At 43.7% G+C, this 51,071-nt stretch carries 46 protein-coding genes, 1 pseudogene and 2 other annotated features; of the genes and pseudogenes, 8 read left to right on the top strand and 39 right to left on the bottom strand.

Features of this window, described 5'->3' with window-relative positions:
• Positions 1-122: 122 nt before the first annotated feature.
• Positions 123-653: a GNAT family N-acetyltransferase gene (locus DWX73_RS05965; protein WP_118347806.1), complete on the bottom strand. Its 531-nt coding sequence runs from the start codon at positions 651-653 to the stop codon at positions 123-125.
• Positions 653-2,455, bottom strand: coding sequence for a sigma-54-dependent transcriptional regulator (locus DWX73_RS05960; protein ID WP_118347804.1), 1,803 nt, complete (start codon positions 2,453-2,455; stop codon positions 653-655). Before DWX73_RS05960 ends, DWX73_RS05965 begins: the two co-directional genes overlap by 1 nt.
• A gap of 211 nt (positions 2,456-2,666) precedes the next feature.
• Here DWX73_RS05960 and DWX73_RS05955 point away from each other — a divergent pair, with 211 nt between their 5' ends.
• The 8 genes from DWX73_RS05955 (at position 2,667) to DWX73_RS05920 (ending at position 10,798) form a co-directional block, all read left to right on the top strand.
• Complete coding sequence (locus DWX73_RS05955) at positions 2,667-3,920, top strand: four-carbon acid sugar kinase family protein (protein WP_118347802.1); 1,254 nt, start codon at positions 2,667-2,669, stop codon at positions 3,918-3,920.
• Entirely contained in the window at positions 3,920-5,080 is a 1,161-nt protein-coding gene (locus DWX73_RS05950) for a sialidase family protein (protein WP_118347800.1), read from the top strand. Before DWX73_RS05955 ends, DWX73_RS05950 begins: the two co-directional genes overlap by 1 nt.
• A gap of 35 nt (positions 5,081-5,115) precedes the next feature.
• Positions 5,116-6,279: an iron-containing alcohol dehydrogenase gene (locus DWX73_RS05945; protein ID WP_118347798.1), complete on the top strand. Its 1,164-nt coding sequence runs from the start codon at positions 5,116-5,118 to the stop codon at positions 6,277-6,279.
• A 50-nt stretch (positions 6,280-6,329) separates the two neighbouring features.
• Positions 6,330-7,238, top strand: a complete 909-nt coding sequence (gene dapA, locus DWX73_RS05940; protein ID WP_118347796.1) for a 4-hydroxy-tetrahydrodipicolinate synthase — start codon at positions 6,330-6,332, stop codon at positions 7,236-7,238.
• A 26-nt stretch (positions 7,239-7,264) separates the two neighbouring features.
• The gene (pdxA, locus tag DWX73_RS05935) at positions 7,265-8,338 is read left to right on the top strand and encodes a 4-hydroxythreonine-4-phosphate dehydrogenase PdxA (protein WP_118347794.1); all 1,074 of its coding nucleotides are present in this window, start codon (positions 7,265-7,267) and stop codon (positions 8,336-8,338) included.
• A gap of 308 nt (positions 8,339-8,646) precedes the next feature.
• Positions 8,647-9,924, top strand: a complete 1,278-nt coding sequence (locus tag DWX73_RS05930; RefSeq protein ID WP_118347792.1) for an SLC13 family permease — start codon at positions 8,647-8,649, stop codon at positions 9,922-9,924.
• A gap of 37 nt (positions 9,925-9,961) precedes the next feature.
• Complete coding sequence (locus DWX73_RS05925; RefSeq protein WP_118347790.1) at positions 9,962-10,309, top strand: VOC family protein; 348 nt, start codon at positions 9,962-9,964, stop codon at positions 10,307-10,309.
• 123 nt (positions 10,310-10,432) lie between these two features.
• Positions 10,433-10,798 (top strand): ArsR/SmtB family transcription factor, encoded by a 366-nt coding sequence (locus DWX73_RS05920; protein ID WP_118347788.1) that lies wholly within the window; start codon positions 10,433-10,435, stop codon positions 10,796-10,798.
• Here DWX73_RS05920 and feoB read toward each other — a convergent pair.
• From feoB to DWX73_RS13520, 37 genes and pseudogenes are all read right to left on the bottom strand, one after another.
• The gene (gene feoB, locus DWX73_RS05915; protein ID WP_118347786.1) at positions 10,795-13,140 is read right to left on the bottom strand and encodes a ferrous iron transport protein B; all 2,346 of its coding nucleotides are present in this window, start codon (positions 13,138-13,140) and stop codon (positions 10,795-10,797) included. The two genes, DWX73_RS05920 and feoB, sit on opposite strands and share 4 nt — an antisense overlap.
• Before the next feature lie 162 nt (positions 13,141-13,302).
• Positions 13,303-15,189 carry a heavy metal translocating P-type ATPase gene (locus tag DWX73_RS05910; protein ID WP_118347784.1) on the bottom strand — a complete coding sequence of 629 codons (1,887 nt, stop codon included), beginning with the start codon at positions 15,187-15,189 and terminating at the stop codon, positions 13,303-13,305.
• A gap of 123 nt (positions 15,190-15,312) precedes the next feature.
• Positions 15,313-15,531, bottom strand: coding sequence for a cation transporter (locus DWX73_RS05905; RefSeq protein ID WP_118347782.1), 219 nt, complete (start codon positions 15,529-15,531; stop codon positions 15,313-15,315).
• A gap of 171 nt (positions 15,532-15,702) precedes the next feature.
• Positions 15,703-17,523: a nucleoside-diphosphate sugar epimerase/dehydratase gene (locus DWX73_RS05900; RefSeq protein ID WP_118347808.1), complete on the bottom strand. Its 1,821-nt coding sequence runs from the start codon at positions 17,521-17,523 to the stop codon at positions 15,703-15,705.
• A gap of 84 nt (positions 17,524-17,607) precedes the next feature.
• On the bottom strand, positions 17,608-18,336 hold the full coding sequence (locus tag DWX73_RS13915; RefSeq protein WP_242996650.1) for an LCP family protein: 729 nt from the start codon (positions 18,334-18,336) through the stop codon (positions 17,608-17,610).
• On the bottom strand, positions 18,333-19,049 hold the full coding sequence (locus tag DWX73_RS13910) for a hypothetical protein (protein ID WP_242996648.1): 717 nt from the start codon (positions 19,047-19,049) through the stop codon (positions 18,333-18,335). The genes DWX73_RS13915 and DWX73_RS13910 overlap by 4 nt, the downstream gene beginning before the upstream one ends.
• 15 nt (positions 19,050-19,064) lie before the next feature.
• Positions 19,065-19,826, bottom strand: coding sequence for a hypothetical protein (locus DWX73_RS05890; RefSeq protein WP_118347780.1), 762 nt, complete (start codon positions 19,824-19,826; stop codon positions 19,065-19,067).
• Between the two features lie 16 nt (positions 19,827-19,842).
• Complete coding sequence (locus tag DWX73_RS05885) at positions 19,843-20,541, bottom strand: polysaccharide biosynthesis tyrosine autokinase (protein WP_118347778.1); 699 nt, start codon at positions 20,539-20,541, stop codon at positions 19,843-19,845.
• Positions 20,542-20,565: 24 nt separating this feature from the next.
• Positions 20,566-21,327, bottom strand: coding sequence for a YveK family protein (locus DWX73_RS05880; protein WP_118347776.1), 762 nt, complete (start codon positions 21,325-21,327; stop codon positions 20,566-20,568).
• Between the two features lie 33 nt (positions 21,328-21,360).
• Complete coding sequence (locus DWX73_RS05875) at positions 21,361-22,080, bottom strand: CpsB/CapC family capsule biosynthesis tyrosine phosphatase (RefSeq protein WP_118347774.1); 720 nt, start codon at positions 22,078-22,080, stop codon at positions 21,361-21,363.
• Between the two features lie 22 nt (positions 22,081-22,102).
• A complete protein-coding gene (locus DWX73_RS05870; protein ID WP_118347772.1) occupies positions 22,103-24,175 on the bottom strand; it encodes a glycoside hydrolase family 13 protein in 2,073 nt (690 codons plus the stop codon).
• 3 nt (positions 24,176-24,178) lie between these two features.
• Positions 24,179-26,020: an ATP-dependent zinc metalloprotease FtsH gene (gene ftsH, locus DWX73_RS05865; protein WP_118347770.1), complete on the bottom strand. Its 1,842-nt coding sequence runs from the start codon at positions 26,018-26,020 to the stop codon at positions 24,179-24,181.
• A 14-nt stretch (positions 26,021-26,034) separates the two neighbouring features.
• Positions 26,035-26,562, bottom strand: coding sequence for a hypoxanthine phosphoribosyltransferase (gene hpt / locus DWX73_RS05860; RefSeq protein ID WP_118347768.1), 528 nt, complete (start codon positions 26,560-26,562; stop codon positions 26,035-26,037).
• Positions 26,546-27,973, bottom strand: coding sequence for a tRNA lysidine(34) synthetase TilS (gene tilS / locus DWX73_RS05855; protein WP_118347766.1), 1,428 nt, complete (start codon positions 27,971-27,973; stop codon positions 26,546-26,548). Before tilS ends, hpt begins: the two co-directional genes overlap by 17 nt.
• Before the next feature lie 156 nt (positions 27,974-28,129).
• Positions 28,130-29,536 carry a SpoIIE family protein phosphatase gene (locus DWX73_RS05850; RefSeq protein WP_118347764.1) on the bottom strand — a complete coding sequence of 469 codons (1,407 nt, stop codon included), beginning with the start codon at positions 29,534-29,536 and terminating at the stop codon, positions 28,130-28,132.
• 88 nt (positions 29,537-29,624) lie between these two features.
• Positions 29,625-29,951 carry a septum formation initiator family protein gene (locus DWX73_RS05845; RefSeq protein ID WP_118347762.1) on the bottom strand — a complete coding sequence of 109 codons (327 nt, stop codon included), beginning with the start codon at positions 29,949-29,951 and terminating at the stop codon, positions 29,625-29,627.
• A gap of 49 nt (positions 29,952-30,000) precedes the next feature.
• On the bottom strand, positions 30,001-30,357 hold the full coding sequence (yabQ, locus tag DWX73_RS05840) for a spore cortex biosynthesis protein YabQ (RefSeq protein ID WP_118347760.1): 357 nt from the start codon (positions 30,355-30,357) through the stop codon (positions 30,001-30,003).
• Positions 30,358-30,360: 3 nt separating this feature from the next.
• Positions 30,361-30,645, bottom strand: coding sequence for a sporulation protein YabP (gene yabP / locus DWX73_RS05835; RefSeq protein WP_118347758.1), 285 nt, complete (start codon positions 30,643-30,645; stop codon positions 30,361-30,363).
• A gap of 80 nt (positions 30,646-30,725) precedes the next feature.
• Positions 30,726-30,965 (bottom strand): RNA-binding S4 domain-containing protein, encoded by a 240-nt coding sequence (locus DWX73_RS05830; RefSeq protein WP_118347756.1) that lies wholly within the window; start codon positions 30,963-30,965, stop codon positions 30,726-30,728.
• 71 nt (positions 30,966-31,036) lie between these two features.
• Positions 31,037-31,309: an HU family DNA-binding protein gene (locus tag DWX73_RS05825; protein WP_118347754.1), complete on the bottom strand. Its 273-nt coding sequence runs from the start codon at positions 31,307-31,309 to the stop codon at positions 31,037-31,039.
• Positions 31,310-31,471: 162 nt separating this feature from the next.
• Complete coding sequence (locus DWX73_RS05820) at positions 31,472-33,205, bottom strand: phospho-sugar mutase (RefSeq protein ID WP_118347752.1); 1,734 nt, start codon at positions 33,203-33,205, stop codon at positions 31,472-31,474.
• Between the two features lie 96 nt (positions 33,206-33,301).
• A complete protein-coding gene (locus tag DWX73_RS05815; RefSeq protein ID WP_118347750.1) occupies positions 33,302-34,291 on the bottom strand; it encodes a MarR family transcriptional regulator in 990 nt (329 codons plus the stop codon).
• 93 nt (positions 34,292-34,384) lie between these two features.
• Positions 34,385-35,707: a CCA tRNA nucleotidyltransferase gene (locus DWX73_RS05810; protein WP_118347748.1), complete on the bottom strand. Its 1,323-nt coding sequence runs from the start codon at positions 35,705-35,707 to the stop codon at positions 34,385-34,387.
• Positions 35,708-35,727: 20 nt separating this feature from the next.
• Positions 35,728-37,170, bottom strand: a complete 1,443-nt coding sequence (proS, locus tag DWX73_RS05805) for a proline--tRNA ligase (RefSeq protein ID WP_118347746.1) — start codon at positions 37,168-37,170, stop codon at positions 35,728-35,730.
• Positions 37,171-37,248: 78 nt separating this feature from the next.
• Positions 37,249-37,476, bottom strand: a binding site (T-box leader).
• Positions 37,477-37,676: 200 nt separating this feature from the next.
• The gene (locus DWX73_RS05800; RefSeq protein WP_118347744.1) at positions 37,677-38,564 is read right to left on the bottom strand and encodes a YitT family protein; all 888 of its coding nucleotides are present in this window, start codon (positions 38,562-38,564) and stop codon (positions 37,677-37,679) included.
• 124 nt (positions 38,565-38,688) lie between these two features.
• A complete protein-coding gene (locus DWX73_RS05795; RefSeq protein ID WP_118347742.1) occupies positions 38,689-39,462 on the bottom strand; it encodes a hypothetical protein in 774 nt (257 codons plus the stop codon).
• Between the two features lie 8 nt (positions 39,463-39,470).
• Positions 39,471-41,465 carry an insulinase family protein gene (locus DWX73_RS05790; protein ID WP_118347740.1) on the bottom strand — a complete coding sequence of 665 codons (1,995 nt, stop codon included), beginning with the start codon at positions 41,463-41,465 and terminating at the stop codon, positions 39,471-39,473.
• A 12-nt stretch (positions 41,466-41,477) separates the two neighbouring features.
• The gene (locus DWX73_RS05785; RefSeq protein WP_118347738.1) at positions 41,478-41,792 is read right to left on the bottom strand and encodes a thioredoxin family protein; all 315 of its coding nucleotides are present in this window, start codon (positions 41,790-41,792) and stop codon (positions 41,478-41,480) included.
• A complete protein-coding gene (locus DWX73_RS05780; protein WP_118347736.1) occupies positions 41,793-42,728 on the bottom strand; it encodes a hypothetical protein in 936 nt (311 codons plus the stop codon).
• Positions 42,729-42,738: 10 nt separating this feature from the next.
• A complete protein-coding gene (locus DWX73_RS05775; RefSeq protein WP_118347734.1) occupies positions 42,739-43,503 on the bottom strand; it encodes a LytR/AlgR family response regulator transcription factor in 765 nt (254 codons plus the stop codon).
• Positions 43,504-43,506: 3 nt separating this feature from the next.
• Positions 43,507-43,995 (bottom strand): hypothetical protein, encoded by a 489-nt coding sequence (locus DWX73_RS05770; RefSeq protein ID WP_055158334.1) that lies wholly within the window; start codon positions 43,993-43,995, stop codon positions 43,507-43,509.
• Between the two features lie 18 nt (positions 43,996-44,013).
• Positions 44,014-45,732, bottom strand: coding sequence for an ABC transporter ATP-binding protein (locus DWX73_RS05765; RefSeq protein ID WP_118347732.1), 1,719 nt, complete (start codon positions 45,730-45,732; stop codon positions 44,014-44,016).
• The gene (locus DWX73_RS05760) at positions 45,729-46,715 is read right to left on the bottom strand and encodes an ABC transporter ATP-binding protein (protein WP_118347730.1); all 987 of its coding nucleotides are present in this window, start codon (positions 46,713-46,715) and stop codon (positions 45,729-45,731) included. Before DWX73_RS05760 ends, DWX73_RS05765 begins: the two co-directional genes overlap by 4 nt.
• Complete coding sequence (locus tag DWX73_RS05755) at positions 46,679-47,458, bottom strand: ABC transporter transmembrane domain-containing protein (RefSeq protein WP_118347728.1); 780 nt, start codon at positions 47,456-47,458, stop codon at positions 46,679-46,681. The genes DWX73_RS05760 and DWX73_RS05755 overlap by 37 nt, the downstream gene beginning before the upstream one ends.
• A gap of 68 nt (positions 47,459-47,526) precedes the next feature.
• Positions 47,527-47,886 (bottom strand): hypothetical protein, encoded by a 360-nt coding sequence (locus DWX73_RS05750; RefSeq protein WP_118347726.1) that lies wholly within the window; start codon positions 47,884-47,886, stop codon positions 47,527-47,529.
• A 575-nt stretch (positions 47,887-48,461) separates the two neighbouring features.
• Positions 48,462-50,366, bottom strand: coding sequence for a methionine--tRNA ligase (gene metG, locus DWX73_RS05745; RefSeq protein WP_118347724.1), 1,905 nt, complete (start codon positions 50,364-50,366; stop codon positions 48,462-48,464).
• 101 nt (positions 50,367-50,467) lie between these two features.
• Positions 50,468-50,709 (bottom strand) — a binding site (T-box leader).
• Positions 50,710-50,831: 122 nt separating this feature from the next.
• Positions 50,832-51,071, bottom strand: a pseudogene (locus DWX73_RS13520) (hypothetical protein); the annotation flags it as partial.

The following is a 51,071-nucleotide window of genomic DNA, read 5'->3' as shown; positions in this document are numbered from 1 at the left end:
AAATCTGAAAAATACATTTTCATTTGCAACATAAAAATCACCACTTTTCTTTTAGTATACAAGAAAAGTGATGATTTTTGTATTAACTATTTTTTATGCGGTTGCCCTGCATTTTCTGTTCTTTATACTTCACATTCCAGCTGGCAGTCATATGGCTCCTGCTCCACATGTTCCTGACGGTATTCTTTTGCCTCTGCACATCCCATTTTCTTATAAAATGCCTGGGTTTCCACAGCGGAATGAGCTGAAATATAAAGCTTCTTTGCTCCGTGTTCCTTTGCCCATTGCCGGTCTGCCTGAAATAATTCCCGGCCGATTCCCATTCCGCGCATATCTTCTGATACATGAATGCACGTTAGATCTGCATATCTGTTCTCGCCTCCGAAGATCTCTGCCTCCACAGATGTGAAGCCTTTTAGCTTTCCATCTGAAAATGCTCCGTACACAAATCCTCCTGTTCGAATGGTATTCTTTAAGCAGGTAACAAGAAATTCGTACTCTTGCGGTGTCCAGTCATCAATAAACGGATCCGGCTTTATTACCCACTTTCCTTCCTCCCGGCGCCAACAGTCATTTACAACCTGATGCCGGATAAAATCTTTAAATAATTCTTTTGTAAGTTCCTCTTCTTTTATGACTCTGTATTCTATCATTACGCTTCTCCTTTATCTTCGTTTTTACTAAGATAGCGCCACAGTGTTGTCCTGCTGATCCCAAGCTGGCGCGCTGCCGCTGCACGGTTTCCGCCGTGCGCCGCTACAGACTGCTCTACCACATCATGAATGATTTCCTCCAACGTCACTTCTGTATTGGCAGACGGCTTATTGGGTGTGAAATTCTTTTTTACCGGACGCTCTTTCGCAAGAAGTTCTGCAACCGCATTGCTTCTAATATAGCTGGAAGTTGCCGTTGTTGCAAGGGTGCGGAGAATGTACTTAAATTGTGTATAGTTATTTGGCCAGTCATAACGGCGCAGCATTTCGATCGCCCGCGGTTCAAATCCGGATATCTGTTTTCCCAACTCTACTGTCAGACTGCTGAGATAGACGCTGGCAAGGGAAGAAATCTCATCCGCCCGACTGCGAAGTGACGGCAGATTCAGCATCAGACACCCAAGCTTTGACTGGAATTTTCTCATACGCTCCGGCTCCGGCTCGCCGTCCGGACAGACATAAGAGAAGATCAGTCTCACCCTTCTGGCAAGCCCGGTCTCATGGATCACGGAAAGCAGCTCTTTTGCTGTTTCCTCTTCCAGCATCTCGAAATTCTGAAAATAGATTGTATTGCCTGTAGCATTTAACGGCGAATTATCGTGCCATAAGAGAAAATCCCATCCCTTTTCATTGACCAGTTCACAATTCACAAGGACAAATGGTTTGTTGACTCGTGAACTGTGCAGATAAAGAAACCATGCAATCTGTTCTTTGCCAGTTCCCGCCTCGCCCCGGATCATAACCGGCTGGCGCACTTCCGCCAGTTTTAAGATTTCTTCATCCATCGTCCCCATGGCGCCGCTTGTATTGTAAAAGCTTGTTGTAAATAAGTATTCACATTCTCCTTTATTCATAGACCGGATACCCTTCCCCCAGCTGGAGTGCATGGAAATCCTGGAAGGAACACAGTAAAACAGGCAGTAACGCTTCTCATCCATTAGCAATGTCTGTCCCGTAATCCGGTATAGCTGATCCCGCTCGGTATAATAAAATTTCAGTGAACTGTTTGGCGGCACTTCCCGCAGATGGGATTTCAAAGTCTCTACCAGACCGGAAGACGGTTCTGTCGGACTGCTGTAGAAGATCCTTCCGTCTTGCTGAAGTACGACAACACGTCCATTCTGATCTTTTGTGATACTTCTAAGAAACATATTTTCCTGCCGTACCCGCCCGAACCACTGACTGATATTGATCGCCTGGTCAAAGGCAGCATGCATACTTTCCACACCCGACGTAATGAGAAATGCATCCATCCCCATCTGACGCGCAATTCTGTGGGTTACCATATCGCAGACAACCATGTGGTAGCCTTCCTGTTTCAGATGCTTCAGAAGTTCCGGAACTTCATCGGCATGTTCTACCGTAAGGATTGTCAAGTGATAATCCAGAAGATCACAGAGCGTATGCGCCGGCTCTGTAATGCTTGAGAACCCGACAATGGCATAACGCCTGGAATAATTCTCAGCAAGCTTCATCGCACTTAGCACATCATAGACGGAAAGCGGAATCTCTACAACCGGAAGCTCTGTCATCTGCCGTATCATCGTTGCAGTTCCTCCTCTGGAAATAATACAGTCATAAGAGTTCATCGGAACATGCTGCACAATGGCTGCTCCTACCTCAAGATCTCCCGTATAAACATCAAGCTGTACGTTCGGATACGCTTCTGCAGTACGTTCCATAACGGTACGCATTCCTTCATAAGGTGCAATTCCAAGAATTCGTGTATGTGTGTTGACCAAAATCAATCCCTCCGTTTCGTTTTGTTACCATTATATCAGATGATTATACAAATTGCACGTTTTATGTGTTTCATTTTAAAACATTTTCATCATTATTTCAGTATTATTTTAAATTCGTTCTAAATTGGAACGTCTTTCTTCTGTTTTTCCCGTGCGAAGTTTCCTAAAATTCGTCATAATAACAGTAACGAAAGAGAGGAGGGGGAAGACCATGAGCCTTCTTTTGATTATCGCGGACGATTTTACCGGCGCACTTGATACCGGAGTACAGTTCGCTGCCCGCGGAATCCGAACCCAGGTTGTCGTAGATACGGAAATTGATTTTGCTTCTCAGAACGCAGAAGTGCTTGTCATCGATACAGAGACAAGACATTTGCCGGCTGACAAAGCATATGACATTGTATATCAACTGACAAAACGCTGTCTGAAGACAGATATCCACTATATTTATAAGAAAACAGATTCTGCACTGCGCGGAAATATCGGAGCTGAGCTTGCCGCGCTTCTGGATGCAAGCGGATGCAGACAGCTTCCGTTCCTTCCGGCATTTCCACAGTTGAATCGTATTACAAAGAACGGCGTCCATTATATCGACGGTGTTCCTGTAACAGAAAGTCCTTTTGGTATCGATCCATTTGAACCGGTAAGACATTCCGTTATCACAGAGCTGATTGCAGAACAGACCGACTGTCCGGCACACAGTTTCCCGGCGTTAAATGAGACCGATCCGGTTCCCAAGACAGATGGGATTCTCGTCTTCGATGCAGAACATATCAAAGAACTGACTGCCACGGGAAAAGCTCTGTTCCGGCAAAACACACTTCAGATTATGGCAGGCTGTGCCGGTTTCGGCGCATCTCTTCCGGAACTTCTGAATATTACTCCGGATACGAAACGCACCTTTCCGAAGCTGGACGAACGCCTTCTTGTCGTATGCGGAAGCGTCAATCCAATCACACTCGCACAGCTGGACATGGCAGAACAGGCCGGATTCTCCAGACTTCGCCTGACGCCGGAGCAAAAACTCACATCCGGTTACTGGAAAAGCTCTGACGGCACAGAACATTTGAAACAGATTGAATCTATGCTGAAGAAGAATCCTCACTGTATTATCGAAACAAACGATCCGGGCGGAAATCAGCTGACTGCCGATTACGCGGCTGCTCACGATATGGATCTGGAAACAGTCCGTGTCCGGATTGCCGGAAGTCTCGGAGCGCTTGTCGGAGAGATTTTCACAAGCCCGTCTCTCGGCACGCTGCTGCTGACCGGCGGAGATACGCTCCTGCAGTGCATGAACTGCATTGGCGTCAGCGAACTTGAACCAATCTGCGAGCTTGCCAAAGGCGTTGTACTCGCACAGTTTACTTACCACGGCTGCTCACGCCATGTCATCACAAAATCAGGCGGTTTCGGTCAGGAAGATCTTCTGATCACACTTGCCGACAGAATAGGAGGAAACTAATGACATACAAAAAAACTGCAGGATTGACCTGGGACGGACAAATTTACGAAAATGAAGAAATGGGCACATACGAAGCACTTCTTCCAACAGGCGGATATCCGACTGCCCACGCGCCGGCAATGGTGGAACTGCCAAACGGCGATCTGCTCTGTTGCTGGTTTGCAGGTACTTATGAGGGAAGCGCAGACATTCATATCATCTGCTCTCTTCTGCCAAACGGAACCGATAAATGGCTTCCTCCGGTTGACATTTCCGGCGATCCGACAAGAAGTGAACAGAACCCGTCACTGTTTTACGGCCCTGACGATGCTGTGTGGGCTATGTACACTGCTCAGCTTGACCGCCAGGAAGGCAAAGACAATATGCAGTTTACTTCTGTTGTGCGCTGTCAGAAAAGTACCGACGGCGGACGCACCTGGGGCGAATATGAAACAATGTTCCCGGAAGAAGGTACTTTCTGCCGCCAGCCGATCCAGATTCTTTCTAATGGACGCTGGATCTTCTCCAACTGGATCTGTACCGATTCCGAAGATGGACTCTCCGGAGATCCAAGCGCCTTCCGTATCTCCGATGACGGCGGCAAAACATGGCGCATGGTCATGATGCCAGAGAGCAACGGACATGTGCACGCCAATGTGGTAGAGCTTGAACCGGGACATCTTGTGGCATTTATGAGAAACCGTGAAGCATACCGCATCCACAGAAGCGAATCCTTTGATTACGGCGATACATGGAGTGTTCCAAAGCCGACACCGCTTCCGAATAATAACTCAAGCATCAGCGCCATCAAGCTTCAGAGCGGACGGATTGCCATTGCCTATAATCCAACCTGTACACCGGATCCGCAGCCTGGCAAAGCTGCATGGCCGGGACTTCGCTGCCCGGTTGCCGTAGCCCTTTCCGAAGACGGCGGACTTACCTTCCCGATCATTCGCTGGATGGAGCGCGGAGAAGGATTTATCGGAGAAGAAAATAAAACAAACAATAAACAGTATGAATATCCTTACATTATGCAGACACGCGACGGCATGATCCACCTTGCTTATGCCGCACGCACACGTCTCGGTGTAAAATATATGTGCTTCCGTGAGGAAGACGTACTCGGTGAGAAACGCGAACGTGTAGGACTTTACAACCCGACAGCCGCACAGAGCCATTAGAAATTCATTTTTCATAAAAAGGAGTGTTTGAAATTATGCTGACAACATATAACCTGAAGATGCCGCACGCTGTTTACGGCGGAGAAAATGCTATAGACAATATTACAGCGATCCTGAAAGCCCGCGGCTCTAAACATGTGGCAATCTTTACTGACAAAGGGATCGAAGCAGCCGGACTGTTCACACTTCCGGAAGAAGCAGTGAAGGCTTCCGGAGCCGATTACTATGTGCTTGACGATCTTCCGGCAGAACCAAGCTACATGGCTGTGCAAAAGCTTGTTGACCAGTTCAAAGAAAGCGGCGCAGATATGATTATCGCCTGCGGCGGCGGAAGCGTTATGGACGCAGCAAAGCTTGCCAGCGTACTTGTGACAGATGAGTACGGCGTCAAAGAGCTTCTGGACGATCCGGGACGCGCTAAGAAATGCGTACCTGCCATTCTGATCCCGACAACAGCCGGAACCGGAGCGGAAGTAACTCCGAATGCCATCGTTGCCGTACCGGAGAAGGAACTGAAAGTCGGTATTGTAAATGAGAACATGATTCCGGATTATGTCATCCTTGATGCACGCATGATCAAGAATCTTCCAAGAAGCATCGCGGCTGCAACAGGAGTAGACGCCCTTGCCCACTGCATCGAATGTTTCACAAGCAATAAAGCAAATCCATTCAGCGACCTGTACGCTCTGGAAGGACTGGATCTGATCCTGAACAATATTGAGAAAGCCTGTGATGATCCGGAGGCAATGCAGGAGAAAAACCGGATGCAGATTGCAGCTTACTACGGCGGTCTTGCCATTACCGCAAGCGGTACAACTGCTGTTCATGCACTCAGCTATCCGCTTGGCGGCAAATATCACATTGCCCACGGCGTTTCCAATGCCATCCTTCTGGCTCCGGTTATGCGCTTCAACGAACCTGCCTGTCAGGAACGTTTTGCAATTGCATATGACCGCTGCTGCCACGATGAAGTAAAGACATGCAAAACTGCAGCCGAAAAATCCGCATGGATCATCAATCGTCTGGAAGAGATTGTAAAACATCTGGACATTCCGACAAGTCTGAAAGAATTCGGCGTACCGGGAAGCGATCTGGAAACACTTGTAGAATCCGGAATGCAGGTACAGAGACTTCTCGTAAATAATCCTCGCACCTTAACAGCAGACGATGCAAAAGAGCTTTACAAACAGATTTTATAAAAACATAAATGCAATCATAAAACATTTTCTACAAAGGAGAACATTTTACCATGAAAAACATCGAATTAAAAGGAATTATCCCGCCAATCCTGACTCCAATGAATGATGACGAATCTATTAATGTCGCAGAACTCCGCAACCAGGTTGACCGTATGATCGAAGGCGGCGTTCACGCTCTCTTCCCATTCGGAACAAACGGCGAAGGTTATATTTTAAATGCAAAGGAAAAACAGCTCGTACTTGAAACAGTCATCGAGCAGTGTAACGGACGTGTTCCGGTTTATGCCGGTACCGGATGCATTTCTACAAAAGAAACAATCGAACAGAGCAAAATGGCACAGGCTGCCGGAGCTGACGTCCTTTCTATTATTACGCCAAGCTTTGCCGCTGCAAGTCAGGAAGAACTCTATGTACATTACAAAACAATCGCAGAGGCTGTTGATATGCCGATCGTTCTTTATAACATCCCGGCCCGTACAGGAAACGCGCTTGCCCCTGCAACAGTAGCCCGTCTGGCTCAGATTGAAAACATTATCGGTGCGAAAGATTCCAGCGGAAACTTTACAAACATCCTCGGATACATTGATGCCGGAAATAAAAAAGAAAACGGTAAGTTCTACACATTATCCGGAAATGACCAGCTCATCATCTGGACACTGCTGGCAGGCGGTACCGGCGGTATTGCAGGCTGCGCTAACGTTTACCCGCATACAATGGCTTCTATCTACAACCTGTTTATGGAAGGTAAGATTGAAGAAGCAAAAGCTGCCAACGAAAGCATCCAGAGCTTCCGCGCATGCTTCAAATACGGCAATCCAAACACAATCGTTAAGACAGCAACACGTCTTCTCGGCTACAATGTAGGACCATGCCGCGCGCCATTTAACCAGGTTCCGGAAGAAGGTATTGAAGCAATCAAGAAAGTTCTGAAAGAAAACGAAGCAAAAGGAATGCACTAATTGCATAAAGAAGGGAGCACACTACAATGAGTGTTAAACCAATCATTGGGATTACTATGGGAGATCCGGCCGGAAACGGCCCTGAGATCACCGTCAAGGCACTTGCACATACAGATATTTATGACCGCTGCCGCCCGATCGTTGTCGGAGATATGAAAATGATCGAGCAGGCCGCACGATTTGTCAATCGGACGGATATCACAATCCACCGCTGCGAGAAAGTAAGCGACGCGCTCTTCACTCCCGGCACGATCGACGTTCTTCACATGGAATTAATTCCGGATACGGAAGCATTTCCAATCGGTCAGGTAAGCGTAGAAGGCGGAAATGCTGCTTTCCAGTGTGTCCGCAAAGTCATTGAGCTTGCAATGAACGGCGAAGTAGACGCAACCTGTACAAATGCCCTGAATAAAGAAGCAATGAATAAAGCCCTTGAGTTTTATCACGGCGAAAACTCTGACGGCCACACACATTTTGACGGTCATACAGAAATCTACGCAACTTACACCGGCACAAAGAAATATACGATGATGCTGGCACACCATGATTTGCGCGTTGTCCATGTCTCCACACATGTTTCCCTCCGTGAGGCATGCGACCGCGTAAAGAAAGACCGTGTGCTTGATGTCATCCGGATCGCGGATAAGGCGTGCAAAGATATGGGCATCCAAAATCCGAAAGTAGCGGTTGCCGGATTAAATCCGCACTGCGGTGAAAACGGTCTCTTCGGCACAGAAGAAATCGAAGAGATTAAGCCTGCCATCGAAGCAGCAAAAGCGCAGGGCATTAATGCCGTCGGACCGATTCCGCCGGACAGCGTCTTCTCAGAAGCACTTGGCGGATGGTACGATATCGTTGTCTGCATGTACCACGATCAGGGACATATCCCGCTGAAGACAGTGGGCTTCGTTTATGACCGCGAACTCCAGACATGGAAAGCGGTAGAAGGCGTCAATGTCACACTCGGCCTTCCGATCATCCGTACAAGCGTTGACCACGGCACCGGCTTCGCTCTTGCCGGCAAAGGTACAAGCAATGAATTAAGTCTCGTCAATGCCATCGATTATGCGATCCGCATGACAAACGGACAGAAAAAATAAAAGGAAAATGCAGCACAAATGCCGACCTGTTGGGGCTTCACTCCCACAGGCCGGCATTATTTTTTACCATATGTTCTATTTCGAAACACTTATCAACCTTTTGACGGTAAATGTTTCATTTTTCAACATATTTTTATGCAAATTTTATATTTTTCCTCTATGTGTTTCTAATTATAACACATCTGCCTGCTTATTTTCTTGTTGCTATTTCTGTCATCTTGTATACTAAACTCAAGTTAAGAAGATATGTTTTGTGCAAAGTGGCAGACTTTGTACACGGTATCATCTAAAGAATGGAGGAGAACTATATGACAACACAAATGATTATTGCTATCGCAATTACCGTTCTCATGATCATTTTGATCATGCAGGATAAGCTGCCATTCGGCGCACCGCCACTTCTGGCATGTTTACTGCTTGTTATTTTCGGTATTGCTGATATCAAGTCTGCATTTGCCGGATTCTCTAACTCAACAATCATTATGTTGGCTGAATTCATGGCAATCATTGCAGCGCTTCAGAAAACAAGCTTTATTGTAAAATTCAAAGAGACCATGTTTAACATGGCGAACCGGGGAGGCTTCAAAGCCTACATGCTTATGATCCTCGTTGTTATGCTTGGATGCAGCTTATTCGGTACAGGATCCACAGCATACTATGTAATGACCATCGGCTTACTCTCTACTCTGCCATACAGCCAGAAACTGCCGCCGTCAAAGATCATCATGACTGCCGGATTTGCTGCTAACCATCCGCTGGTTCCATTTAACACTGCTTTACAGTACGGTATCGTAATCGCAGTACTTGGAAGCGCCGGTATCACTGCAAATATCCCGGTTGCAAAATTTGCTATCGTGAACCTGATTCTTTCTCTCGGCTTCTTATTAAACTGTGTAATTCAGTACAAATACCTGCCGGATCATCCGATCGCCGCAGCAACAGAAGAAGCTAAAGCTCAGGGCGTGTTGGAAACAAAGCTTCCAAAATGGAAAGAAAATGTTACTTACATTGCATTCGTTGTAGCTGTTATCGGTATGCTGCTTCAGAGCAAAATCGGTGATGCAGGTTATGCGATCGCCGGTCTTTCTGTAGGCGCTATCCTCGTTGCAGGCGTTATGGATTTCAAAGAGATCCGCGATGCGATCAGCGCTCCGATCATCCTGATGTCTGCCGGTGTTATCGGTGTTGCAGACGCGCTCGGAAGTACAGGTCTTACAGACCTTGTCGGATCAAAAGTAGCTGAAATGCTTGGTGGAAACATCAATCCATTCATCATGATCTTCGCATTCTGCGTCCTGACAAGTGTACTTGCAACAATGACCGGTTCTACAATCGGTACTGTCTATGTATTTGCACCGCTTGCAATCGCAACTTGTGTAAATCTTGGATTTGATCCAACAGCCGCTGCCTGTGCAATCGTTATTTCCGGATGGTGCGGACACTTCCTCCCAATCGACGGTATGCCTGCGATGGTAATGGGTGTTGGTGATTACAATATCAAAGAATTCTGGAAGTTCACGATCCCGCAGTACTTCATTCGTCTGCTTGCTTTAACAGCCGGATCACTGCTGATCTTCCCGGTATAGTATCGGATCGCATTGAATGTATAGGAGTTGATTCATTATGAAAAATAATTTTGAACTTGTGCACGTTGGCATTAACACACCAAATGCTGACGAAGCGCTGAAACTTGCTGAACTGCTCAGCATGATGTTTAATCTTGAGCCTCGCCACGGACAGAAATCCGAATTCGGCGGACCGTACTTCGAATGTATGAAAGCTCCGTTTCTCGGAAGCAATGGACACATTGCTATGCAAACCGACGATCTGGAGGCAGCTGTAGAAGAGCTGAAAGAGAAAGGCTTTTCTTTTCAGATGGATACAGCAGCTTACACAGAAGCGGGCAAATTAAAAAATATCTATCTGAATGGAGAATATGGTGGTTTCGCCATCCATATTTTACAGAAATAAATTCCTAATTTCCTCAAAACGGCAGCCGGTCCCAGGACCGCTGCCGTTCTTTCCTTTTAAGAAACTTTTCATTTCTAAAATGAACAATCTATGTTACACTAGATAAAATAAGGAGGAACTATTATGGAACACAATACATTACCTCATCATCACGGAGAGTCTATGGACGAACTTCTCACACACATCCCGGATATCAATGATTTCCAGACGGTCGCTTCCGTCTTCAAGCAGCTAAGCGATCCAACCCGCGTGCGGATCTTCTGGATCTTATGCCACTGCGAAGAATGTGTCATCAACATTTCTGCCATGATGGAGATGAGCAGTCCGGCAGTCGCCCATCATCTGCGCCTCTTGCGTACGAGCGGCCTCATTGAATCCAGACGCGAAGGCAAAGAAACTTACTACCGCGCCAGCCAGTCTGAGAAAGCACAGTCACTTCACCGGATGATTGAACAGATGATGGAGATTTCCTGCATCGGAACTCATTAGAACAGCAATGCAATATGATAGATCACAAAGGATGCGATCCATGCAATCACACACTGTCCTGCTGCCATAGCGACAGCCCATTTCCCACCGAGTTCTCGTTTCACTGATGCAATTGCTGCCACACAAGGCGTATAAAGCAGGCAGAACACAAGCAGCGCTCCTGCACCCGCAAGTGTAAGAGAGCTCTGCAAAGCGGCTGTGCTGCCGAATAACACGGTAAGAGAAGATACGACACTCTCTTTCGCCATGAACCCTGAGATGAGCGCTGTCACAATTCTCCAGTCTCCAAAACCAACCGGAATAAATACCGGCGCAAGAACGCCTGCTGCAAGAGCCAGCATACTATCCTGAGAATCGGAGACCATATTAAGTCCTGTATCAAAGTTCTGAAGGAACCAGATTACGATTGTGGCAAGAAAGATTACCGTAAAAGCTCTCTGAAGGAAATCCCTCGCCTTATCCCAAAGCAGATGAAGCACGTTCTTCGCTCCCGGCATACGATAGTTCGGAAGCTCCATAACGAACGGTACTGCTTCTCCTTTAAATGCTGTTTTCTTAAAGATCAATGCCATCAAAATTCCCATTACAATTCCAAATACATACAGCCCGATCATCACAAGCGCACCGTGTTTCGGGAAAAATGCTGCCGTGAAAAATGCATAGATCGGAAGCTTTGCCGTACAGCTCATAAATGGCGTCAGAAGAATCGTCATCTTTCGGTCACGTTCAGAAGGCAGTGTACGGCTTGCCATAACTCCCGGCACCGTACATCCAAATCCAATGAGCATCGGCACAATGCTTCGTCCGGAAAGACCGAGTTTCCGAAGAAGCTTATCCATGATAAAGGCAACTCTTGCCATATACCCGCTGTCTTCTAACAGAGACAGGAAGAAAAACAGTGTCACAATAATCGGCAGGAAGCTTAACACGCCACCAACCCCATTAAAAATACCGTCAATCACAAGGGAACGAATCACTGAACTGACATTTGCAGCCGCCATTGCCTGATCTGCCAGCACTGTTAAAGATTCAATTCCGCTCTCAAGCAGTCCCTGCAAAAATGCTCCAATAACATTAAAGGTCAGCCAGAATACGAGTCCCATAATTGCCACAAATGCCGGAATTCCTGTATATTTGCCTGTAAGAAGCCGGTCGATCTTTCGGCTTCGAATACGTTCTCTGCTTTCTTTTGGTTTAATAACCGTCTTACTGCATACAGTTTCGATATAGTCGAAGCGCATCTGAGCTATTGCTGCCGAACGATCCATCCCTGTCTCCTCTTCTGTCTGCTTCGCAATATCCTCCAAAAGCCGTTTTTCATTTTCTGTAAGCTTTAACTGTTCTGCGAGCTGATCATCGCCCTCCATCATTTTGCTCGCTGCAAACCGGACCGGAATCTCTTCCTGCTGTGCATGGTCTTCAATTAAATGCATGACCGCATGGATTCCGCGGTGAATTCCTTCGTCTTTCTTGCAGAAATCAATCTCCTGCGGTCGTTCTTGATATTTGGCAACATGAACTGCATGACGCACCAGCTCTTCAATTCCTTCTCCTTTTGCCGCTGAAATCGGAATTACCGGAACTCCGAGAGCTTCTTCCATTTCATTGACAAGAACAGATCCGTCATTGATCAAAAGCTCATCCATCATGTTTAGCGCCACTACCATCGGAATTCCAAGCTCCAGAAGCTGCATCGTCAGATAAAGATTTCTCTCGATATTCGTTGCATCTACAATATTAATGATGCCTTTTGGCTTCTCCCGGATTACGAATTCTCTCGTTACAATTTCTTCACTGCTGTATGGCGACATGGAGTAAATTCCAGGCAGGTCGGTAATTAACGTATTGTCATAGCCTCTAATTACTCCGTCTTTTCTGTCTACTGTAACTCCCGGAAAATTTCCCACATGCTGTTTCGATCCTGTCAGCTGGTTGAACAGTGTTGTCTTTCCACAGTTCTGATTGCCCACAAGTGCGAATGTCAGTGTCTCATTCTCCGGAAGCGGCTGTTCTTCCTTTCGATTATGGAACTTGCCGCCTTCCCCATATCCCGGATGGTGTGTTTCCTGCCGCGCTGCCTTTGTCTGCCGCGGCTGTGCACTTTCTTTCTTTGGCTCATGCGCTGCGCTGATCTCAATGTTCTTCGCATCGTCCAGACGGATCGTCAGCTCATAACCATGGATCCGCAGCTCAATCGGATCTCCCATAGGCGCATATTTAATCACCGTAACTTCCGTTCCCTGGATCAACCCCATATCAAGAAAGTGTTGGCGTAACGCCCCTTCACCGCCAACAGACAGTATCGTTGCCGTACTGCCAATCTGCAATTCACTTAAATTCATTATATCACTCTCCTCATTAGTTCTGTCTAACTTATGAACTAAAAGACAGCAACGGCATTCACACCGCTGCGTCTTCTATTACATTCATTTTGTATATTCCTGCCGCCAGATCTCTATGTCTTTATCGGACAGAATTTTTTGCTCAATCATTATAACATACTTTTACAGAGAATGCACCCTTAAAGCGCGAATTGCATTTAAAACCGCAATGACCATAACACCAACATCTGCAAAGATCGCAAACCACATATTTGCAATACCGATAGCTCCAAGACCGAGACACGCAAATTTAATTACAAGAGCAAATATAATGTTCTGGTATACAATGCCAAGACATTTGCGGGAAATTTTAATCGCTTTTGCGATCTTCATCGGATCATCGTCCATTAAGACAACATCTGCCGCCTCAATGGCTGCATCCGATCCCATAGCTCCCATGGCAATTCCGATATCTGCCCGTGTCAGAACCGGCGCATCATTGATACCGTCTCCGACAAATGCCAGTTTCTCCTTGCCGGATTTCGCAGCCAGAAGCTCTTCTACCTTTGTTACTTTATCTCCCGGAAGCAGTTCACTGTATACTTCATCAATTCCAAGACTTCCTGCGACTTCTTCCGCCACCCGTTTTGCATCTCCGGTCAGCATAACGGTCTTCTTCACACCGGCTTTTTTCAATTCTGCCAGCGCCTCTTTGGCATGTGGTTTTATCACATCCGAAATTACAATGTGGCCTGCATATTCTCCATTGATCGCCATATGGATAATTGTTCCGACCTTATGGCAGTCTTTATACGCAATGCCAAGCTGATCCATTAATTTACCATTTCCTGCCGCTACTTCATTGCCGTCTACCTTTGCAATAATGCCATGTCCGCTTACTTCGCTGACGTCTGTTACGCGGTTTCTGTCAATTTCTTTGCCGTAAGCCCGCTGAATACTCTTACTGATCGGATGCGAGGAAGCACATTCCGCCAGTGCCGCATATTCCAACAGTTTCTCATCCTCCAGTTTATTGTGGTGGATACCACTTACTTCAAATACTCCCTGTGTTAGTGTTCCTGTCTTATCAAATACAACGCAGTCAGCCTGGGACAATGTCTCCATATAGTTCGATCCTTTGATCAGAACACCTTCCTTGCTGGCGCCGCCGATTCCCACGAAAAAGCTTAGCGGAATACTGATGACAAGGGCGCAAGGGCAGCTAATAACAAGGAACGTAAGGGCACGGTAAATCCAATCACTCCACTGAGCAGATCCACCGAGGAAAAGCATCTGTACCAAAGGTGGGATGACTGCCAGCGCAAGGGCTCCATAGCAGACCGCCGGTGTATATACTCTTGCAAATTTGGAAATAAAATTCTCGGATTTTGACTTGCGGGAGCTGGAATTCTCAACAAGCTCCAGAATCTTGGAAACGGTAGATTCCCCGAATTCTCTTGTCGTACGAATTTTCAGCACACCTGTCATATTAATGCATCCGCTAATAATTTCATCCCCTGACTTTACGTCTCTTGGAAGACTTTCTCCCGTCAGCGCGCTCGTATTTAAGCTGGAAGCGCCTTCTAATACAATACCGTCAATCGGAACTTTCTCGCCCGGCTGAACAATAATTACGCTGTCTACCATAACTTCATCCGGATCTACCTGCTCAAGTTTCCCATCTCTCTCTACATTGGCATAATCCGGTCGGATATCCATTAGCGCACTGATATTCTTGCGGCTCTTTCCTACGGCATAACTCTGGAATAACTCCCCAATCTGGTAGAAGAGCATAACGGCAATCGCTTCATTATAATCTCCGCTGCCAGAATAAATTGCCAATACAAATGCGCCAACAGTAGCAATTGCCATAAGGAAATTCTCATCAAATACTCTCCGGTTTACGATTCCCTTTCCGGCTTTTCTCAAAATATCATATCCAATTACCAGATATGCTGCCAAATACAACAACAGCTGAAGCAGCCCCCTTACCGGAACGATATTCAGCAGAATTACCATAACACTCGCAATGATAATACGGGTCAGCATCTTTTTCTGTTTCTTATTCATAACGGCATACCCTCCTTTTATCTCATATTCCTCTGAAATTTATTTATCGGATTCCTCTTATTTTTATCATATTTTTGCACCCCGTTTGCAAGTTACATTCGGGGTGCATCCTTATCTTGTCTCTTAAAATTCAATTTCGCAATCAGACTCAACTTTTTTGCAAGCTTTCAGAACTTCCTTCATAACTGCTTTCGGTTCTGCACCTTCTTCGAACTCAACGATCATTTTCTGTGTCATAAAATTCACTGTCGCATCAGCAACTCCGGCTGTCTTCTTTGTAGCTGCCTCCATCAGATTTGCACAGTTTGCACAGTCTACTTCAATTTTGTAAGTTTTTTTCATGGTATCTTCTCCTTTTTCTCTCATACTTCTTCGCTTCAACAATTAAGTAATTGTTTAATCTTTATGGTTTTACTATATCCGATACACACAGAAATGTCAAGAGATATATAAATTTTTGAGAAAAAAAGACCAACCCGCGCTTTGGCTGGTTGATCTTTCATTATATTGTATTTATTTTTCAGCTTTTTCGTAATGATATGTCGGAACCAGTCTCGCCACATGCTCGCGGATATCTCCTTTATCTTCATAAGCGTGGTCTTTCAGTTCCTTCAATTCATCAAAGAATTTCTCTTCATCGAAATCAATCGGTTTACCGACATAGATGAGTTCATTTTCTGTCTTCTGCAGTCCTTCTTCATTCATAAGAAGTTCTTCATATAGTTTCTCTCCCGGACGGAGACCTGTGTATTTGATCTCGATATCCACATCCGGCTGCAGACCAGAAAGCTTGATCATATTTGCCGCAAGATCAGCAATCTTCACTGGCTCACCCATATCCAGAACAAAGATCTCACCGTCTTTCGCATAAGCGCCCGCCTGAAGTACAAGCGATACTGCCTCCGGGATTGTCATAAAGAAGCGGATGATATTTGGATGTGTTACCGTTACCGGACCGCCTTCTTCAATCTGTTTTCGGAAAATCGGAATCACGCTTCCATTGCTTCCAAGTACATTTCCGAACCGTACTGCTGCGAATTGTGTATGTCTTGACTCTCTCGCAAAACTCTGGATTACCATTTCACAGAGACGTTTTGATGCTCCCATAATATTTGTTGGATTTACCGCTTTATCTGTAGAGATCAGGATAAACTTATCGGTATGATACTCTTCTGCACATTTTGCCACATTATATGTACCGAATACATTATTCTTAATTGCTTCGTTTGGACTGTCCTCCATAAGCGGCACATGTTTATGCGCTGCCGCATGATATACAATCTGCGGACGATAATCTCTGAAAATCTCTTCCACACGATGCGTATTTCTCACAGAGCCAATAAGCACAACAAGATCCAGTTCCGGATGTGTTTTTCTCAGTTCCAACTGAATGTCATATGCATTATTCTCATAAATATCAAATATGATCAGCTGTTTCGCACCGTAGTCAGCGACCTGACGGCAAAGCTCACTTCCGATAGATCCACCGCCCCCGGTTATAAGCACAACTTTTCCTTTGACATATTTCATAACAATCTCGAGGTCTGTTTTGACCGGATCTCTCCCAAGAAGATCATTGATATCTACTTTTCTTAACTGTGAAACTGTAACTTCTCCTTTTACAAGTTCGTATGTTCCCGGAAGAACAGATACACGACACTTGCAGTCTTTACAGATCTCAAGCATCTCCCTTTTCTGACGATTTGTCATTGACGGGATTGCGAGGATAATTTCCTCAATATTATATTTCCCCACTGCATCATGGATATACTCTCTTCCGCCAATGATCGGAACTCCAAGAAGGTAAGTTCCTTTCTTATGCGGTGTGTCATCAATGATACATGGGATTTCGCGGTTCAGATAACGGCTTCCCTTTAGCTCCTTCACGAGAGCCGCTCCTGCTTCACCGGCGCCAATTACCATTGTTCTTACCGGCGCTCCCACATCTTCTACCTTCATTCTCTGATGCCATGCTCTTACGAACCGATAGAAGAAACGACCAACAGTAACAAACATCATTAAAAGAACCGTGCTGATCGGATAGTAGCTTCTTGGCATTTCAATTCTCATAAAATACATTCCAATAATCTGCGCTGCCCCCGATATAATGCAGGCCATTACAATATTTACTTCTTCATTCACACTCGCAAAGCTCCACAAACTGTCGTATAGTTTGAAGAATGCAAAAATGATAATTGCCACTATCGTATTTATCAGTGCATAATGTGCATACCCATTAATATACTGCGCATCAATCATTTTATAAGAAAAATCAAATCTCGCCAGCAATGCAAGAATACAAGACGCCTGGATTGCTATCACATCATATACCATTAGCAAAAAGACTCTTGCTTTTTTACTCTTATAATCTACTATCTTTTCCACTTTATCTCCCTCTGTTCTCTTTTAATTCTTAATCTACTCCGTAATGACTTCTCCATTCAGCACCTGCTGCATTTTCTGCTGAATTGCCGCTACAGAAGCTTCATCCGGCCACATCACATACAGCAGCTGTGAACCCGATGAGAAGCAGGCTTCTTTGCCGCCCTGACCAATCGCATTTGTTGATACAATATTCCATTCTGCGCCGTCATTTAACTGCATCTGGATTAACTGTGCCATTTCTTTTGACGTCATATTGGTCTCTACACTATCGCTGACTTCTGTAAGAAGCTGGTTAGCATTCTTTAGAATTGCCGGAGACATTGTCTTTCTGATCATTGCTGTCAGAACAGCCTCCTGATTTCTGCCTCGCTGATTATCCCCTGCTGCAAAACTATGACGTTCTCTTGAGAATGCCAATGCCGCATCCCCATTCAGATGGTTTTTACCTTCGTTAAACGTATAGCCCCCTGCACTAAACGCATATTCAGAATTTACATCCACTCCTCCGAGAATATCAACAATCTTGATCAATGATGTGAAATTCACTTTTGCATAATAACTGATGTCGATTCCATAAATAGATTCCAACGTAGACATAGATGCATCCACACCATAAATTCCCGCATGTGTCAGCTTATCCCGCTGTCCTCCGGAAATATTCGGAATCGGTACATAATAATCTCTCGGTGTTGTAGTCAGCAGAATCTGCTTCGTCTTTGTATTTACTGTCACGATAATATTTACATCGCTTCGGCTTGTCATTGTAATCGGCCTGATACGTCAATACCGCTGATGTACAAACTAAATGTATCCTTGCTCATTGGCTCGACCGTTTGCTCTTCCTCCGGTTCTTCTACCTGGAGCTTTGTGTCGATTCCATACTGATATAACACTTTTACCTGATCGCTGTATCCTTCAATCAGTTCATCCAAAATACTGTCAAACGCCTGATTATAGATAGCCGCTTCTACCTCTCCGTTCAAAAGCGCCTGTCCCAGTTCTTGTACTGTACCATATTCTGCTACATTAATCTCTCTGCCTACTGTCTCATTGATTTTCTGGATCATCAATTGTGTATTGTCCTGATCTGCAGCCGTCTGTTTACCGAATCGGTAGTTCTCAGCATTTTTCAGCTCTGTCGCTGTATCTTCTTTCTTTACAACAACAATCATATTATCCGTCTTATAAGTTGCACCGCCGACCTTTCTCATGGCATTATCTGTTTTCAGCAGCCAGAAAACTGCAAACAATGCCAGAAGGCTGGTAATCACGCTGATAACAATTCCGGCTATATACGCCTTATTCTTTACAAACTGCACTCCAAAAGAAACTGCCAGCAGCACAAGCAGCACAATTCCAACTGCCGCAAGATATTTCATCGGGATCATCCCACTGGTCCAAAGTACGCCAAACAGCGTCAAACTGCAAATCAATTGAATGACACAGATCAGTTTTCCTACAATATGTTTTCGCATAAGTATCCTTCTTTCTTACTGTACGATGATTTTCATTACCGTTGGATCTGAAACTGCCCCGTGCATATTACCGGAAAAATATGCTATTTCATATTCTCCCGCCTGACTTAAAGTAAGCTGACTTGTATTCTGGACTCCATTTACCGTAATACTTACATGGGAATACATATAATTATGGTTTTCATTGCTTGTATCAGTATCCGCAATTGTATTAATGTAATCCATTAGATTCACTGTCGTTCCAACCGCTTCTGTTACTTCCTGCTGTTTTAATTGAACAACCGGTTTGCCTGCGCTCAGATCAAGCGGATCCGGAGGATATACTCCCGCTTGCGCTTTATTCTCTTCCGGAGCCTGTGCTTCCGGGGACGCGTTGACTTCTGTACTTGCCGGCTCTTCTTTTGCCGCTGCATTGTCCTCTGCGCCTGCATTTTTAGCAGCTTCGGCATCTTTATAATATGCAACTATTCGTTTCGCTGTTCCTACGTTATGACTCTTATCTGTAACCGCATAATAGACAATCGCTTTTTCATTTCCCGCCATTGGAATGATCCGGTCAATAAAAACTTTATCGGTAAGATTGCCATCGCGATTATCTTTTGCACTTATCCCCTCAAGTAAACTATCGTGACTGTCTCCCTCAATATATGACACTTTAGCTTCGCTCACTGTAATCTTCGGCGCTTTTTTATCTTTTGCACCGGATATAAAAAATGCAGCAACCCCCAAAACTGCACAGCTCGCTAACAGCACTAATGCAACTACTCTTTGCTTCATAGTATCTCTCTCCTACTTATTCTTTGTTATCTCCATAAGCACCATAATATTTGCCGTAGTATTTTCCGTAATACTTGTTCTGCTTCATATCTACCTTGTTTAAAACAACTCCAAGGATCTTACAGTTTGCTTTTTCAAGCTGTTCTTTTACGACTCTGGCAAATTTATAGCTGATTGTATTGGCTGCAATAACGATAACTGCCGCATCACTGACTGTTGCAACGATCGCACTGTCAATTACGCTTCCAAGAGGCGGCGTATCAATGATAACGTAATCATAAATGGTTCTCGCTTCCTGGAGAAGTACTTCAAACTTCTTACTTCCGAGAAGCTCTGCCGGATTAGGCGGAACCGGTCCTGCAAAAATAATTCCAAGTCCTTTTTCGTTCGTCTTGCAGAGTACTTCGCCTAACTCTCCCTGTCCTGACAGAAAATGACTTAAGCCTTTAATCTCCTGTGTCACACGGCATCTTCCGACAAGAGCTGATTTACGCAGATCGGCATCAATAAAGAGTACTTTTTTCCCAGTCTCTGCAAGAGAAATAGCCAGTGAGAGGGATGTTGTTGACTTTCCTTCTCCCGGTGTACAGCTTGTAACTGCGATTACTTTATTATTCTCTCCTGAAAATTCAATATTCGTTCGGAGAGACTTGAACGCTTCATTTGTACGGTAATCATCCCGGTCTAATATATTCGTTAATTTTACTTCAACCATCGTTCTATTCCTTCCTTATCCTTATTACATACGTTTCCCAAATGATTTCGCATAGCTTTTTCTGGAAATGCCTTTTGATTTCTTTGTTTTTGCCGTACCTTCTTTGATCGGAAGGGATGCCAGTACATTCAGCTGTAAGTAATATTCCACATCTTCCGGTGTCTTAATCGTATCATCCAGCACAAAAATCAGAACAATCACACCAATAGCAATCAGAATTCCAAGAATTCCTCCAATGGCTGTATTCTTCATTGTACTCGGAGAAGACGGATGTGTCGGAAGGCTTGCTTCGGCTACTGTATTAACTGCATCTACTGCCATAATTGCTACAATCTGCTCTCCAACTGCCACTCTGAGGGAATTGGCAATTTCTTTTGCCTTCTTTGGATCTTCATTCTCTACTGCAATCGTTGTAATACGAGTATCTGTTGGTGTTGTTACAGTAATATGCCCTTTCAGCTCATCAATTGTCATATCAATTCCTGTCTCAGAAATAACTTTCTCCAACACCGGATCTGTCTTTACAAGTTCCATATAGTCCTTTGTCAGCTGTGTTCCTGTCTGAAGATCTGAATAAGTGACATTTGCATTACCATCCTGCTTAGAAAGCACATACATCTGTGTTTCAGATGTATACATCGGTGTCATAAATAATTTTGTTGCGATAAATGCAAGAAGCGCGGCAGCGATACCCGCCAGTACGACAATATGCGCTTTATGCCACAACGCCATAAATAACTCCGATAAATCAATGGTAATTTCATCGTTTTCTCTGTTTTTTTCCATCTTTTCTAACCTTTCTCTATATGCTTCTTTGCTCTATATATTTTCATTTCGCAAAACACGGTTGCCGTTCTTCCAGAAAATCCGCTCCATATAATCATGACCATGCTTCTTCTCTACATATGCCGCTGCCTTCTGCATCAGCGGACTTCTATGGTTCGGACTGTGTGCATCCGTTCCTACAAAATGTACAAGACGTTCTTTCATCATCGCTTTAATAAAACGCTTTACCGTAAAACCACCAATGATACTTGATGCATTTACCTGGATATAGGCTCCCATCTCTACAAGATAACGAATATGGTCAATATTTTTCAAAAGACACATATAACGTTCTACATGGGCAATGATCACACCGTATCCTTTCATCTGTACCTTCTGTACCGCTCTTTGGATATAAGCAAAATCATCTTCCGGTGAGAATTCAAGCAGAACATATTCCGATCCTCCCATTGTTGCGATCATGCCTTCTCCCAGTTCTTCAAGAATATCCTGCCCAAAGAATACTTCCATTCCGAGATGGATCTCCATATCTATCCCCATCTCATCGATCAGCTCCTCTACTTCCCGAAGACGGCGCTGCAGCCGTTCGATCGAAGCCTTCCCCCTGCGGTCATGGTGATGCGGCGTTGCAATGATGACTCTGATTCCTTCTTGATAAGCAATCTTTAACATCTCTTTCGTATCTTCCAGATCTTTTGCACCATCATCTACTCCCGGCAGAATATGACAATGCATATCAATATATTTATCCATAGTATTTTCATTCCTTAACTTCTTATTCTTCTGCAATAACAAACGGCTCTGTTACCGGATCTTTTGTCTTTAAAACAGCAGCCGAATATCTTCCCATAATCAGTACAACTTCTCCGTCTTCCACAAGATATTCCTCATACTCTGTAGTATAGCCTCTGTCATAAGTATACATCAAGCGGTACATTTTCCCTTTTTCCGGAACTTCTGCCCGCCAGACTGGAATTGTCACTTCCTGTAGTTTTTTGCTGTTATTGACAACTATTATAATCTGTTCGTTCTCTAAAAATCTAGAAAATGACAAAATATGTTCATTCCATGTCAATATTTGCAGAGAGCCGCTAGTAAGAGCCGGATAATTCTTGTGAATCCAGATCATTTCCCGGTGGAAATCCAGCATTAGCTTATCTTCCCGTCCCCACGGATATGTTCTCCGGTTATCCGGGTCTGTAAAACCGCAAAGCCCGGCTTCATCTCCATAATAGAGCGTCGGCGCTCCGATCCAGGTCATCTGCATAACAACTGCTTCCCGCATAACTGCCGGATTAATATTTTTATTTGCAGCCTCCGGTCCGAGATTCTGTACACGTCCTACCCAGTGATTCGTTCTTGTCAGAAATCTTGAATGATCATGATTGGAAAGCTGATTCATCGCCACCATCAGGGATGGCATCATCATACTGCTCATATGATGTTTCATCACATTGACAAAGTTATCTGAATTATTCAAAAGATCCGGGCGGAATTCATCACTGTGTTTCTCCATTCCGGTAAGGAACCATGTTACCGGTTCCATAAACGCATCATAGTTCATAACAGTGTCCCACTCATCTCCCTGAAGCCATTCCTGTGGATCGCCGTAATGTTCTGCCAGAATAATCGCCTCCGGATTCGCTTCTTTGACCGCTTTTCGGAACTTTTTCCAAAATTCATGGTTATAATCATTCGTCTTACCGAGATCTGCCGCCACATCAAGCCGCCAGCCATCCGCACAAAACGGTTCTGACACCCATTTTCTTCCGACATTGATAATATAATCTTCCAGTTCCTGCGACTGTTCATAGTTTAATTTCGGAAGTGTGTTATGCCCCCACCAGCCTTCATAATTGTCATTATCCGGCCAGTTTTCAGATTCTCTGCTATAAAAGTTAAAATAATTTCTGTATGGACTTTTGTAAGAAATGTATGCTCCCGGTTCATATCCTTCTGCATTATGATAAATGTATTCCCGGTCAAGCCATTTATTAAAGGAGCCGCAATGGTTAAATACGCCATCCAGAATAATCTTCATTCCTCTTTTATGGACTTCCCGGATGAGCTCTGCAAGATATTCGTTGCTAGCTTCCAGATTTTCCTTATCTGTTATCCTTAGACGGTACTTCCCGGCAGAACGGTTATTTCCTTCCCACCCTTGCAGCAGATTCCCGCCATCATTTTTAATAACGGCAATATGCGGATCTACATAGTCATAATCCTGTGTATCATATTTATGATTGGAAGGTGACACAAAAATCGGATTGAAATAAATAACGTCCACACCCAGTTCCTGAAGATAGTCAAGCTTCTTCATCACTCCCTGCAGATCGCCCCCGTAAAATTCTCTCACATCCATGCTGGCAGGATACTGATACCAGTCTGTTACCCGGATGCTCTTGTCTCCCAGATACATATATTCGCCGGTTTCTACGTCATTATCCGGATTCCCATTACAAAAACGATCTACATAGATTTGATACATGACAGCGCCCTTTGCCCATTCCGGTGTAGAAAATCCTGGCGCTATCATAAAATAATAATCATCAATAATCTTTTCTGACGGACCGCATTGCTGATAGTAGGTATGCTCACTGCCGCTTTTAATCTCAAAACAATAGCGGAAGTGGTCTTTTCCAAGCTGATAATTGACGGTATAGTAATCAAAAAGTCCCCTACTTACTTCCTTATGCATCAAGTATCGGCTCTTTTCCGACACAAGCCACACTTCATCTGCATCATTCTTAGCAGTACGAAAGCGGATGGTTAATATCTCATCCGCCTGTGGCTCTGCCGGGTTTATATAGTTACCTGTTCCGTCACTGTAAAGTGCCTCTTTATTCATACGCTATCCCTCTGCTCTGTCCAGAGTTTCAAATAATGCCTCAAACTCTTCTCTCGTAATCTTTTCTTTCTCCATCAAAAGCTCTGCACAAGAGTGAAGTACCGGCATATACTCATCCAGAATCTGTTCTGCATGCCGGTAGCATCCGTCAATAATATTTTTCACTTCCGCATCGATTTCTCCTGCGATCCGCTCTCCATAACTGCGTGCCGCATGTGCCAGATCCCGACCGATAAATACCTCGTCACTGTCATCATCGTAATTGATCGTTCCAAGTCGCTCGGACATACCGTATTTCGTTACCATTGCTCTCGCTGTCGCTGTTGCCTGTTTAATGTCCTGTGAAGCTCCCGTTGTAATATCGCCGAAAATCTTCTCCTCGGCAATACGGCCGCCTAATGATACTGTAATATCCTGCAGCATTTTGCCTTTCGTCAGGAACATTTCATCCTGCTCCGGAAGCGGCATCGTATATCCTGCTGCCCCTGCTCCGGTCGGAATAATGGAAACACTGTAAACCGGTCCTACATCCGGAAGCACATGGAATAGTATCGCATGACCTGCCTCATGGTAAGCTGTAATTCTCTTTTCTTTGTCAGAAATCACACGGCTCTTCTTCTCTGCTCCGATTCCTACCTTCACGAAAGAATGGCGAATGTCTGCCTGTGTAATATACGGACGGCTGTCCTTCGCCGCATAGATTGCCGCTTCATTGAGAAGGTTCTCAAGATCCGCACCGGTAAATCCTGCTGTTGTCTGTGCAATCTGCTTCAGATCTACATCATCTCCAAGCGGTTTCCCCTTCGCATGCACTTTCAGAATCTCCTCACGCCCCAGTACATCCGGACGTCCTACAACAACTTTTCTGTCAAATCTTCCCGGACGAAGAATCGCCGGATCGAGGATATCGACACGGTTCGTTGCCGCCATTACAATAATACCTTCATTTACTCCGAAACCGTCCATCTCAACAAGCATCTGGTTCAATGTCTGTTCCCGTTCGTCATGGCCGCCGCCCATTCCGGTGCCGCGCCGTCTTGCAACTGCGTCAATCTCATCAATGAACACGATGCACGGAGCATTTTTCTTCGCATCTTCAAATAAATCCCGGACACGGGAAGCTCCGACACCGACAAACATCTCTACGAAGTCAGATCCTGAAATACTAAAGAACGGAACACCCGCTTCTCCGGCAACTGCTTTCGCAAGCAATGTCTTACCGGTTCCCGGAGGTCCTACAAGAAGTACTCCTTTTGGAATTCTTGCTCCGAGCTGTGTGTACTTTGTCGGATCCTTCAGGAAATCAACAATCTCCTCCAGCTCTTCTTTCTCTTCTTTCAGCCCTGCAACTTTATCAAAATTAACTTTCCTGTCTTTATCTGTACTCATTTTGGCGCGGCTCTTTCCGAAATTCATTGCTTTCGCATTCGCACCGCCGCCTGCCTGCCGATTCATCAGCAGAAATACAACAAGCACTGCTACAATGGAAATTCCCATCGGAAGAAGTATCGTTGTAATCCAGCTTTCTTCCGGAACACTTGTAACGATAAAATCAATTTTTTCTTCTTCCAACTGTTCCTGCACTTCGTTGACATTAGACACGTTCAATGTCTTTGTCTCTCCGTCATCCAACGTAAAAACGATTTGTCCCGTTGGGATAGAACGGTCCTGATTAATTACTGCGCGCTGAATAGATCCACTTTCAAGCGCCTCCTGATATTCACGATAAGTAAATTCCCGATCCCGGTTCTGCGCCTGATTTGTAAACCAGAACACTGCAAACAGCGTCACCAGGAACAAAATAAAGGTCGCACCCCCAAATCCTCTGTTCTTATTACTGTCCAATTTGCTGCTCCTTCCTATTCAATTCCTTCAACAATACCGATATACGGCAGATTTCTGTACTTCTGTGCATAATCCAGACCATATCCTACGATAAATTCATCCGGAATCACAAATCCTGTATAGTCTACCTTCACTTCTCTGACACGGCGATCCGGTTTGTCAAGCAGTGTACAAAGCTTCATGCTCTTTGGTCCTCTCTTCGCAAGAATCTCAAGCAGATAAGATAATGTTCTTCCAGAATCAATAATGTCTTCCACAACAAGAACATCCTTTCCTTCCAGACTTTCGTCAAGATCTTTTGCAATCTTTACGACACCGCTTGATGTTGTTCCATCTCCGTAGCTTCCCACACTCATGAAATCCATTGACACCGGAACAGTGATTCTCTTAGCAAGTTCACACATAAAAAATACTCCGCCTTTTAAAACGCAGATTAAATGTACCTGCTTTCCTGCATAATCTTCACTGATCTGTTTGCCCAGCTCTCTGATTCTCGCATCAAGTGCAGCTTCTGAAATAAGTTCTCTAATTGTTTCTGACATCTTTTTCTCCTCCATGTATCGTGATTTCTAAAATTCTTTCTGTTTCTTCTAAGACATATGCCGCACATCCTCTGCGATATCCCGCTATCCACAGCACATGACTTCCCTGTGCAACAAGCCAGATCCGGTCTCTCTCTTCTTTTGGAATCTTTTCATTAATAAAATAAGATTTCAATTTCTGCTTTTTCCCGGACTTATCAATTATAATATAATCTCCCGGACGCCGTTTTCTGACTATTACAGTATCTTTTATTATATCATAATCAAACCATTTCGTATATATATTATCTGGCACATTTACAGCATCTGAGGAAGATTTTTCTATTAATTTTGCAGTAATAACGCTATTTTCTATTCTTAACTGCATTCCCGGAACAATCGGATACGAAGCTTCTTTGCTGTCTGTTTCTCCTTTTCGTTCCCGCTGATTCTTTTCTTCCATTTTCTTAATGCAAATGCACGCTTCTTCATGCACGGCTGTCAGCCGATACGGCAAAGACAGTTTACTTCCCTTTTGCTGATCCCACATAGAACTCAACAGCTCTACATGCTTTTGACCGATATTTTTCTCACTTCCCGCCGCTTCCGCAATGACACGGTGGCAGAGCATATGAAAAATGACTTCTGCGAGCGCTGACTTTGCCGCTATCCGGATCATTACTTCCTCTCCCTCTATTTTCACATAGTCATCAAAGGCTTTCTCCACCTGAGTATTCATATAATCACTGATTTGCCGAAGCTGTTCCATTGTCTGATTTATATGCGCTACTGCTGCCGGATTTATTTCCTCTTCCAAATACGGTATCACACAATTGCGAAGTTTATTTCTTGTGTAAATATTTTCAAAATTAGTTGCATCTGTACAGTAGGATATCTGTCTCTCTTCCAGGTACATTTCAATTTCTTTTCTTCCGACACACAAAAGCGGCCGGATCATGCTGTCGGACACCGGACGCATTCCTCCAAGTCCCTGCAGCCGGCTCCCTCTGATAAGATTCATGAGAAATGTTTCTGCATTGTCATCGCTGTGGTGAGCCAGTGCAATTTTCGTTCCGCCATATAGATCCCGTTCTTTTCGAAACGCTTCCCGGCGTACTTCTCTCCCTGCCTCTTCTGTAGATTGTTTCCGTTTTTTCGCTTCTAATTCCACATCATAGTAATAAATTGTGCAGGGGATTTTGTATTGTTCTGTCAGTTTCTTCACAAAAGCTGCGTCCGCATCTGCCGCTTCCCCACGCAGCCCATGATGCACATGCACTGTGCGGATTTGAAACCCAATCTCTTTTTGCAGATCCATTAATACGAAAAGAAGGCATACCGAGTCTGCTCCCCCTGATATGCCTGCAATTACAATATCTGATTGTTCCAGCATATGATATTTCTTCACATATGCTCTGATTTTTTCTATCATAACTTTGATCCTGTCATCTATGCAGTAATTTCTGCTCTATCATCATTATTAGATTCCAGTACAAATATAATGAATTTTCTGTTCAAAGTCAAGCTTCCCGCTTTTTGGCACATTTCCTTACACATTCTCCTATTCCGAATTCTCACATTTCAAATTCTAAGCATTCCAGATTCCAATTACAAGTACCGTCATGTCGTCAAGCGGTTTCTCTCCGGTAAAATTCAACACCTGTTCAAGAATATGTTCCGCCATCTCCGTTGGGTTCTGAATCTCTGTTCCTTTGATAATCGTTTCCAGCACAAGTTCCTGTTCGCCTACCGGAAGCGCATCCATAACTCCGTCTGTTACCATTACTACTACATCCCCGCTCTCAAGCTGCCTTGTTACCGTATCAAATTCCAGATTCTGCACAACACCAAGCGGAAGACTTGTCGAAGTAATCCGCTCCACCTCTTGTCCACATTTTACAAATGTCGTAGAAGCTCCGACTTTTATAAATTCACACACGCCGGAATACATATCAAAGATGCTCATATCAATTGTAGAAAAACAGATTTCCTCCCGCCCCGCCACAAGCGCTGTATTCATGAGCTGAAGCGCCATTTTGTGCGGATATCCGGCTTCCAGAAGTTCCTCCAGAAGTTCTACCACACGGGCGCTCTCCCGAAATGCCTTCTCTCCCGATCCCATTCCGTCTGAGATTGCCGCCCCTTCCTTTCCTCCCGGCAATTCCATCATAAGAAAATTATCTCCGGAAATCTTATCGCATCCCTTTCCGATTTTGGCAACCCCTCGCAGCGAATAAAAAGAAGCGCTTTCCATGCATACAACCGTACAGTATTCTTCCGGCAGGATCGGACGTTCATCTGCCTGAAGAATCAAATGTTTCCCTGTGCAGGAAGACACAATTCTTGCTACCTCTTTTGTTGTAATACACTGATGCTTCATCGCCTTGATCGTAACATGGATTTCGTATCGTCCATTTTCCGTTACAAAAAACAGGCTTTGGAGAAGACGTATGCCGCTTTTCCGGAAGCGATTCCGCAGTTTTTTCTCAAGATGCTCGTCCCGAAAGATACTGGCTCCAATTTCCTTCGCCGCCTGCCTTACTACTTCTGTAAACAAATCCATTTGCTTTGCACATCCCTGCCGGTTCTGCACAATCCGGTTATTCCAAAGCAGTTCCTGTTTTGCACTTCCAAACGCTTCTAACAATTCTTCCAGCAATTCCTCTGAAGCACAGCACCGCTTCTCAAGTTTTCGTTTCATTTCAATATTCAGATCTGCACCGTAATTCTCAATTGTCAAAAGAAGGTCATAAATGAACTGCCGCATCTCTTTCTGCCGTTCTTTCATACAAATCTCGTACTCCTCACAGGATGCACACACCTTTCTATGCACCTGGTCGAGCATCTGTTCCACTTCTTCCGGTGCAAATGTTTCTTTCGTCCCTTCCAGACTCAGAAATATGCCGGACAGCTTCTGAAGTGATGCGGCAAATTTCTCAATCTGCTCTACATATGGGTTTTCCATCACCGCCATCTGCTCTTTCGTGTCTCTCATATTCAGTCCTCCTCATAAACAAAAGAAACTTCCGGAGACCTCTGTCTCCGGAAGTTATCTTTCGTAAAATTTATTAATCATATTTATTTTAGTTCTCTGGCTCTAATATAATCTCATCCGGATACACAAGTCCCAATTTCTCACGGGCAACTTCTTCTGTATATGAATCAGATCCTACATATTCTTCCAGATCGTCAATCTCATCCGCACGTTCTTTCGCTTCATCAATCTGACTCTGCAGCTCTTCCTGCTGCTCCTGATATGCAGCGTTCTTTGCTTTCAAGGACATACCGCCCACTGTTATCACAACTACGAGAAAGAGCATGACTCCACTAATCATCAATATACTCTGTTTATGATGCAAAATACGCTTTCTCTGCTTTCTCGCGCGGCTCTTCTGCTTAATGCCTGCCATTGCATTCTCCCTTACTTTCTCTATCAGGTTATCCGTTATCATGTTTATATTAACGTCTTTTCCGGGAATGTTCAAGTGGTTTTCCCCTTTTTCCAGAAAAACAACCCTTCAGAATCCGACATATTTTCCCGATCCATGTCAGTATTCCATACCCGGCTGCTCCTCCAAGACATACGCCAAGCACAAAATACCACCGAATACTGCCGTCACAGGTAAGATACATTTCCCGAAATAAAAATAATGCTGTCCAAAACCAATATGTAAGATCTTCTGCCGCAACAACTGCCATTTTGTGCTTCACAATTCTTCGGAAAATGCGAAGAGATGTATAAACGCCCCAAATAAAAAAACCGGTAAGAAGCGCATCTGCAAAAATCGCTGCCTCTCGTTCAATTCCTAAGATCATAGGCTATCGGAACAGCTTGGCAAACAAATTCTCACCCTGCTTGCCCACTGCATGAATTTCTGAATACGCGATACTGTCAATCGTCCCGGACAGATCAACTTCTCCTTTTTCCAGGCTCAAACGGTTCACATGCAGATCACTTCCTTTTACCATCAGCATCCCCTGCTCTGTTTCAAGAAGAATCTCATTCAAGTCAAAGGAAAGCACATCCAACACCCCTGTTACTGTACTTGTTTTTCTATTATTGACAACTAGCTTGTGTGCTTTCTGAATCTGTCTTTCTTCCATAAATTATACACTCCCTCCACACAACATGTTCTTCTTTCCTAATTGTATGAAAGGTCGTCCGCATTTATGCCAGAAACTCTCTACAGATAGCGGAAGAGTTCTTTCGCCTCATCTTTCTTCGTTGTTTCCTGAATCTGCAGCACCTCTGCCTTTACCGTCTTTGTTCCAAACTGAATCTCAATCACATCTCCCGGTTTCACTTTTACAGAAGCCTTTGCTACCGTTCCATTCACAAGCACTCTTCCGGCATCACACGCTTCATTTGCCACTGTCCGGCGCTTGATCAGTCTGGATACTTTTAAAAATTTGTCTAATCTCATCTTTCTTTCTCCTAAAAAATGGCATTATAAGCTGCCTTATAATGCATTTGTATTCAATCTATTCTCGAATCTTACTGGATCGCATCCTTGAATGCTTTACCTGGTTTAAACTTCGGTGACTTAGAAGCCGGAATTACCATTGTGCTTCCTGTCTGCGGATTTCTTCCTTCTCTTGCAGCTCTCTCGCTGACTTCAAATGTACCAAAACCTACAAGCTGTACTTTTTCACCTTTTTTTAATTCTTCTGCGATTACATCTACAAATGCTTTTAAAGCTTTTTCAGAATCTTTTTTTGATAATTCTGCATTCTCAGCGATTGCTGCAATAAGTTCTGTTTTATTCATGAAAATTCTTCCTCCTCTTGTTATAGAACTCTGGATATGATAAACAGCCCCGATTGGCTGAAGTACCAGCGTGTTAATATCTCTCTCAGTATAACCACGCATTTTTCACTTTGTCAAGAAAATTCGCCTGTATCTGCACATTTTCCGGCTTTTTTTGATGATTTACAGCATTTCCTGAATCATTTCGAGAATCGTCTTTCCTAACTCTTCGGATTTGCTGTCTGCATCTGCCAGAGAAGAGCCTTTCACACCATAGTAGAATTTTACTTTTGGCTCTGTTCCGGATGGTCTTACACATACCCATGCCGCATCATTTAACTCATAATAAAGTACATTTGAGTTCGGCAGTCCCGTTGGCGCTGTCTCACCTGTTGCAAGATCCGTAATTGTATCTGCCTGATAGTCTCTCACTTTTTCTACTTTATATGCACCAAATGCTTTTGGCGGTTCTTTTCTAAGTGTTTCAAGAATCTCCTGAATCTTGGCAAGTCCTTCAATTCCTTTTAAAGTGATAGACTGGATATCGTCTTTGTAATATCCGTACTTCTCATAGGCATCAATCATAGCATCCCATAGCGTCTTGCCCTGTGTCTTATAGTAAGCAGCCGCCTCGCAGAGAGCCATTGTTGCAACAATCGCATCTTTATCTCTTGCATGTGTTCCGATCAGACATCCATAGCTCTCTTCAAATCCAAATACATACTCGCCTTTTCCGCTTGTCTCAAAGCCAAGAATCTGCTGTCCGATATATTTGAATCCTGTCAGAACTTCGATCAATCCGATGCCATTTTCTTTTGCAATGGCATCAGCCATATTGGATGTAACAATTGTCTTAATCAGATATCCGTCTTCCGGAAGTCCTTTTAATGCCTTTCTCTGTGTGATCTCATAATCTGCCAGCAGGCAGCCGGACATATTACCGGTAAGTACTTTATACTCTCCTGATACTGTATCTTTTACATAAACGCCAAGACGATCTGCATCCGGATCTGTTGCAAGTACAAGGTCTGCATCTACTTCTTTTGCAAGTTTTAGTCCGAGTTCAAATGCTTCTTTTGCCTCTGGATTCGGATAAGACACTGTTGGGAAGTTACCGTCCGGAAGTTCCTGTTCTTTTACTACATAAACATGCTCAAAACCAAGTTCTTTCAAAACACGTCTTGCCGGAATATTACCGGTTCCGTGAAGCGGACTGTAAACAATCTTCAGTTCGCTCTTCATCTTGTCAATGGCATCCTGATGAAGTACCTGCTTCTTCAGTTCAGCGATATATGCATCGTCAATTTCAGAGCCGATCACAATATACAGATTCTTTTCCTTTGCTTCTCCAAGGCTTACTGTCTTACATTCATCATGGCGCTCTATCGCATTCACCTCATCCATAATTCCTTTATCATGCGGCGGTGTAATCTGTGCTCCGTCTTCCCAGTATACCTTATATCCATTGTATTCCGGCGGGTTATGGCTCGCTGTAATATTAATTCCGGCAATACATCCAAGCTTGCGCACTGCATAAGATAACTCTGGTGTCGGACGAAGTGATTCGAATACATATGCTCTGATTCCATTTGCCGCAAGACAAAGAGCTGCCTCGTCTGCAAATTCAGGAGACATCCGACGTGAATCGTAAGCAATCGCTACTCCCTGTTCCTGTGCGCCCTTCTTGATAATATAGTTCGCCAATCCCTGTGTTGCCTTGCGGACCGTATAGATATTCATCCGATTTGTTCCTGCCCCTATAATTCCCCGAAGTCCCGCAGTTCCAAATTCCAGATCTTTATAGAAACGCTCCTTAATCTCTTTATCATCTTCGGAAATCGCCTGTAATTCTGCCTTTGTTTCTGCATCAAAATATGGATTCTCAAGCCATTCCTGATATTTTTTCTGATAGTCCATTGTAATCAACCTCCTGGATTCCTTTCTTATGCGAATTCTCGCTTTCTCTTACCGTTAGGTAAATGTCTAAAGATAGTTTCATTATACACCACTTACCTATAAATGAAAAGAAAATATGTCCCCTAAAAACCGCTTTTTCTCCTTTGTTTCCTGGACAGAAAGCATTAGTTTTTCGACACTTTTCTGCGGAATCCTTGCTTTATTTGACTGATAATATGTATTGGCTGCTTTAAAAAATTTCTCTGGATATGCAAGCCGCAGCGCCAGATACTCCATTTCTGCTCCGGAAAGCGGATGGATTCTTGTATAAGAGCGGATAATCTGTTCTCCCAGATGTCTGTCCCAATGGTTTTTTTCCATAATTTTACGCATGAAATAGTATAGATCTCCCGCCTGGATATCAACTCTAAAATTATCAAAATTCACGGTGGCAATCCCCTCTGAAGTCATAATCAGGTTATGATAATTATAGTCTCCGTGCACAAGCATCTGCTTCCTTTTACTTTCCTCATAAAGTTTCCGGCACTCCTCTGCCTTCCCTGTGACTTCTTTCGCAAATGCATACATTTCTTCAAAGCAGCTCAAAAACAATAACTCAAATTCATTCTTTGCCGGGCGTTTCCGTATAAAACCTCTGATCTTGCGAAGTTTCTGATTGTATCTTTGAAGTTCCTCCTCCGGTTTCGTACCAATCGGCATATCGTCCTGAAGATTGTCTGCCGGTTCTGCAAGCACATTATGCAAAAATGCCAGATTTTTTACTGCCTCTGTAATCTCATACTCTTTCTGTACATTGCATTCCCTGCCTGCAAACCATTTCTTTACAAGATAAACCGTTCCGTCTTCCAGCTTCGAAACAAATGCTCCTTCTTTATTGGCGATCGGATTATCCACCAATCGGCATCCACCCTCCCGCAAATGCAGACAGAGACGATCCATACTCTCCGCCCGCCTCTCAGACATTCCTGTGTTCTGCACTATGCAGAGCCCACGGTCTGTATCGAGCAGAAAGCTGTTCCGCCCCCGCTTTACATTCTTCACTTCTATATCATATTGTTCCAAAACTTCTAATTCATACTCTTTCATACTTACCTCCAGAATTCTTACTTCGTTCCCTCTAATGTATGAATTCGTCCCGATAAGTATGACTCAACCACAAGAATAGTCAGTGCCTGCCTTTTAGATCAGTTTCAGTAGTTCTTCCTTTGTATTTTTCTCCGGATCCGAAAGGACCGCATCAAGAAGCTTCTCTAACGTCTCTCCAACTGCTTTTCCCTGCTGGATTCCGGCTTCTATTAAATCTTTCCCTGTCACTGCAAGCGTTTTCAGAGACACGCAGTCTCCCTTCTCCAGTGTCTCATGATAATACTGTTCTACCAGATGAAGGTTTGCCATCTTCTCTGCTCTTCGATATTCACTTTGCCCCATCATATCTGCTCTTCGCAGTTCGATGTAATAAGGAAAAAGTTCTTCTCCGATGATCGCCATACTCCTGCGCACATTTTCCGGAGTCGCCTTCGTCTTATAATGATAATCGTGATATAAAACAAGCTTGCATACATTTCGCAGCGTATAGTTATCGAATTTCAGCCGTTTCAAAATAACCCTCGTCATTTCCTCGCTGCGTTTCCCATGTCCTGTAAAATGCGCCACACCTTCTGCATCAATACTTTTCATATCCGGTTTTCCAAAATCATGAAACAGCGCTGCCAGACGGAGTATCCTGTCATTTCTCACAGCACAGATTACATGGATCGTATGCTCTCCCACATTACAAAAATGATGCGGTGTTTCCTGCGTGGTATCCATCAGACGATCAAATTCCGGAAGGATCACTGCCGTAATCCCAAGCTCATATGCCTCCCGGATCAATTCCGGATGCGGCGATGTCATTAGCTTCACTAATTCTGTCTGGATTCTCTCCGCACTAATCTGACGCAGATTGCCTGCAAGTGCTCTGATTGCTTCTTTTGTCTCTTCCTCGATTTCAAATCCAAGCTGCGCCGCAAAACGCACCGCCCGCATAATGCGCAGTGCATCTTCTCTGAACCGCTCTCTGGCACAGCCGACACAGCGGATCATTCTCTTCTCAAGATCTTCCATTCCGCCAAAAATGTCTACCAGCCCATCTTCATCATTGTACGCCATTGCATTAATCGTAAAATCCCGACGCAGCAGATCTTCTCTCAGATTTCTTGTAAACTGCACGCTCTTCGGGTGGCGGCAGTCTTCATAATCGCCGTCTACCCGGTAAGTTGTTACCTCAAACCCTTCTCTGTCCATCAGGACTGTAACAGTACCATGCTCAATCCCCGTATCTACCGTATGTGAAAACAGACTTTTAATCTCCTGGGGAGAGGCCGACGTGGTAATATCCCAGTCTCCCGGAACTCTTCCCAAAATAGAATCGCGTACGCAGCCCCCGACTGCGTACGCCTCAAATCCATTCTCTTGAAGTGTATGAATAATTCGATTAACGTTCGGCGGTAAATTCATTCTCATGAACGACTTCCCCCTCGTTTCTAATATGCCTTGCCCCAGTAAACCATACTTCTTGCCGGTTTTCCACAGCATACGCAGACATCAGAAATCTGTTCCTGCTCTTCCGGAATACATCTTGATGTCACTCCGCCAGTCAGTTCTTTAATCTGTTTTTCACATTCTTCACAGCCGCACCACATTGCCTTAATAAATCCTGGTTTATTTGCAGCAATTTCTTTCATCTCATCCATATTTGCAGCTGTATAAACACGCTCATCACGATATGCTTTCGCTCTGTCATACATATCTTTCTGCATTGTCTCAAGAATCTCACCGAGTTTCACTGTAAGCTCATCAAGAGAAACAACGATCTTCTCTCTTGTATCACGGCGTACAACAACTGCCTGATTATTCTCAATGTCTTTCGGTCCGATCTCAATACGAGCCGGAATACCAAGCATTTCCTGCTCACTGAACTTCCATCCCGGGCTCTTCTCAGAATCATCAATCTCTGCACGATATCCGGAAGCTCTCAGTGCCTGAAGCAGCTCGTTCGCTTTATCAAGCACACCTTCTTTATGCTGCGCGATCGGAATTACCCGCACCTGAGTCGGAGCGATTCTTGGCGGAAGCACAAGGCCGCTGTCATCTCCGTGCACCATAATAATTGCACCGATAATACGTGTAGATACACCCCAGGATGTCTCATAAACACTCTTTAACTGATTATCTTTATCAAGATACTGAATCTCAAATGCATCTGCAAAGCCGCTTCCGAAGAAATGGCTTGTACCTGACTGAAGCGCCTTACCGTCATGCATCATTGCCTCAATCGTATAAGTATCTTCTGCTCCGGCAAATTTCTCACTGTCTGTCTTTCTTCCGACAAGAAGCGGAATTGCTAAATCCTGCTCTACAAAATCTCTGTATACCTGAAGCATTGTCAGCGTTCTCTGTTCTGCTTCTTCATAAGTCGCGTGGATCGTATGTCCTTCCTGCCATAAGAACTCTCTGGAACGTAAGAACGGTCTTGTTGTCTTCTCCCAGCGAAGAACAGAACACCACTGATTCCAAACCTTCGGAAGATCACGGTAAGACTGTACGGTTCTGCTCCAGTAATCGCAGAATAATGTCTCAGATGTCGGGCGGATACACATTCTTTCCTGAAGCGGCTCCATTCCTCCATGCGTTACCCATGCAACTTCCGGTGCAAATCCTTCAATATGATCTTTTTCTTTCTGAAGAAGGCTCTCCGGAATCAGAAGCGGCATATAAACATTCTCCACACCTGTTGCTTTAAAACGGGCATCCAGATCTTTCTGGATATTCTCCCAGATTGCATAGCCGTTTGGCTCATAGATCAGGCATCCCTTTACGCTTGAATAATTACAAAGCTTTGCCTCGCGGACAACATCTGTATACCACTGAGCAAAATCCACATCTCTTGATGTGATCGATTCAACAAATTTCTTTTCCTTTGCCATTGTCTCATTCTCCTTTTCATTTCTATTTCTTAATAAATTTTTTCATGTGCAACAAAAAACGCCGAAGCTCAAATCCCTAAAAGGGACCGAAAACTTCGGCGGTACCACCCTGATTAACTGTCATCTGATCTTTTATCTTCCAATCATCTGACAATTCTCTTTCCAACCGTTATCGCCGGCCGCTACGCTGCATTTTCATGCAGAGACTCCAAGGCAGGTTCCATACGTTTCCTGGAAAGATGTCTCACCACTCATCTTCTCTCTGTGCCATTCCCGGTATGTACTAATCCTCTTCCATGTCCAAAATATATTCAGATAATGGTTATTGTAAAGGAAGAGAGGGGGGATTGTCAAGAGGGATTGCTGCGCATTCCTTTACCCACATTCCTTTACCGTCAACTTCAATGAAATCCCAATATTAAATCTTGATACAAGAGTCCTAAAATTGGTTTAAAATAGAAATCTTGACAGGTGCAATAAACGCTGCCATTTGAACCTCCCAGAGTTTATATTATTTCCTTTTTGAGTTCTTCATATGCAATACGTTCTCTGGTAAATCCCTGACCATTCACCTCGTTAATCTGATTAATGGTAAGAAACGCAAACGGATCTGTTTCACAGACCATCTCTTTCAAAGCAAATAGTTTGTGTCTTGGAATTACACACATAACTCCTTTCTGTTCTTCACCGCTATATCCCGTCTGTATGTGAAAAAGCGTCACTCCGGCTTCTATGTCCTGCAATATTTTTTCCTGAATCTTTTTATACTCTCTTGAAATAATCATCACCTGCATAGAGACCTTTCCATTCGGAACAACTTTATCAATCACAACTGTTGCCAGAAGAGTCAGTATAATCCCATAAAGTATTTGCTCCATATCAGAGAAAGAAGCCTGTATGCCTAAAACTACAAAATCTACCATATACACCGTAACACCGACTGAAAGAGACGTTTTTTTGTTTGCTATCATGGCAATAATATCCGTTCCTCCCGTCGATCCTCCGACCCTTACCACAATCCCCATGCTGACGCCTACAAGAAGTCCTCCAAAAATGGCAGACAACAGTATATTGTCTGTCATAGTTGTGATTCCTGGAATTTTCTGTAACAGTTCAAGAAATAAGGGATAGATAAATGTACTCAATAAAGTTTTTTTTACGAATCCTTTTCCCAGAATAAACCATGCTATGATAAGCAATATACTGTTCAAGCTAAAGACGATAATTGAAGTCCGAATTCCCCAAAAATGATTTCCTGCAATTCCTAAGCCGGTTGCCCCTCCCATTGGAATCCCTGCCGGAACAATAAAAGCAACTACAGCAAGAGCTAATATTGCATTCCCGGTTACAACACCCAATAAATTCATTAATTTTTCGTTGGTGTTCTTTTTCATTTTGTCATCATCTCTATAATCTTCTTATTTGTTTCTTTTATTTCTTCTGCCACAATTCCTTCCCCCTTACTGTTCATTTAGATATATATAATATCCGACAATTCCTGCTTCCAACTCCTTACATTTACTCCATCAGTACCGTTACATTGTCGAATTGGTCGGCTGCCTCTTCGATCCTCGCTCTGTTTCCCAGAACACAGACAGTTCCCTCTTTGGCAAAGCTCTCCATCGCCTGACACCTGTTTTTCAAATCTTCTTCCGACGCCTTTAGCAACCTTTCTCTAACTTTTTCCCTAACCCGCGGTTCTTCCTGCCGCAGATACCAGGAATCCATTCGTTTTGTCTGTACATATGTTTTGGGAGTTCGGTCATATCCGGCAACAGCACCAATCTTATAATTCAGAAGCTCCTGTTCCCCTAGTTCAAGATCTTTTAACCACCTTGCAGTGTTGCGGAAGGATTCTATCGTCCTTTTTACGTTCGGATCTCGATAGGAACTCATAGTCCAGCTTTGATTTGGGAGTACAGACATCTGACAGCCGTAAGCCCCTCCTTCAGCACGGATCTTTGCCCACAAGTAATCAAAGCTTACCATTCTGCCAAGAAGATAATCCTCACCGGTATATTCCCCGATTCCTCCAAGCGCAACATAAGATACCTCCGACGGAATGATAAATGCCTCCGATTTTCCAGGAAGCAATTTGTCCTGATACCATCTAGGTTCCCTTTCCCTTATACTGCTGCAGAACCCGGAAGCTGCGATCAACTGGCGGAAATCGGCGTAAGCTTTCTCTGTACCTGTAAAACTTATCACCAGATTGGACTTACGGCAAATCTTCTTCTGAATTTCCTTAAGTTCCCGGATAATCTGCCCCTGCTCTGCGTCAAAGTTCTTCAAAAGTTTTCCTAAGACTGATAATAGAGAATTCCACTATAACGTTCTCTTGCCGCTCCTTCCGTCATATAGTGTGCTGCCGCGCGGCCGGACGCATAACTGTTTCCACTGATGACAAATCCCCTCTCCAGTTCCATCCGGCTCTGTCTGATCCTTTTCAGAATGACCTCAGGATGCTCAAGAATGGTATTATATAACAGCTCTTCCCCCAGTTTTACTGCTCTTAGAAGATTCTGTTCCAGACAACTGATATCCATCACAAATTTAAGCCTAACATGCCGAATATCATCTGTATTGGTGTACGCTTCCAAATAAGTCCTTACATTTCCAAGCCACATATTCTTCTCAATCACTAATTCTTCCAAGCTGTGCATTCTCGTAGGAAGAATTCCCAAAAGTTCGGAAAACAGCTTTGCATAAGGAACTTTCTCCGGTTCCAGCTCACTGATATCAAAATAGTAACTTTGATATACCACTCCTTTTGAAGGAAGCTCCTGCTTTAGGTATGTAATACCTGATTCTTCCTCCACCCTTGTGAGCGGCTCCTCCTTCTTATGAAGCAGATCATCCGCAGACAGACCCGGCAGGTCTTCTGTCTCTTCTTCCTGCCCTTTCTCTTCGGCATTTTCAAAAGGTTCCAGGAAAACCTCTGCCTCATGAGCATTTTCCAGAAAAATTTTCTTTAAAAGTGCTTCAAAATACCCTTCCTTTACAAGAGTCCGCATCTTCACATAGGTCTCTTCAAATTCTATCATCTCGCAAGGTCCGGTTCCCTGCGTCCATCCACCGGCAATATCCAGTACATATTCAATTCCTTCTGGCCAGCTTCCTCCTTTTTCCCTCATCCAAAATTCCAGACGGTTGATTGCCGAAACTAATACCTCTTCTCCGATTCCTTCTCTGCAAAGCCTGTCTGCCTGTTCTGTAATAGCCATTTTCAACCGGCCGGCAGTTTCCTTGTCCGTATTCTTTATTTTAATGGCAAAATAGGGCTGTCTGATACCATCCATGATAAAATACTGAATCTCCGGGATTCCCAGGCTCTGAATAAGCCCTTTCTTCATCGGCGCCTCGTCTTCCCCCATAATCGCCTGCATAAGGATATAGACTGCATTCATACGTTCCCGGTTGTCAAAATCACCCAAACTATAGGTGCATGAAGCAAACACACCCTGATTGCCGAACTTCTCCTTATCATACAGCTTATTTCGGATTCCCTTTACGGGTTTCTGCAGCATAACCGGCTTTGCCGGTTCTGAACGTTTCATTTTTCCCAGATAAACTTTGTCAATATACTCCAATATTTGTTCCGTATTCATTCTCCCATATAGAACAATACAGCAGTTGGAAGCATTATAAAACGTCCTGTAATATTCCAGAAATTCCTCATAAGATAGCGCGGGAATCGTATCCGGAAATCCTCCAGAAACAAAACGATAGGCCGTTTCCGGAAACATTGCCTTAGATATTTCATCCTCTAATATACTGTCCAGGGATGAGAAAACCCCCTTCATCTCATTATAGACAACGCCGCTAATCTCTGGATTTTTTCCGTCTTCGCACTGGAAATGCCAGCCCTCCTGTTCAAATATCTCTTTATCCGTAAGAACATTCGGGCAAAATACAGCATTTAGATAAACGTCCATCAGATTCATAAAATCCTTGTCATTCTCTGTACAAAATGGATATACCGTATGATCCGGATATGTAATTGCATTAACAAATTCTGCCATGGAATGTTTCATCAGATTGACAAACATAGATTTATCCGGATATCTGCGGGAACCGTTCAGCACAGAATGTTCCAAAATATGAAAAACTCCCGTACTGTCCTTTGGTATGGTCCGAAATCCAACCAGAAAGCTCTTTTTAACGTCTTGATTATCTATGACAATGACCTGCGCTCCAGTTGACAGATGCTCCATCTGAATAATATTTCCTTCGACCTCCCGCACATACTTCTTTTCTTTAACTTCAAATCCATAGATTTTTTCTCCGATTTCCATATCTATTTCCTCTTAATACATGAATTCTTTAATCTTCTCTTTTATTTCCTCAACTTCCATCACACCTACGTTCTCAAACTTTTTTTCACCGTCTTTGTAGAATCGAACAGTTGGAACCGCAAAAATGCGATTCTCTTTGCCAAGCTTCGGATAATCTGTAGTGTTCACTTTTACGATGTTGATAAACGGAAGCTCCGCGTCTAACTCTTCCAAAATACGTGAAAAAGCTTTACACGGTACGCATGTTGTGGAAAAGAAATCCACGATCACGAATCCTTCCTTAATCTGCTCTTTAAAACTCTCATTATCTGCATATTGAATTGCCATCTACTCTTTCTCCTTAAAAAAATTTTCTATTACGTATTCTTTTACTTTCTTCGAATAATAATTTACATAAAACATAATTTCCGAATATTCATAAGTATTGATTTTTTCTGCATTTTCTTTCGTTTCATGCCAAAATTTCACGTACTCTTCCATATCATCACGGTATTGCTCCATCGTATATCCGACGCCGTCTTTTTCTGCGTATTTTCTCCCCAAAAGATATCCGCAAAGCCTGTTCCATGAATCATTCTGCACGCTTGCGAATAATTCATAATAGCTTGAGAACGGCATCTTCCCTTCAAAGTCCTCTGGCGTCATGGTTTCCAGATTCAACCCCTGTTCTCTGGAGATTGCCTTCAATCTCTTAATTTCATGATCTGTCATTTCTTTCCAGTCAGCCTTCTTAAGATCGAACGTACTTGCCTCAAATACTTTGTCCATCACATATTGGACGACTTCGTATGCCTCGTTCTCCGCAATCTTTTTTTTCTGCTCACAAATCAGATAATCCTCATATTGTTTTACATTGCTCACTCCTTCAATTCCAAGAGCTTCTATCATCTCGTCCGTGATCACAGGAATCTTTTTTTGCTGAATGGAACGAACTGTTACGGTCACTTTCTCCCCACTAACATCTAGCACGCTGACCGTTCCTTTTTTCAGCCCGATGCACATCTCTTCCAGCTTCTTGTGAAAGAACCCCTGTCCTACCATAATTTCCAGATTCTTTCTGCTAAAAAACGGATTTGCCGATTCCATATCGCATACAATAAGCACTCCGGCCGTAACTTCCTCCACTTCTTCCCATGTGCTGTTCTTGTTCTTTATAAAATCTATTTCTTTCTTGTACGCCTTCTCATCAAGCTTGAATACTTTCTTGTACATACTGATATCCACCTGATCATATTCGGCAAACGATAAAACTTTTGACTTCATCTTTCTCCTCCTAAAGCGTAAGCTTCGCATATTTATTTTTCAGAAGCTGCAGTACTTCCGTATATTTATCGCGGCTCACCATAACTTCCCCCGCATATCCTTCGAAAATCAGAGCAAAATTTTTCGCTTCGTTATCTGCCCGGACATAAGATACTCTGGAAAGATTCACGATAAAAGACTGATAGCACCGGTAAAAATTATACCCTTCCAGAATCTGTTCCAATTCATTCATGGAATATCCGGAAAGAATCATCTCTTTTCCGTCCACCATCACCATCTTGTTCTTTCGGTCCATCCGTTCGATAAAGAGAACCTTATCAATATCCACAAGCTGATATCCGTTTCGCGTCTTGATCATCATAGAACGGTTCACAGATAACCGTTTGTATTGGAGCAGCTCAAACAAATACTGCAGCCGCTTAACCACCCGCTGAAGCACACGGTTATCAAACGGAAGCCGAAAGTATTCATCGCAGCAGCAGTCAAATACCATCCCCGCCTCTAACTTTTCTTCCGAATACAGCGCCACAAGAACATCCGGCTTTATCTGGGACAGATTGTATGCCAGAAAGGAGCCGTCCCCGCTGTATCTTGGATTCCCTGTTCTGATATTGATAAATACCGCGTCCACCTCGTTCAGACAGATATATTTATTGGCTTCATTGATTCCGTCAAAGGTTTTCACAATATCAAATAAATTATAAAATGCCAGCAATTCTTCCAGCTGTGTACGCAAAGTTTCGTCTTTTTCTACCAAAACAAGCTTCATTTTCATCAATCAATTCTCCTGACCAAATTCTCCAAACGCTTTTTCTAACGCCTGCACATCGCCTTCATAATAGGTTAATAAAAGTGCATAAGGACCGTTTTTCTTCGGCATGATAATCATACCGGAGCCATATAAATCAATCTCTCCTTTTGTCCTGAGACTCTCATATGCCTGATACTCATCAGATTCCGGGGCCAGATTCTCCAGATCCCACCAGTATATTTCGGCTCCGTCATACTTTAGAGCAAGCGTACACAGACCTTCCGCACTGAGCGTCACTTTACTGTCTGCATGGATCAGCCCCTTCTCCTCCAGAAATGAGACAAGTTCATCTACTGTCGTATTCCAGACAGGCGCTTCCCTGTCTTCTTCTTCCGGCACGACTGCTTCTTCCTCCTCCTTTGGAGGCGTAAAGTCTTCGGAAGACGCCACATATCCCACCATCCCACAAAAAAGTAACACGAAAAGCAGGGAAGACACAATCGTAAATTTCTTCATAATCATTCCTTCTTTCTTTTAAGATGCCTCAGCGGACTGCAGATATTCCTGATAAGTCCTGCTTACGGCAAATACTTCTTCATGGGTTCCGCAGGCTTCAAGACGTCCGTGATGCATAACGACCAGATAGTCTGCTTCTGCAATCTCGCGCATATCATGGGCGATGAAAACAATTGTATTGCCTTCCATCTTCTTCCTGATACCATGATAGATCTTCATATATGTGTCATGGTCCAGATTCGCCCCCGCCTCGTCGAGTATCAGATAATCCGGCTTCGCAATCAATGCCCTGGCAATGGCAATCCTCTGTTTCTGACCGCTTGACAAACGGTTCCCCGCCTCTCCAAGAGTCGTATCATATCCGTTGGGAAGCGCATCTATAAAAGAATCCGCTCTGGCTTCTCCTGCCGCTTTTTTCATCTCTTCCTCCGGCGTTTCTCCTTCTGTGCCATACAGAATGTTATCTCGGATCGTACCTGACATCAGCGGATTGTTCTGAAGTACATAGCCAAATTTTTTATGACATTCCTGGGGACTCGTTTCGCATATCTTGTTTCCTCCAACCCATATTTCTCCCGAATCAGGCTGGTAGAATCCCTGTAGCAATTTCATGACCGTAGATTTTCCGGAACCGTTATCTCCGATCACCGCCGTCGTCTTTCCTCCCGGAATGCAAACGGAAAAGTCATGAAGGATTTCTTTTTCACTCCCATATCCAAAGTTCACGTTTTTGAACACAATATCTCTGTTCTCGGATTCTGTCCAGGAATTGCCTTTTTCCGTATGCTCCTCTTCCATATCAAGAATATCCCCGACATGGACAAGTGCGCCTTTCGAACCCATCACGTTCTGCCACACCGTCAAAAGCTCCGCCATATAGAGATTCACCTGCGTCATATAGGTGCTGAACATATTAATCCCTGTCGCTTCCATTTTCCCGGCGTTAATCAATCTGGAACCGCCCACTGCCATTACGACAGTCGTAAGAAGGGAGTATAAGGAATTGGTCAGAACCTGAATCTGCTCCATGAAAGCATAGTATATATCTGCCTTATACCGTGAATCAATTGCCGCATATCCGCTTTCCAGCTCTTTCTCTTCCATTACCTGCGCTTTTACATATTTTCCGGCCGACAGGTGTTCGGAGAAAAAGGTGGTCATTTCATTCAACGCTGTATAGCGCTTTTTCATTATGGTAAACTGCAGCTTGCCGACGATGATAAACATTGCCACCGCAACCGGTATGCAGAGCAAAAGGTATGCTGCGAGAGGCGAATTGTATTGATACAAGATCATACAGGCGCGGATAAATCCGAACAGCGACGCAGCTCCTGAGAATATTCCACTGATCACCAGAGTCGCCTGAGTTACGTCGTTCGTAACGGCCGACACCAGCGAAGACGGCTGTCCCTTTTCGAACTGATCCATCGGAAGATGCAGGATCTTCCTCCACATCGAAAACCTTACCCGCAGGATCACTTTTTGATTGGCATACTCCTCCACAAGCGGTCTCAAAAATCCCAGCAATGCATTAAAGAGCGTAAAAAAGACATAGCCTAAAATAACAGAATTATATAGTTCCCCCTTGTTCACACGGACCAGATACTTCGATACTCTCATTCCGACCTCGGCATAAACCACGCCGCTTCCGAATGCGATCAGGTAGAGCCACCAGGGAATTGAAAGCCTTCTGTAAAAGCTCAGAAAAAATGATATCACATGTTTGTTGTTTTTCATCTGCCCTGTCCCTCACTTCCTATTAATTCTCGGTAATATGTATTCTCGGCATATACTTCCGCCGGTTCTCCCTGACAGATAATCTTTCCGTTATGCATTACTATGATATAATCTGCTTTCTGTACGGTCTGTCTGTCGTGGGCAACCATAAGCACGGTTTTACCTTCCATATGCCGTTTCACACTCTTCCATACCTGATCTTTTCCCCGGATGTCCATAGCCGCGGTCGCCTCATCCATAAACAGATAATCCGATTGTTTTAGAAGCGCCCTCGCAAAAGCAATCCGCTGTTTCTGTCCGCCGGAAAGCTTCTCTCCCTGCTCGCCTACATCCGCCAGGAATCCCTCCGGCTGTTCCCTGATAAAATCCATGATTTCCGCGTCCGTACATGCTTTTTCCAGTTCTTCATCCGTGACTTCTCTCTTAATTCCGAACAGGATATTGTCGCGTATCGTTCCTGCAAACAATGTACTTTCCTGTGTTACATATGAGATTTCGCTTCGGAAGCTCTTGAGCGAATACCGTGCGGTATCTTCGCCCCCAAATAAAATCTTACCTCCCGAAACCGGATACATACGCTCTACCAGATTCAGAAGCGTCGTCTTTCCGCTTCCTGACGGTCCGATAAGCGCCGTCACACGCCCTGCTGGTATCTTCAGATTGAGTTTATCGAATATCGGTTTCTCCTCATAGGAAAAATCAACCTCTTTTAATTCAATATCTCCGCTGAGCCGTTCCACATTCTCGCCGGCTTCTACATCTTCTTCCATTTCTTCCATAATCTGGGCTACTCTTCTAGTTGCTCCCTGAGAACCCTTGAAGGTTGTCCAATATCCACAGTACGCGCTGAGCTGATTAACGATGTTTACCGCAAATCCATAATAGGCAATCCATTGGGTAAGCGTCAATGCGCCAGATGAATAAAAGTTTCGACCTACCATCACAATCACAATAAACTGCATAGCGCCCACCAACGCATACATCGGAGTGGAGAATCCAGCCACGCATTCAGAATTGAACTTTTATAGAGCCCTTTCATCTTCTCCTGCCCTGTCTGAAACTCCTTTTCTTCTTTTCCGTAAGATTTGATTAGAAGAAGATTGTTAGTTTTTTCTGCAATTGTCTGTGTTAGCTCTGCATTTTTTTGATTTACCAGATCAAGCACTCCGAACTTCATCTTTCCCATGACGAATGCAATGACTAAATTCAGCGGAAGTACCACGATCAGAGCAATCATCAGCTTCTGGTCGTAGGATCCGATTTTTCTAAGCGTAATGACCAGCGTGTACGCGGAAGTGAGAATCGCAACAAATACTTGCATGATTAACTGACTGATCGCCGTGATATCCGTTGTAATACGGGAAATCATTTCTTTGGGATTATTTTTTTCGTAATATCGAAGTGGCAGCCTGACGGTCTTACTCCAAATCATTTTCCTGATATTACGGTCAATTCGCGCAACACACAAGTTACTCATAATCTTACTGACCGAACTGATCAGCTGAGATAGTAATGTAAAAGCCAAAAACGGAAGAACCACGGTGCCAAAATTCACATTTCCGGCAAACAGTTCGGCCGTGTATTCCGTTACGCTGATTCCTACGTTGGTAAGAAGAGCTGTAATGGCAATATATGCAAGAATCCATAGATAAGGAAGTCTTGCCTTCTGCAGCATGCGAAAAAAGCTTCCCATGCTGCCCCTGTCTTTTCCAAAAACCCGTTCCATATTGTTTCCCTGCCTTTTCTTAATTTCAGAGCATCTGCTTTTGTACTTCCACAGTTATATTGAAGCTGCTATTCGTTTTTCAGCGTTTCGAACGCTTTGACCGCGTCCTGTTTCTTTTCATAGTCCTCTGAAAATGCAATCGCGTAAGCTCCGTTTGCCGCTTCCGTCTCAAGAACCGCGGCGCCTCCGGCAAGGACTATCGTTCCCTGGTTAGCAGCCATAGACTCATAGTTTCCATATAAGTCTGTCTTGTTTTCCTGATCCCACCAGAACAGCCAGAGTCCCTCATAATCATATGCTTTATCCGCCACTTTCGTCTCAGTAAACTCCCCGTTCGTATTGTCTGTGAGATATCCTGTTGTTTCATTGATATCAACCGGTTCGCAGTCCTCCGAAATGAATCCTTCCTGCTCAAAATAATCCACCATATCTCGTATGAAGAAGTGAAGGCATTCACTTCAATTTTTTCTTCTTTCGGCGTACATCCCACCATCATTATACATGCAGTTGCTGTAGCAATAATAGCTACTACCCTCTTCTTCATCTTTTTCCTTTCCATCTTATCCAATCTCCTTTTATATAAATTTTACAATTAGTTATTTTATTTTTACAACAAAATCAGCAGTTTAACAAGAAGCTTATTCTATTCTGTCCTAAATCTCGTTCATAGTGTCTTTTATCTCTCATCCCATTACTCCAATTGCTTAAAGTGCTACATACATTTTAATGTTTCTATCTCAATCCTGGCACCTCTTCAAAATATACTTTATACCAGGATCCATTACTTTCCTGCAATATGTGGGAACGCATTGTAAGTGCTTCAAATGCATGTGAAGTATAAAGATGTGAAACACAAATGTTAAATGTATATTGAGTTGCAAAAGGCACATTTCCGACTCTCCCGGAAATGTGCCTCTCTTATTGCTTTTGTTTTACCAGATTTATTTCATCATGGATTTTTTAATTAGTTCATGTCTTGACATAATATATAATATCAAGTCATTTAGCAGATCTCAGCTCCTGCCGGCATTTCTTTCTCCGGAACCATCAGTGACAGATTTCCTTCTGCATCTTCTGCACAGAGAATCATACCTTCTGACAGGATTCCGGCCAGTTTTGCAGGCTTCAGGTTTGTAACAACCATAACTTTTTTGCCAACCATTTCTTCTGCTGAATAATGCGCCTTAATTCCGGATACAATCTGACGTACCTGGCTTCCGATCTTTACCTGTGAGCAGAGTAATTTTTTGCTCTTTTTTACTTCCTCGCATGCAATGATCTCACCTACCTGGAATTGAAGTTTTTCAAAATCATCAAAGGTAATCTCTGCCTTTGGTTCAAGGTCGATTACATTTTCATCTTCTGCTTTCTCTTCTTCTTTTTCTTCTGCCGGATGAAGTTTTGCAACTTCTTCCATGACTTCTGCAAGATCACGGCGTGCAAATAAGATTTCCGGTTTTTCAACAACATTTCCGCCGTTTAACTGTGCAAGAATTTTCTCTGCTGTTTCCGGCATAAATGATGAAAGAAGTTTTGCTCCCTCGGAAATGCTTACAATCAGATTATAAAGTACTGTCTCAAGACGGTCTTTCTTCTCTTCTTCTTTTGCAAGCGCCCATGGCATTGTTTCGTCAATATATTTATTGCAGCGCTTAAATACATTGAAAATCTCTGTGATCGCATCTGCAACACGAAGCTTATCCATCTTCTCATCTACTTTTCCGGAAGCCGCCTCTACAACTGCTTTCAATTCTGCATCTACCGCTTCTGCTGCACCTTTATCTGCAACACTTCCGCCAAAGTATTTATTTGTCATAGAAATTGTACGGTTCACAAGGTTTCCAAGTGTATTGGCAAGATCTGAATTCAGACGTTCTACCATCAGTTCCCATGAAATCACACCGTCATTATCAAACGGCATTTCGTGAAGTACAAAGTAGCGTACTGCATCCACGCCGAATAATTTCACAAGCTCATCTGCATAGATTACATTTCCTTTTGATTTACTCATCTTTCCATCGCCCTGAAGCAGCCACGGATGTCCGAAAATCTGTTTCGGGAGCGGCAGGTCGAGCGCCATCAGGAAAATCGGCCAGTAAATTGTATGGAAACGGATAATGTCTTTCCCGATCAAATGCAGATCTGCCGGCCAGTCTTTCTTAAACTGTTCTGTACTTTCGCCATCGCAATCATAACCGATTCCTGTAATGTAGTTTGTCAGCGCATCCAGCCATACATATACAACATGCTTCGGATCAAAATCTACCGGGATTCCCCATTTAAAAGAGGTTCTTGATACACAAAGATCCTGAAGCCCCGGAAGCAGGAAGTTATTCATCATCTCGTTCTTACGTGATTCCGGCTGAATAAATTCCGGATGTGTATTAATATGCTCGATCAGTCTGTCTGCATACTTACTCATTTTAAAGAAATATGCTTCTTCTTTCGCCGGAACGCACGGACGTCCGCAGTCAGGACATTTGCCGTCTACCAACTGGGATTCTGTGAAGAAAGACTCACACGGTGTACAGTACATTCCTTCATAATGTCCTTTGTAAATGTCTCCCTGATCGTATAATTTCTTAAAAATCTTCTGTACCTGTTTTTCATGGTACTCATCTGTTGTACGGATAAATTTGTCATAAGAAGTATTCATAAGATCTGCAATCTCTTTTACCTGTGCGGCAACTCCATCTACAAATTCCTTCGGTGTCACACCGGCTTCTTCTGCCTTTAATTCGATCTTCTGACCGTGCTCATCTGTTCCTGTCTGGAAAAACACGTCGTATCCTTTGCTTCTTTTGTATCTTGCAATTGCATCTGCAAGAACAAACTCATATGTGTTTCCGATATGCGGTTTGCCTGATGTATAGGCGATTGCAGTTGTCATATAAAATTTCTCTGCCATTTTCATTACTCCTTCTCTTTGAATATTTTATTACATTGGATTCCGAAAAAAATTCCTATGTAATAAAAAGCCTTCTGTCCAAGTATCTTCAAAATACTCAGACAGAAGGCGATGATTCGCGTTACCACTTCTGTTCATCCCTGCCTCACGGCAAAGACCTCTGTAAGTGCCTGTCAGCACTTCCCGCTGTAAAGGGCGGTACCCATCGCAGATTATCCACACTGCTGTCGTTCATCTGCGCCGCTTGGAAGCCATCTTCAACTGTGTTCCATTCATTCCTCTCAGCTACCGGAATCTCTCTGTAAAACTTCCCACAATCTACTCTCTTCGTCACTGCGTTTGCATTGTTCATGTATAGTAAATCGTAACATATATAAAGCTTCATTGTCAATGAGGAAATATTGTAACTCCAGGGCAACCGCATAAAATATCCATTTAGAGAACTATTTCCCTAGATGGATATTTTTAAATATTTTCTACAATTTTCTCAAAAATCAATTCCTGCACATATTCTAAATGATATGTATATAACATACTCATCTTTTTATAGGTCATTTTTTTCTTCTTGTCAAATCGTTTATCCAATTTCATAAGATTATAACAGATCTTTCGGATCAGTGACAGATTTTGCATCGCTTTTTCTGCTTTGATTTTACATGCATCCTCTCGAAAATGAACATCCAACACCCAATGAAGATTGTTTTC

Origin of the sequence: Coprococcus sp. AF21-14LB, assembly GCF_003458885.1 — a bacterium.
In the GTDB taxonomy this organism is placed as follows: domain Bacteria; phylum Bacillota; class Clostridia; order Lachnospirales; family Lachnospiraceae; genus UBA9414.
Note: the sequence above shows the minus strand (reverse complement) of the source record. Positions and strands in the feature narration are given on the sequence as shown.

Coding starts and splice junctions, on each gene's coding strand:
- proS (WP_118347746.1), bottom strand. CDS start 37,170: ATGGCAAAGGAAAAGAAATTTGTTGAATCGATCACATCAAGAGATGTG.
- DWX73_RS05850 (WP_118347764.1), bottom strand. CDS start 29,536: ATGAGAGACACGAAAGAGCAGATGGCGGTGATGGAAAACCCATATGTA.
- DWX73_RS05965 (WP_118347806.1), bottom strand. CDS start 653: ATGATAGAATACAGAGTCATAAAAGAAGAGGAACTTACAAAAGAATTA.
- tilS (WP_118347766.1), bottom strand. CDS start 27,973: ATGATAGAAAAAATCAGAGCATATGTGAAGAAATATCATATGCTGGAA.
- DWX73_RS05815 (WP_118347750.1), bottom strand. CDS start 34,291: ATGAAAGAGTATGAATTAGAAGTTTTGGAACAATATGATATAGAAGTG.
- DWX73_RS05955 (WP_118347802.1), top strand. CDS start 2,667: ATGAGCCTTCTTTTGATTATCGCGGACGATTTTACCGGCGCACTTGAT.
- DWX73_RS05800 (WP_118347744.1), bottom strand. CDS start 38,564: ATGAAAAAGAACACCAACGAAAAATTAATGAATTTATTGGGTGTTGTA.
- DWX73_RS05900 (WP_118347808.1), bottom strand. CDS start 17,523: ATGGTATATGATGTGATAGCAATCCAGGCGTCTTGTATTCTTGCATTG.
- DWX73_RS05870 (WP_118347772.1), bottom strand. CDS start 24,175: ATGAATAAAGAGGCACTTTACAGTGACGGAACAGGTAACTATATAAAC.
- DWX73_RS05760 (WP_118347730.1), bottom strand. CDS start 46,715: ATGTATGCGTTGGTGGGCGCTATGCAGTTTATTGTGATTGTGATGGTA.
- DWX73_RS05825 (WP_118347754.1), bottom strand. CDS start 31,309: ATGAATAAAACAGAACTTATTGCAGCAATCGCTGAGAATGCAGAATTA.
- DWX73_RS05880 (WP_118347776.1), bottom strand. CDS start 21,327: ATGGAAAAAAACAGAGAAAACGATGAAATTACCATTGATTTATCGGAG.
- DWX73_RS05820 (WP_118347752.1), bottom strand. CDS start 33,205: ATGGACTATCAGAAAAAATATCAGGAATGGCTTGAGAATCCATATTTT.
- DWX73_RS05950 (WP_118347800.1), top strand. CDS start 3,920: ATGACATACAAAAAAACTGCAGGATTGACCTGGGACGGACAAATTTAC.
- DWX73_RS05830 (WP_118347756.1), bottom strand. CDS start 30,965: ATGAGATTAGACAAATTTTTAAAAGTATCCAGACTGATCAAGCGCCGG.
- DWX73_RS05910 (WP_118347784.1), bottom strand. CDS start 15,189: ATGAATAAGAAACAGAAAAAGATGCTGACCCGTATTATCATTGCGAGT.
- DWX73_RS05780 (WP_118347736.1), bottom strand. CDS start 42,728: ATGAAGTCAAAAGTTTTATCGTTTGCCGAATATGATCAGGTGGATATC.
- DWX73_RS05945 (WP_118347798.1), top strand. CDS start 5,116: ATGCTGACAACATATAACCTGAAGATGCCGCACGCTGTTTACGGCGGA.
- DWX73_RS13910 (WP_242996648.1), bottom strand. CDS start 19,049: ATGCGAAAACATATTGTAGGAAAACTGATCTGTGTCATTCAATTGATT.
- yabP (WP_118347758.1), bottom strand. CDS start 30,645: ATGGAAGAAAGACAGATTCAGAAAGCACACAAGCTAGTTGTCAATAAT.
- dapA (WP_118347796.1), top strand. CDS start 6,330: ATGAAAAACATCGAATTAAAAGGAATTATCCCGCCAATCCTGACTCCA.
- DWX73_RS05920 (WP_118347788.1), top strand. CDS start 10,433: ATGGAACACAATACATTACCTCATCATCACGGAGAGTCTATGGACGAA.
- DWX73_RS05765 (WP_118347732.1), bottom strand. CDS start 45,732: ATGAAAAACAACAAACATGTGATATCATTTTTTCTGAGCTTTTACAGA.
- metG (WP_118347724.1), bottom strand. CDS start 50,366: ATGGCAGAGAAATTTTATATGACAACTGCAATCGCCTATACATCAGGC.
- DWX73_RS05790 (WP_118347740.1), bottom strand. CDS start 41,465: ATGGAAATCGGAGAAAAAATCTATGGATTTGAAGTTAAAGAAAAGAAG.
- DWX73_RS05785 (WP_118347738.1), bottom strand. CDS start 41,792: ATGGCAATTCAATATGCAGATAATGAGAGTTTTAAAGAGCAGATTAAG.
- DWX73_RS05885 (WP_118347778.1), bottom strand. CDS start 20,541: ATGGTTGAAGTAAAATTAACGAATATATTAGACCGGGATGATTACCGT.
- yabQ (WP_118347760.1), bottom strand. CDS start 30,357: ATGATCTTAGGAATTGAACGAGAGGCAGCGATTTTTGCAGATGCGCTT.
- pdxA (WP_118347794.1), top strand. CDS start 7,265: ATGAGTGTTAAACCAATCATTGGGATTACTATGGGAGATCCGGCCGGA.
- DWX73_RS05810 (WP_118347748.1), bottom strand. CDS start 35,707: ATGAGAATGAATTTACCGCCGAACGTTAATCGAATTATTCATACACTT.
- DWX73_RS05775 (WP_118347734.1), bottom strand. CDS start 43,503: ATGAAAATGAAGCTTGTTTTGGTAGAAAAAGACGAAACTTTGCGTACA.
- feoB (WP_118347786.1), bottom strand. CDS start 13,140: ATGAATTTAAGTGAATTGCAGATTGGCAGTACGGCAACGATACTGTCT.
- DWX73_RS05845 (WP_118347762.1), bottom strand. CDS start 29,951: ATGGCAGGCATTAAGCAGAAGAGCCGCGCGAGAAAGCAGAGAAAGCGT.
- DWX73_RS05770 (WP_055158334.1), bottom strand. CDS start 43,995: ATGAAGAAATTTACGATTGTGTCTTCCCTGCTTTTCGTGTTACTTTTT.
- hpt (WP_118347768.1), bottom strand. CDS start 26,562: ATGTCAGAAACAATTAGAGAACTTATTTCAGAAGCTGCACTTGATGCG.
- DWX73_RS05930 (WP_118347792.1), top strand. CDS start 8,647: ATGACAACACAAATGATTATTGCTATCGCAATTACCGTTCTCATGATC.
- DWX73_RS05755 (WP_118347728.1), bottom strand. CDS start 47,458: ATGGAACGGGTTTTTGGAAAAGACAGGGGCAGCATGGGAAGCTTTTTT.
- DWX73_RS13915 (WP_242996650.1), bottom strand. CDS start 18,336: ATGACAAGCCGAAGCGATGTAAATATTATCGTGACAGTAAATACAAAG.
- DWX73_RS05905 (WP_118347782.1), bottom strand. CDS start 15,531: ATGAAAAAAACTTACAAAATTGAAGTAGACTGTGCAAACTGTGCAAAT.
- DWX73_RS05750 (WP_118347726.1), bottom strand. CDS start 47,886: ATGGTGGATTATTTTGAGCAGGAAGGATTCATTTCGGAGGACTGCGAA.
- DWX73_RS05925 (WP_118347790.1), top strand. CDS start 9,962: ATGAAAAATAATTTTGAACTTGTGCACGTTGGCATTAACACACCAAAT.
- DWX73_RS05890 (WP_118347780.1), bottom strand. CDS start 19,826: ATGAAGCAAAGAGTAGTTGCATTAGTGCTGTTAGCGAGCTGTGCAGTT.
- DWX73_RS05875 (WP_118347774.1), bottom strand. CDS start 22,080: ATGGATAAATATATTGATATGCATTGTCATATTCTGCCGGGAGTAGAT.